This window comes from Ruthenibacterium lactatiformans (assembly GCF_000949455.1).
GTDB classification, from domain to species: domain Bacteria; phylum Bacillota; class Clostridia; order Oscillospirales; family Ruminococcaceae; genus Ruthenibacterium; species Ruthenibacterium lactatiformans.
This window is the reverse complement of record NZ_JXXK01000013.1, coordinates 56883-101736: the sequence shown is the minus strand read 5'-3', so window position 1 is coordinate 101736 and position 44854 is coordinate 56883. Positions and strand designations below refer to the sequence as shown.

Annotated in this window: 40 protein-coding genes; 25 read left to right on the top strand and 15 right to left on the bottom strand. The window is 60.1% G+C overall.

Going from position 1 to position 44854, the window contains the following annotated elements; genetic code table 11:
• Positions 1 to 277 precede the first annotated feature (277 nt).
• From TQ39_RS10500 to TQ39_RS10425, 16 genes are all read left to right on the top strand, one after another.
• Positions 278 to 1366 carry a tyrosine-type recombinase/integrase gene (locus TQ39_RS10500; RefSeq protein WP_050005490.1) on the top strand — a complete coding sequence of 363 codons (1089 nt, stop codon included), beginning with the start codon at positions 278 to 280 and terminating at the stop codon, positions 1364 to 1366.
• On the top strand, positions 1363 to 2223 hold the full coding sequence (locus tag TQ39_RS10495) for a peptidoglycan DD-metalloendopeptidase family protein (RefSeq protein ID WP_050005489.1): 861 nt from the start codon (positions 1363 to 1365) through the stop codon (positions 2221 to 2223). The genes TQ39_RS10500 and TQ39_RS10495 overlap by 4 nt, the downstream gene beginning before the upstream one ends.
• A gap of 36 nt (positions 2224 to 2259) precedes the next feature.
• On the top strand, positions 2260 to 2646 hold the full coding sequence (locus TQ39_RS10490) for a hypothetical protein (protein ID WP_050005488.1): 387 nt from the start codon (positions 2260 to 2262) through the stop codon (positions 2644 to 2646).
• Positions 2647 to 2710: 64 nt separating this feature from the next.
• Positions 2711 to 3469, top strand: a complete 759-nt coding sequence (locus tag TQ39_RS10485; RefSeq protein WP_050005487.1) for a DNA adenine methylase — start codon at positions 2711 to 2713, stop codon at positions 3467 to 3469.
• An 86-nt stretch (positions 3470 to 3555) separates the two neighbouring features.
• Positions 3556 to 3828, top strand: coding sequence for a helix-turn-helix domain-containing protein (locus tag TQ39_RS10480; RefSeq protein ID WP_040910038.1), 273 nt, complete (start codon positions 3556 to 3558; stop codon positions 3826 to 3828).
• Positions 3829 to 3975: 147 nt separating this feature from the next.
• Positions 3976 to 4287, top strand: coding sequence for a GNAT family N-acetyltransferase (locus tag TQ39_RS10475; protein WP_156146272.1), 312 nt, complete (start codon positions 3976 to 3978; stop codon positions 4285 to 4287).
• Positions 4288 to 4405: 118 nt separating this feature from the next.
• Complete coding sequence (locus TQ39_RS10470) at positions 4406 to 4798, top strand: Fur family transcriptional regulator (protein WP_050005485.1); 393 nt, start codon at positions 4406 to 4408, stop codon at positions 4796 to 4798.
• Between the two features lie 76 nt (positions 4799 to 4874).
• Positions 4875 to 5414, top strand: a complete 540-nt coding sequence (gene rbr / locus TQ39_RS10465; RefSeq protein WP_009324580.1) for a rubrerythrin — start codon at positions 4875 to 4877, stop codon at positions 5412 to 5414.
• Between the two features lie 264 nt (positions 5415 to 5678).
• Positions 5679 to 8978: a PD-(D/E)XK nuclease family protein gene (locus TQ39_RS10460; protein ID WP_050005484.1), complete on the top strand. Its 3300-nt coding sequence runs from the start codon at positions 5679 to 5681 to the stop codon at positions 8976 to 8978.
• Positions 8975 to 12487: a UvrD-helicase domain-containing protein gene (locus tag TQ39_RS10455; RefSeq protein WP_050005483.1), complete on the top strand. Its 3513-nt coding sequence runs from the start codon at positions 8975 to 8977 to the stop codon at positions 12485 to 12487. The genes TQ39_RS10460 and TQ39_RS10455 overlap by 4 nt, the downstream gene beginning before the upstream one ends.
• Positions 12488 to 12564: 77 nt before the next feature.
• Positions 12565 to 13428 carry a TraX family protein gene (locus tag TQ39_RS10450; RefSeq protein WP_156146268.1) on the top strand — a complete coding sequence of 288 codons (864 nt, stop codon included), beginning with the start codon at positions 12565 to 12567 and terminating at the stop codon, positions 13426 to 13428.
• Positions 13429 to 13451: 23 nt separating this feature from the next.
• On the top strand, positions 13452 to 14123 hold the full coding sequence (locus tag TQ39_RS10445; protein WP_050005482.1) for a response regulator transcription factor: 672 nt from the start codon (positions 13452 to 13454) through the stop codon (positions 14121 to 14123).
• Positions 14102 to 15535, top strand: a complete 1434-nt coding sequence (locus tag TQ39_RS10440; protein WP_009324575.1) for a sensor histidine kinase — start codon at positions 14102 to 14104, stop codon at positions 15533 to 15535. The genes TQ39_RS10445 and TQ39_RS10440 overlap by 22 nt, the downstream gene beginning before the upstream one ends.
• Before the next feature lie 196 nt (positions 15536 to 15731).
• Positions 15732 to 16838: an aldo/keto reductase gene (locus tag TQ39_RS10435; RefSeq protein ID WP_050005480.1), complete on the top strand. Its 1107-nt coding sequence runs from the start codon at positions 15732 to 15734 to the stop codon at positions 16836 to 16838.
• Between the two features lie 29 nt (positions 16839 to 16867).
• Positions 16868 to 18013 carry an aldo/keto reductase gene (locus TQ39_RS10430; RefSeq protein WP_050005479.1) on the top strand — a complete coding sequence of 382 codons (1146 nt, stop codon included), beginning with the start codon at positions 16868 to 16870 and terminating at the stop codon, positions 18011 to 18013.
• 73 nt (positions 18014 to 18086) lie between these two features.
• Entirely contained in the window at positions 18087 to 18464 is a 378-nt protein-coding gene (locus tag TQ39_RS10425) for a MerR family transcriptional regulator (protein WP_050005478.1), read from the top strand.
• 58 nt (positions 18465 to 18522) lie between these two features.
• Here the strand turns inward: TQ39_RS10425 and TQ39_RS10420 are convergent, their stop codons facing one another.
• The 9 genes from TQ39_RS10420 to polA all read right to left on the bottom strand — a co-directional run bounded on the left by TQ39_RS10420 (position 18523) and on the right by polA (position 27604).
• Positions 18523 to 19503, bottom strand: coding sequence for a helix-turn-helix domain-containing protein (locus TQ39_RS10420; RefSeq protein ID WP_009324571.1), 981 nt, complete (start codon positions 19501 to 19503; stop codon positions 18523 to 18525).
• Between the two features lie 153 nt (positions 19504 to 19656).
• Positions 19657 to 20976 (bottom strand): MATE family efflux transporter, encoded by a 1320-nt coding sequence (locus TQ39_RS10415; protein WP_050005477.1) that lies wholly within the window; start codon positions 20974 to 20976, stop codon positions 19657 to 19659.
• Positions 20977 to 21268: 292 nt separating this feature from the next.
• Positions 21269 to 22276 (bottom strand): tRNA (adenosine(37)-N6)-threonylcarbamoyltransferase complex transferase subunit TsaD, encoded by a 1008-nt coding sequence (gene tsaD / locus TQ39_RS10410; RefSeq protein ID WP_050005476.1) that lies wholly within the window; start codon positions 22274 to 22276, stop codon positions 21269 to 21271.
• Between the two features lie 19 nt (positions 22277 to 22295).
• Positions 22296 to 22826: a hypothetical protein gene (locus TQ39_RS10405; RefSeq protein WP_050005475.1), complete on the bottom strand. Its 531-nt coding sequence runs from the start codon at positions 22824 to 22826 to the stop codon at positions 22296 to 22298.
• Between the two features lie 35 nt (positions 22827 to 22861).
• Positions 22862 to 23131: a DUF1905 domain-containing protein gene (locus TQ39_RS10400; RefSeq protein ID WP_009324567.1), complete on the bottom strand. Its 270-nt coding sequence runs from the start codon at positions 23129 to 23131 to the stop codon at positions 22862 to 22864.
• A 14-nt stretch (positions 23132 to 23145) separates the two neighbouring features.
• Entirely contained in the window at positions 23146 to 23928 is a 783-nt protein-coding gene (locus TQ39_RS10395; RefSeq protein ID WP_050005474.1) for a methyltransferase domain-containing protein, read from the bottom strand.
• A gap of 34 nt (positions 23929 to 23962) precedes the next feature.
• A complete protein-coding gene (locus tag TQ39_RS10390; RefSeq protein WP_478002431.1) occupies positions 23963 to 24469 on the bottom strand; it encodes an AAA family ATPase in 507 nt (168 codons plus the stop codon).
• A 56-nt stretch (positions 24470 to 24525) separates the two neighbouring features.
• The gene (gene rimI, locus TQ39_RS10385) at positions 24526 to 25026 is read right to left on the bottom strand and encodes a ribosomal protein S18-alanine N-acetyltransferase (RefSeq protein WP_050005472.1); all 501 of its coding nucleotides are present in this window, start codon (positions 25024 to 25026) and stop codon (positions 24526 to 24528) included.
• A 43-nt stretch (positions 25027 to 25069) separates the two neighbouring features.
• Positions 25070 to 27604, bottom strand: a complete 2535-nt coding sequence (gene polA / locus TQ39_RS10380; RefSeq protein ID WP_050005496.1) for a DNA polymerase I — start codon at positions 27602 to 27604, stop codon at positions 25070 to 25072.
• Positions 27605 to 27763: 159 nt separating this feature from the next.
• On the opposite strand from polA, the gene dusB reads away from it, so the two are divergent.
• Complete coding sequence (gene dusB / locus TQ39_RS10375; RefSeq protein ID WP_009324562.1) at positions 27764 to 28756, top strand: tRNA dihydrouridine synthase DusB; 993 nt, start codon at positions 27764 to 27766, stop codon at positions 28754 to 28756.
• A gap of 9 nt (positions 28757 to 28765) precedes the next feature.
• Here dusB and yfbR read toward each other — a convergent pair whose 3' ends face one another.
• The gene (gene yfbR / locus TQ39_RS10370) at positions 28766 to 29371 is read right to left on the bottom strand and encodes a 5'-deoxynucleotidase (protein ID WP_050005471.1); all 606 of its coding nucleotides are present in this window, start codon (positions 29369 to 29371) and stop codon (positions 28766 to 28768) included.
• 99 nt (positions 29372 to 29470) lie between these two features.
• On the opposite strand from yfbR, the gene TQ39_RS10365 reads away from it, so the two are divergent.
• From TQ39_RS10365 to TQ39_RS10345, 6 genes are all read left to right on the top strand, one after another.
• Positions 29471 to 31921: a YfhO family protein gene (locus TQ39_RS10365; RefSeq protein WP_050005470.1), complete on the top strand. Its 2451-nt coding sequence runs from the start codon at positions 29471 to 29473 to the stop codon at positions 31919 to 31921.
• 1 nt (position 31922) lies between these two features.
• Complete coding sequence (locus tag TQ39_RS10360; RefSeq protein ID WP_050005469.1) at positions 31923 to 34085, top strand: Tex family protein; 2163 nt, start codon at positions 31923 to 31925, stop codon at positions 34083 to 34085.
• Positions 34086 to 34105: 20 nt separating this feature from the next.
• Positions 34106 to 34279, top strand: coding sequence for a hypothetical protein (locus TQ39_RS21245; protein WP_165860668.1), 174 nt, complete (start codon positions 34106 to 34108; stop codon positions 34277 to 34279).
• A gap of 50 nt (positions 34280 to 34329) precedes the next feature.
• A complete protein-coding gene (locus TQ39_RS10355; RefSeq protein ID WP_009324557.1) occupies positions 34330 to 35751 on the top strand; it encodes an MATE family efflux transporter in 1422 nt (473 codons plus the stop codon).
• A gap of 143 nt (positions 35752 to 35894) precedes the next feature.
• Complete coding sequence (locus TQ39_RS10350) at positions 35895 to 36431, top strand: sigma-70 family RNA polymerase sigma factor (RefSeq protein WP_009324556.1); 537 nt, start codon at positions 35895 to 35897, stop codon at positions 36429 to 36431.
• A 134-nt stretch (positions 36432 to 36565) separates the two neighbouring features.
• Positions 36566 to 36844: a zinc-ribbon domain containing protein gene (locus tag TQ39_RS10345; protein WP_009324555.1), complete on the top strand. Its 279-nt coding sequence runs from the start codon at positions 36566 to 36568 to the stop codon at positions 36842 to 36844.
• A gap of 126 nt (positions 36845 to 36970) precedes the next feature.
• Here the strand turns inward: TQ39_RS10345 and TQ39_RS10340 are convergent, their stop codons facing one another.
• Positions 36971 to 37393, bottom strand: a complete 423-nt coding sequence (locus TQ39_RS10340; protein WP_009324553.1) for a DUF3788 domain-containing protein — start codon at positions 37391 to 37393, stop codon at positions 36971 to 36973.
• A gap of 434 nt (positions 37394 to 37827) precedes the next feature.
• Between TQ39_RS10340 and TQ39_RS10335 the strand changes: the two genes are divergently transcribed.
• Both TQ39_RS10335 and TQ39_RS10330 read left to right on the top strand, forming a co-directional pair.
• Complete coding sequence (locus TQ39_RS10335) at positions 37828 to 38139, top strand: PadR family transcriptional regulator (RefSeq protein WP_009324552.1); 312 nt, start codon at positions 37828 to 37830, stop codon at positions 38137 to 38139.
• Positions 38136 to 39128, top strand: coding sequence for an HAAS signaling domain-containing protein (locus TQ39_RS10330; RefSeq protein ID WP_050005468.1), 993 nt, complete (start codon positions 38136 to 38138; stop codon positions 39126 to 39128). The genes TQ39_RS10335 and TQ39_RS10330 overlap by 4 nt, the downstream gene beginning before the upstream one ends.
• Before the next feature lie 163 nt (positions 39129 to 39291).
• On the opposite strand, the gene TQ39_RS10325 is transcribed toward TQ39_RS10330, so the two are convergent.
• From TQ39_RS10325 to TQ39_RS10310, 4 genes are all read right to left on the bottom strand, one after another.
• Positions 39292 to 41139 (bottom strand): ABC transporter ATP-binding protein, encoded by a 1848-nt coding sequence (locus tag TQ39_RS10325; protein ID WP_050005467.1) that lies wholly within the window; start codon positions 41137 to 41139, stop codon positions 39292 to 39294.
• Positions 41139 to 43379, bottom strand: coding sequence for an ABC transporter ATP-binding protein (locus TQ39_RS10320; protein WP_050005466.1), 2241 nt, complete (start codon positions 43377 to 43379; stop codon positions 41139 to 41141). The genes TQ39_RS10325 and TQ39_RS10320 overlap by 1 nt, the downstream gene beginning before the upstream one ends.
• Positions 43376 to 43882 (bottom strand): MarR family winged helix-turn-helix transcriptional regulator, encoded by a 507-nt coding sequence (locus TQ39_RS10315; RefSeq protein ID WP_009324548.1) that lies wholly within the window; start codon positions 43880 to 43882, stop codon positions 43376 to 43378. The genes TQ39_RS10320 and TQ39_RS10315 overlap by 4 nt, the downstream gene beginning before the upstream one ends.
• Before the next feature lie 312 nt (positions 43883 to 44194).
• Positions 44195 to 44809, bottom strand: coding sequence for a V-type ATP synthase subunit D (locus TQ39_RS10310; RefSeq protein WP_009324547.1), 615 nt, complete (start codon positions 44807 to 44809; stop codon positions 44195 to 44197).
• Positions 44810 to 44854: the final 45 nt, after the last annotated feature.

The following is a 44854-nucleotide window of genomic DNA, read 5'->3' as shown; positions in this document are numbered from 1 at the left end:
GCCTAGAGTACGTGTGGCCCATTCAAAGGTGATGTGATATCCACTTACACCACCTTGCAAAACTTCACTGCCAGAATCACTGAGAATAATAAAACGATCTCCGTTTTGGGTGCCAAACTGATGTTCTGGAAGTTCTGCAAGCGTTAGGGTGTGATTTGTTTCTCCGCCAGTAGCTCGCAGCGCAAAATTAGCACCGTAAACAAGCTAAATTCCAAAATCCAGACGTGCAAAAAAACGTTCTCTATAATTATGAAAAAATGTTATGGAGGACGAAGCTATGAGTGCCAAAAAGCTAAAAAAGATTGCTGTAACCATCGGGTTTAAAGCCGATAATACCCCTATTAAAAAGGCATTTTATGGCCGTTCAACGGCCCAGGCAAAAAGCCGCGCAGAGCGATGGCTGGAAAGCCATGGCACACCGGAGAAGCAGGCCGACATACTCACCCTGGGTGGTTGGGCCGCCCGCTGGCTGAACGTGTACAAGAAGCCGGACGTCACGCCCACCGCTTATACGACCACGTATGAAATAACAGTGCGGCGGCATATTCTCCCGGCGCTGGGCAGCTGCGTCATGATGGACCTGACCCCCATGGACATCAAGGCGTTTTATAACAGTGTATCCCACCTGTCAAAGTCCGTCTGCAGCAAGATTAAAATGTGCCTCAACGGGATATTAGAGACAGCGGTCGAGAATGGCCTGTGCGAGCATAATCCGGCCCACAAGGTAAAAATCGAGAGCACAGCTACACCGCGCGTCAAGGAGGTGTTTTCAAATGCAGAAATCGAGATCGCCTCCGCTTGGTTCCTTCAGACCATGCCGGAGGTGGTCCTGGCTTTGGAAACCGGCGTGCGCCGGGGCGAACTACTGGGTTTTTTCAAGTCGGATTTCGACACCAGACGGCATGTTTACAGCGTCGCCCGCACCGTGCGAAAACCACGCGGACAAGCCCCGGAGACAGCCGCGCCGAAGTCTTTGAGTTATCGCACAAATCCTCTGACGGACCGCGCTCTGCAAGCTGTGGAACTGCTGCGGCAGCGATATCCAGACAGTCCATATCTGATTCCGGGCCCGGATGGCGGGCTGATGCGCCCGGACACCTGGAGCCGCAGGCTCAAGACGGAAATGGACCGGATGGCGCAAAGGCATAAAGACATGCCGCGCCTTACAGCCCACGAGCTGCGGCACACACATGGAACCTATCTGCGCCGCCATGGCGTGGATATTTACAGTATCGCAAAAATTCTCGGGCATAAGGACGTGGAAGTCACAGCCCGCATCTATGTACACAATGAATTAAACGAATTACGCAAGGCGCTGCGCTGGATGCAGCGCCGAAGCCCTATTATATCTGGAGGTGCAGCATGACAATTTTTGAAGGAAGAAACCAAATTGCTTATAGTTACGGGCGCTTCGGATACACCCGGAACAGCGGCAAAACATGGCACGGCGGTATTGATGTTGTGGGAGTTGACAGCAGCATGATCCGGGCGGTAGTCGCAGGGATCGTGGTCTTCTCCGGCATTGTTACAAACAAGACGGACAGGACGTGGGAGTGGGGCTACTACGTCTGTATTCAGGGCAATGACGGCCGCTTCTATTACTACTGTCACATGGCACAGGCCCCGGTGGTGAGGACCGGACAAAGCGTTAATGCCGGCGCTGCGATTGGGATCATGGGCAATACGGGCAATGCTGCCGGAGGCTACAAACACTGTCACTTTGAGGTACGGACGGCGCGGAGAGCCTCGGCCGCCATCAATCCAGCACCCTACTGCGGCTGTGAAAACCGCGTCGGAACATACGGTCCTGTAAGCATCAAACCTCTTTCCAGCGAAGCGTGCATCATCAATATTGGGCCTGCAAGCACGGGAGATGTGAAGATGCTGCAGAACCTGGCTGCGTCCCTGCAGCTTGGCTGCACTGTGGCAGACAATGTGCTCTCTATTGGGCCCATGACGCCCGGCGACCAGGTAGCCGTCCTCACCATGGCGGACAAGCTCATGCTTCCTGCGGCTCAGGCCATCCGGCGCAAAATCATTGCGGTCACTGCGGACAGCCTCCGCGTGCGCAGCGGTCCGGGCACCGATGATTTCAAACAGGTTGACAGCGTTAAGGCTGGGCAAAAGTTCGAGGTCATTGACGAGTGTGACGGCTGGTATTTTGTCGAGACCGACGGCTTGGACGGATGGATCTCCGCAGAGTATGTTCGCGTAGTTGCATAACGGTTCTTTGTATATTTTTCATGTGGAGGTATACATATGCAGACTATTGTTTTGATTCTGGTGCTTGCCATCACGGTCGAAGCACTTATTCAGTACAGCAAAACCATCATTGAAATGCTGGAGAAAAAGCAGTACAAAACTTTCGCCACGCAGTTGGCGGCGATTCTGACTTCGGTCTTTATCTGCTTTGCTGCGGGGGTCGATCTGTACCTCCTTGGGGGTGTCTCCTTTGTGGTTCCGTGGTTGGGCACGCTGCTCACCGGCATCGTCGTCTCCCGAGGTTCCAATTATACCAGCGACTTCATCGCGCGCCTGCAGAACCCCGACATCGGGGAAATTGTTTTGGAGGACGTGATCGGCGTCGCGGACGCGGGCGGCAAAGCTGAGATACAAACCAGCGGCGTGCCCCCGAACGCGCGATAGAGGATACAAGTAATAATGTAGTGATTCATCTGATCGCCTACAATTATATAAGGTGGATTGCTATATGAATAGTCCAATCGGTTGGATCGGCGGCAAACGCGCCCTGCGGAAAGAAATCATTGAACTCTTTCCACAGGAGGGCGTTGGCCGCTATATCGAAGTATTTTTCGGCGCTGGATGGGTATTTTTCGGTAGAGAGAAACAGCCCGGACAGCTCGAAGTCATCAATGACAGAGACGGGCAGATCGTCAATTTATTCCGTTGCATCAAGTATCACAGAGCTGCCCTCCAGGAAGAGCTGGAGTGGCTTGTTTCGGCGCGTGAGATATTCTTCGCTGCCATAGCTCAACTGCATACCGATGGCCTCACAGATATTCAGCGTGCGGCACGCTTTTACTACGTGCTCAAAAATTCTTTCGGAAGCAATCGAAAAACCTTTGCTACATCTGGCAATGGAATCGGATGTTCTATTGACTATCTGGAGCAGGTTCAGCTCCGGCTGAAAGGTGTCAAAATTGAAAACCGTGATTTTGAACCCATTTTGAAGACCTATGATCGGCCGGACGCCTTATTTTATCTGGACCCTCCATATCTTGGAACGGAGAAACTCTATGAAGGTATATTCGGGTGGGAAGACCACTTACGGCTGGCCGCAAATCTTAAAGAGCTCAAGGGCCGGTTTGTGCTTTCATACAACGATGATCCGCGTATTCGGGAGTTATATGACTGGTGTGATATAAAAGCCACTGCACGAAGGGAAACACTGTCCGGCGCTGGGAAAAATCAAAGTTCATTCAAGGAAATAATCATACGTAACTATTAACATCGCCTTGTACGATATTCGTACTTTTAGACCGTATATCGGATAATAAGAACGAAATCGCGTATTATAATACGCGGGGCGATCAGATGATCAAAAACCATCTGTCAAAATTGCTCGGTGAGCGTCGGTGGACACAAGCGGATCTTGCTAGAAAGACGGGCATACGAAGAGCCACAATCAATGAACTTTATAATGAACTAACGGACCGGGTGAACTTGGAGCATCTTGACCGTATTTGTGAGGTGCTCGAGTGTAGCGTTTCGGATGTTTTAGAGTATGTCCCAAATCCACAGCGCAAAACGGGTGCAGACCTGATTGTCGAAGAGCACGGCAACAGGCACAAAAAGCCTAATTTTTAGGCATTAAAAAGGGCGTTTACAAGGCATTAAAACCTTTGTAAACGCCCTTTTTGTTTTTGAACTTTTGTTGCAAAATTGCAACACGCTTTTCTCATTCTTTCTGAAAAGTTTTCTCATTCTTTTTGAAAAGCAACAGTGGCGGCATCGGTGGAAAACCCGGAGCGCGCGGCTTATCTGGCCATGCTGGACGGCGCGCCCGTGGGCATGTTTCACATCAACCTGGGGGAGCATCCCGGCCGGGCGTTTTTGTATGGTGTAGGCATTTCGCCCGGACGGCGCGGCCAGGGGCTGGGGCAGGAGCTGATGCTCCTTGCGCTGGCGGAGGCCCGGGCCATGCGGGACGGCGTAGTGCTGGACGTGGATTCCGGCAACGCACCCGCTTATCATATCTACCAAAAGCTGGGCTTCTGCGTGACGTTCCAGGTGGATTACTTCCGTGCGCCTGTGCGTGCCGGATGAGAAGCGGGCGCGGAAAATAAATTTGCAGTTTTGCTTGACATTTTATGCTAAATAGTATAAAATATCAATAAAGAACCATATCCTTCCCTTGAACGAGGGAGTAAGTAAGGAGCCCATTATGGAAAAACGCAACACCATCCAGAAGCAGCTTGTGCTGGACGCCGTGTTTCGTCTTGCCAACCATCCCACAGCGGAGGAGGTCTATGCCGAAGTGGCGCGCAGCCATCCCACGGTAAGCAAGGCGACGGTATACCGCAACCTCGGCAGCCTGTCTGAGGATGGCCTGCTGCGGCATATCAAGATGCCCGGCGGCGCAGACCGGTTCGACCATATGCTTTTGGAACACCATCACATCATATGCACCCGGTGCGGCTGTTTCGCAGACGCACCCGCGTCCGGGAGCGCTGCGCTGGACGAGGCCGTGGCACGCCAGACCGGGTACTCCGGTGTTTCTCACGACATTGTGTTCCGCGGCTTGTGCCCGGAGTGTGCCAAAGCGGGCAAGGCGTAAGTCCGCGCTGATTTTGCCGGAAGCCGCGCTGCGGCTGTACATAAAAATCACATGATAGAAGAAGGAGCGTAATAAGATGGAACTGAAAGGAACAAAAACCGAAAAAAATCTGTGGACCGCGTTTGCCGGTGAGAGCCAGGCCCGCAACAAGTACACGTTCTATGCATCCAAAGCGCGCAAAGACGGTTATGTTCAGATTGCAAAGATCTTTGAAGAGACCGCTGCCAATGAGAAGGAGCACGCCGAGCTGTGGTTCAAGGCGCTGCACGGCGACGCCATTCCCGGCACGGCCGACAACCTGCTGGACGCCGCCGAGGGCGAGAATTACGAGTGGACCGATATGTATGCCCAGATGGCGAAGGACGCCAAGGAAGAGGGCTTTGACCACCTGGCTTTCCTGTTTGAAGAAGTGGGAAAGATCGAGCGTGAGCACGAAAACCGCTACCGCAAGCTGCTGGCGAATGTTGAGGGCGGCCTTGTGTTCTCCCGCGACGGCGACATGGTCTGGCAGTGCTCCAACTGCGGCCATATCGTCATCGGCAAGAATGCTCCCGAGGTGTGCCCCGTCTGCGCGCATCCGAAGGCATATTTCCAGCTCAAGGCTGAGAACTACTAAGCCTTACAGCGGCTTCAAAAGCCCACATATCCCGCAGGCGGCGGCAGGATTTTTCCTGCCGCCGCTTTTCTGTACCATTCCGCCAAATGCCTGCATGCCCTTTTTTTGGCCGGCCAAATGCGGTATACTATAAAAGACTGCCGAAGGCTGTTTTGTGTGGATGGCTCCGGGGGCGGGAGACGGCCCCAAAAATGGCCTGTAACTATTTTTTATTGTGGATTAGCAAACAATGGCAGCGCTTGCTGCAGAAGGGGGTGGAGCTTTGTGCTGCGGCTGATATTGGGTATTTCAGGCACGGGCAAAACAGGCCGTGTGCTGGCCGAGATGAAGGTGCGCGCCGCCGCGCGGCGGCGCAGCATCCTGCTGGTGCCGGAACAGTTTTCTTCCTCTGCCGAGACGATGGTGTACCGCTCTTTGGGCGATGCGTTCAGCGCCTGTGCGGAGGTATACAGCTTTACCAGCTTTGCTGAGCTGGTGCTCAAGACCTTTGGCGGCGCAGCGGTGAAAACGCTGACGGACGCGGCCCGGGCCGTTGCAGTGCGCCGTGCTATGGATACGCTGGGCGACGAGCTGCAGGCCTACCGCCGTCACCGGCGCAGCACGGGCTTTTGCAGCATGTGCGCGGACGCCATCAAAGAGCTGAAAACGGCGGGCGCAAGCCCCGAGACGCTGCTGGACGTGGCCCGCACCGCGGGCGAGGACGGCGGCAAGCTGCACGAGCTGGGATTGATTTTCGCCGCCTATGAGGCGTTGATCGCCGGCTCCGCCATGGACCCGGCGGACCGTATTTCCGCCGCCGCGCTCCGGCTGGACCCGGCGTTTTTGGCGGACAAAGCCGTTTTTATCGACAATTTCGACGGCTTTACTGCACCGGAATACCGCATGCTGGAAAAGCTGGTGGAGGCTGAGGAATGCACTGTCACGCTGTGCTGCGACGGCCTTTCGGACAACGAAGCGGGCCTTGGCTTGTTCAGTCCGGTGAAAAAAACGGCGCAGAATCTACGGCGCATTGCAGGCAAGCAGAGCGTGGAGATCGCCGCGCCGCATGTGATGCAGGAGGATTTTCGCCACAAGAACGCCCCGGGCCTTGCGGCGGTCAACCAATGCCTGGCTTTCGGCGCGCCGGAAGCGCCGGAGCACGCGGGCTTTTTTGTCACGCCTGCCGCAGGTGTTTACGCCGAGTGCAAGGCCGTAGCCTGCCGCATCGCCGCGCTTGTGCGCGAACGGGGGCTGCGCTACGGCGGCGTTGCGGTCATCTGCCGCGAGATGGACGCATACGCCGCGCCCCTGCAATATGAATTTGCTCTGGCAGGCATCCCCTATTTCACAGACGAGACCACCAGCCCCGAGCACACTGCGCCGGCCGCTTTTTTTACGGCGGCGCTGTCGCTGCTGTCGAAAGGGCTTTCCACCGAGGCGCTCCTGCGCCTGCTCAAAACCGACTTGTGCGGGTTTGCGCCTGAGGAAATCGCGGTTTTGGAAAATTACGCTTACACCTGGCAGCTGAAAGCGGCCGACTGGCGCGCCCCTTTTGAAAAGAATCCGGCGGGCTTCGGCGCGCAGATGACGGATGAGGACAGGGCGGCTCTGGCCCGGGCGGAGGCTCTGCGCGCGGAAGTTGTGCCCCGTGTGGAACGCTTTCTGGACGCGGCGCGGGGACAGACGGCAGCGGGCATCTCCAAGCAGCTGTATCTGCTGCTGGATGCTTTCAGCGGCGCGGAGCACACCGCACAGGCGGCCGCCGCGTTTGAGCAGGCGGGCGACCCGCTGCGCGCCCGCGCACTGTACGCCACTTGGGAAAACATGATGGATCTGCTGGGCCAGATGGAGCAGCTTTTGGGCGGGGACGAGGTGACGGCAGCGGAATACGCCGAGCTGTTCGCGCTGCTGCTGCACGAAGCGGACCTGGGCCATGTTCCCGAAACGCAGGACGCGGTCATCGTGACCACTGCGGACCGCATGCGTCTGGACAGCCCGGACGTATGCTTTGTGCTGGGGGTGAGCGAGGGCAAGTTTCCAAAGCTGCTGGGCGCGAGCGGCCTGCTCTCCCACGCGGACAGGGATCTGCTGGTGCAGGGCGGCGTGGAGATGCCCGGCAGCTATGAAAACCGCACGCTGCTGGAACAGATGTTCTTTTACCGCGCTTTGACGGCGCCGGCGCAGGCGCTGTATGTCAGCTTTGTCCCTCCCGAGGCGGGCGGCGCGCCGTTGAGCGCGGCGATGGAGCCGCTGGTGGAGGCACTGGCTCCTCCGGCAGACGTGCTGGACGAAGCCCAGCGCGCACCCACACCGGCCGCCGCGCTGGACTTGTTGGGAGCTGCCTACCGGGAGGATACGCCTCAGACCGCGGCGCTGGAGGCCGCTCTGCGCCGCCAGGACACGATGGCGGAGAGCTTGGTCGCCATGGAGCGCGCCGCACGGCCCGCGCACTTTTTCGCGCGGGAGACGCGCCCTCTGGGGGCACTTTTGGGCGACAGGCTCACGCTTTCACCCACGCGTGTGGAACAATATTACCGCTGCCGGTTTTCTTACTTTCTGCAGTATGTCCTGCGCATTCGTCCGCGCAGACGCGCGGAGCTTTCTCCGCTGGAGAGCGGCAGCCTGGTGCATTATATCCTGGAGCACGTGATGCGCCGCGCGGGCGCGGAGTTCCCGCGTCTTGCGCCGGAGGAGCTGGCCCGGCTGGCCGGCGAGGTGGCCGACCAATACGTGGCCGAAAACATGCCCGCCGCAGGGCGGCGCTTTGCCTACCTGGTGGAACGGCTGAAGCGCGGCGTAACGCGTTTGTTGGCGTATCTTCAGGCGGAGCAGGCCCAAAGCCTGTTCCATCCGGCCGCCTTTGAGCAGGAGATCGGAACAGGGGAGGGCGCGGTTCCCCCGCTGACGCTGCGCACGCCGGACGGCCGTACCGTGCAGGTGCAGGGCAAGATAGACCGTGTGGACGTAATGGAGCGGGAGGGCAGGACCTATCTGCGCGTGGTGGATTACAAAACGGGAAACAAAGCATTTAATCTGGACGAGGTGTATTGCGGCCTGAACACGCAGATGCTGCTGTATCTGTTCACGCTGCGCAGCAACGCGGCGCAGGTATACAAAAACCCCGTGGCCGCGGGCGTGCTGTATCTGGCCGGAGACCCTGTGCTGAAAACCGGCTCCCGTGCCGAGGCAGCGGCGGCCCCGGTGTACAAGGTGGACGGGCTGGTGCTCAACGACGAACTGGTGGTGCGCGGCATGGACCGGGACGCCACGGGCATGTTCGTACCGTTCGCCTTTGGAAAGGACGGCGCGCCCCGCGCCAGCGCCAAGCTGGCAAGCCTGGAAAAGCTGGGCAATATTGAAAAGCATCTGGACGCGCTGGTGGTGGAGATGGCCCGGGGCCTGTACGCGGGTGAAATAGACGCGGTGCCCCTTCGCACGGCGGCCCACTGTCCCTGCGACGTATGCGATTACCGTCCCGTCTGCCTGCACGAGGACGGGCGGGGCGAAACAAGCGTGCAGGCGCCGAAGGATGTGTTTGAAACGCGTGCGGACGCGTGCAAAGCACAGGGGGAGGGAAATATATGAGCGCGCCGAAATGGACGCCGGCCCAGCGCGCCGCCATCGAGGACCGGGGCGGTACGCTTCTGGTCTCGGCGGCGGCAGGCAGCGGCAAAACAGCGGTGCTGGTGGAGCGCGCGGTGCGGCTGATCACCGATGCGGCACATCCGGTCGCGGCCGACAGGCTGCTGATCGTCACCTTCACCCGCGCTGCGGCCGAAGAGCTGCGCGGGCGCATCGCGGTACGGCTTGCGGCCGAGGCGGCCGCGCACCCCGAGAGTGCGTACCTGCGCCGTCAGCGGCTGCTGCTGGGGCGCGCCAACATTTGTACCATCGACGCATTCTGTATGCAGCTGCTCAAGCGCTATTTCGCGGAGCTGGGCCTGCCGCCGGATTTTGAGCTGGCGGATGACGCAAAGGCCTATACGCTGCGCCAGAACGCGCTTTCCGCCGTGCTGGAGGAGCTTTATGAGGACGCGGATTTCTGCGCGTTTGCCTCACTGTACGGCCGCGCCCGCAGCGACGCCAGCGCCGCTGCCGCGGTGTTGGGGCTGTATGATTTTTCCCGCACGCTGCCCCATCCCGCAGCGGCGCTGCAAAGCATCTGCGCAGCCTACGAAAGCGGACAGCCGCTGGGCCAAACGGCATGGGGCCGTACATTGCTGGAAAACGCCGGGCGGGCCGCGCGCAGCGCACTGCGCCTGCTGGATGCGGCGAAGGGCATCGTCGCGCAGGAGCCGGAGCTTGCCAATTATGCACCGGCGCTGGACAGCGACGCGGCGTTTTTCGCGGCGCTGCTGGAATACATCGGCGCGGGCCGGTGGGACAGTGCGGCTGTTTATACAGCCGAATACAAGCCGCCTGCGTTCAAGGCTGTGCGCGGATATCAAAGCCCGGGAATGAATGCGGTGAAGGCGCTGCGCGCCGCCGCCAAGGACGCTGCGGAGCGTTTGAAAAAAGATGTGTTCCTGTGCACGGAGGCCGAATTTGAAGAAGACCGTGCCCGCATTGCGCCTATGGCTGCGGCTCTGGCCCGTGGAGCAAAGGCCTTCGGGGCGCGGCTGTACGAAGATAAGCTGGCGGAAAAGGCATTGGAGTACAGCGATTTTGAGCATTTGGCACTGGAGCTGCTGTGCGGTGAAAACGGCGAAAAAACGGCTGTGGCCCGCACGGTGTCCCGCGGGTTTGACGCGGTGCTTGTGGACGAATATCAGGATACCAATGCCCTGCAGGCGCTTTTGTATCAGTGCCTCGCCAACGACGACGGCTCCAACCTGTTTTTTGTGGGCGACGTGAAGCAGAGCATTTACCGCTTCCGTCTGGCCAGCCCGGAGATATTCATCGGCAAGCGCGGCGGTTTTGCGCCTTATACGCCCGGCGGCCCTCACCCGGCCACTGTCACCCTGGGCCACAACTTCCGCAGCGCGGGCAATATCATCGACCAGATCAATGATGTGTTTGCCTGTGTGATGAGCCGCACAGTGGGCGACGTGGACTACAACGGGGACGAAATGCTGGTGCGCGGCGCGGACGACGGATACGACGGCGGCCCCATGGAGCTGGATATTGTGGACATGAGCGGCGGCGACACCGCCATGGGAGACGCGGGCGCGGTGGCGGATGCGGTGGAGCGCCTGGTGAAGGAAGGCTTTGCCGTGCGCGAAAAGGGTGGCGGCACGCGGCGGTGCGGCTACGGTGATATCTGCGTGCTGCTGCGCAGCCGTGCGCGGTTCGGCCTTTATGCGGCGGAGTTCGCGCGGAGGGGCATTCCGTCCTTTGCAGACACGGGCGAGAGCCCTCTTACGTCCACGGAGGTCTCTCCCGTGCTTTCTCTGCTGCGGGTCATCGACAACCCCGGACAGGACGTACATCTGGCCGCGGCGCTGGTATCGGTGATGTTTTCATTCACGCCGGACGATTTGACGCGTCTGCGCCTGCTGGCCCCGCGCGGCAGCCTGTACGCGGCGCTGCTGAAAAGCGAAGAGCCAAAGGCACAGGCTTTTCTGGAAACGCTGCGGGCGCTGCGGCGGCTGGCCGCCACCGCGTCCGTGGAGGAGCTGTGCGGCGAGATATTCGCCCGCACGCATTACTTCGCGGCTGTGGGCGCGATGGAAAACGGCCCCGCCCGGCGGGAGACGCTGCGGGCGTTTACGGCCTGGGCCGCCGGTGTGGACCGGGGCGGCGCGGGAGGGTTGGCCGCGTTCCTGCGGGTGGTGGACAGCGCGGTGGAAAGCGGCGCTGTGCAAAGCGGCGGCACGCCGGTGCTGCCGGAGGGGGCGGTTTCCATTATGACCATCCACCGCTCCAAGGGGCTGGAATTTCCGGTGGTCATCCTGGCGGACACAGCCCGGCGGTTCAATCTGCGCGATACCTCCAACCCGGTGCTGTTCCACCCGTCGCTGGGGCTGGGCATGAACCTGCGTGCGGACGGCGACGGCGGGCTGTATTCCACTGTGCCCCACCGCGCGGTGCGTATGGCGCAGCGCAGCGAGGCCGTCAGCGAAGAAATGCGCATCCTGTATGTAGCGCTCACCCGCGCCCGGGACAAGCTCATTGTTACGGCGCCGCTGCAAAACCCGGAAAAAACACTTTCAGCGCTGGCAACCACGCTGGCGGGCACGGGCGGAGCGGAGCCGTACACGCTGTCACAGGCGCTTTCGTTCAGCGAATGGCTGTGTACGGCCGCGCTGCTGCACCCGGACTGCGAAGAGCTGCGCAAATACGCGGGCGGCGCATTGCTGCCTGTCTATGCGGCGCGGGGGCATATGCGCGCGCGCGTAGTGCCCGCGCAGCCCGCCGGGCAGGCGGCGGATGAGCTGTCTGCCTTTGTGCGCACAGCCCGGCCGGACGCAGCGCTGCTGGAACAGCTTTTGCAGAATTTCGGCGCACGGTATGAAAATGCGCCGTTGTGCACGCTGCCCGCAAAGCTGAGTGTTTCAGGCCTTGTCCATGAGGGCGCGGCCCCGGTTCTGGCGCGCCCGGCGTTCCTTTACAAAGAGGGGCTGACAGCGGCGGAACGCGGCACGGCGCTGCATGCGGCGCTGCAGTTCGCGGACCTTGCCGCTGCGGCAAACGACCTGCCCGGCGAGGTGGCGCGCCTTGTGGAGGGCGGCTGGCTGGACGCAGCGCTGGCAGGGCAGCTGGAGCTGCCGCGCATGGCCGCATTCCTGCAAAGCCCGTTGGCGGCACGCATGCGCGAGGCTAAGAAGCTGCTGCGCGAGTACGATTTTATTACGGCGGTGCCCGCGAAGTTCGTGGACGATACGCTGCCCGAACCGTTCGCGCACCAGCCTGTGCTGGTGCAGGGCATTGCGGACGCGGTGCTGGTGAATGGGGATACGGCGGAGATCGCGGATTATAAAACGGACCGTGGCAAAACGCCGGAGCAGCTTTTGCAGGCGTATGCAAAGCAGCTTCTGCTGTACCGGGCAGCTGTGGAAAAACGTTTGGGCGTGCGCGTGGAGCGGTGCACCATCTATTCCTTCAGCCTGGGGAGGGAAATACCGGTCCCGCTGGAGGCGGCTCGCGGCGAATGATTTTTGCGCGCCCTTATAAATTCCTTAGAAACGGCGGATATACTCGTTCCAGCAACAAAAAAGAGGAGTGTATCTGTTTGGAAAACACAATGCAAAAAACGGGGCTGCGCCGTGGCCTTACCACTGCGCAGCTGAAATGGATCGCGCTGGTGCTCATGGTGCTGGACCATATCCATTATTTTTTCGAGTTCACAGGCGCGGTACCGCTTTTGTTTTCGCAGCTGGGGCGGCTTTCTGCCGGGCTGTTTCTGTTCTGCCTGATCGAGGGCTTCATCCACACCCATGACAGACGGCGCTACTTTCTGCGCATTTACCTTGTTTCCGTGGGCATGGGAGCAGTGCAGTTCTGCTGCATTCTGTTCGATTCCTGCAGGCGTCCCGACGGCTTTTATCCGATGAACCAGATGCTGGCGACCTTTGCCGTTCTGCTGCCCATGCTGCAGGGTGTGGACTGGCTGCGGCAAAAGCGGTGGCTGCGCGGGCTGGCCGCATTGGTGCTGCCTTTCGCCTGGCCGTTTTTCATGCTGGTGGTGATATATCCGATGTTCCCGCAGGCGGAAGGCTGGCTGACGCTGCTGGGCTTTACGGTGCTGCCCATGCACACCATGATCATGGACGGCGGCACGCTGTTTATCCTGTGCGGCCTTCTGATGTATTTGTGCCGGCTGAAAAGCACGAAGCTGGAGGCGCTGGCTTTCGCCGCATTTTACCTTCTGGTGTACGGAAGCACGGCGGTGCTTTACCCCGGTGCGACGTGGGATTTTATCTTTAATCAGGCGTTTGAGTGGATGGGCGCGTTTTCAGCTGTGTTCATGCTGCTGTACAATGGGCAGCGCGGCGCCTCCGGGCGCGGCGGCAAGTATTTCTTTTATGTGTTCTATCCCGCGCACGTCTATGTTTTGTACGGGCTTTCGTGGCTTTTGTATTTATGGATGCAATGACTGATTGAAATGGTGGCGAGACTGTGGCACATATTCTGGTGGTAGACGACGATGCGGATATGCGCGCGCTTGTGCGCGGCGCATTGGAGCGGGACGGCCATGCCGTAACGGCGCTGGCATGCGGAGCGCAGGTGACGCCGGAGCACTGCGCCTGGGCGCACTGCATCCTGCTGGATGTGATGATGCCCGGTGAGGACGGCTTTGCCACCTGCGCGCGTATCCGCGCCCTGGCAGGGTGCCCCATCCTGTTTCTTACCGCAAGAGCGGAGGAAACGGACGTTCTGCGCGGACTGGGCCTTGGCGGCGACGATTACCTGACGAAGCCATTTCGCGTGGCGGAGCTGCGCGCCCGTGTGGCGGCGCATCTGCGGCGGGAGGCGCGCGTACCCACCCGCCGCGTGCGGCGCGGTGCGTTTGATTTCGACCTGGCTTCCAAAACGCTGTACCACGGTGATGCGGCGCTGCCGCTGACGAAAAGCGAATACGCCATCTGCGAGCATCTGGCCACTCACGCGGGACAGGTGTTCAGCAAGGAACAGATCTACGAGGCGGTATTCGGCTATGACGGCTGTGCGGACGATTCCGCCGTCACCGAGCATGTGAAAAACATCCGCGCGAAATTGAAAGCGGCGGGCGGCGCGCCGATCGAAACGGTGTGGGGGATCGGGTACAAATGGAAAAACGAAGAAATGTGAGCCTGGGTGCGTTGCTGTGGCGCTATTTGATATTGACAGGCGTTTCGGCAGCAGCACTGGCGGCGGCATGGTGGATAACGCTCATGCTGCTGATGAACGCGGGTTTTGTGCTGCCCGCCCGCACGCAGAGTGACCATGCCTCGGACGCGGCGGCCGCAATGCGCCTGCAGGGCAGCTTTGACGCATCGCTGGCGGACGAACTGTGCAATTATGTTTATTTCGCCCCGGACGGCACAGTGCTGGAGACGAACCTTTCCGGCCGTCGGCTGGCGGACGCGAAGGAGGCCCGGCGGACGTTGGAGGGAGGGGCGTGGTTTTACCAGCGTGTGGATTTCAGCGATGGGTCGCTGTGCCTGTTTCAGTTCGATTACAGCGTGCTTTACGGCAACGAGGCCCTGCGCGGCGTTCTTCCGGATTTTGAGCTTGCCAGCCTGGTGCTGCTCGCCGTGGTGCTGGTGACAACGGTAACGCTTATCACACGGCATTACACGCGCAGGCTGCGCCGTGCGGCGGATAAGCTGGCCGCCGCCAGCGCACGCATTGCGGAGGGGCAACTGGAGGGCGGAGATTTTTCCTCGGCGGGCGTGCGGGAGTTGGACGGTGCAATGGACGCCATGCGCACGCTGAAGGAGAACCTTTCCGGTTCTTTGCAGGCCCAGTGGCGTATGGAGCAGCAGCGGGCAGAGCAGATGGCCGCGCTGGCGCATGACCTGAAAACGCCGCTCACGATCATCGGCGGCAACGCCGAACTGCTGGCCGAGGACGCGCTGAGCGACGCCCAGCGCGCGAATGTGGATGCCATTTTGCGCAATACGCGCTACGCGGGGGAATACATTGCCTCGCTGAGGGCGCTGGCTGCGGGTGCGGACAGTGCGGATACGGTAAAAAACCCGGAGCCCGCTGCGTCGGACGGCGCGCAGGAGCATGCCGCTCCGCAGGAGACGGAGCGGGTCTCCCTGCCGGAGTTCCTGGCCGAGATACAAGCCCAGGGCCAGGCTCTCTGCCGGGCGCGGGGCTGTGTATTTCGCCTGCTGACGGATGGAACGTCCATGCTGCCCATGCGCCGGGCGGAGCTGCTGCGTGCGCTGGTGAATCTTGTGGAGAATGCCGCGCGCTACACGCCGCAGGGCGGGGCGGTAACGCTGGAAAGCCGCGTGAGGCGCGCCCCGGACGGCGCGGGCCGTGCGGTGTTCACCGTACGGGATACAGGGCCGGGCTTTACACCCGAGGCGCTTGCCAAAGGCATGCAGCCGCTGTACACGGGCGAAAAAAGCCGCCCGCAGGACGGCCATATGGGACTGGGCCTGACGTTTGCCGCCGATGTCGCCAGGCGTCACGGCGGCGCGTTGGCGCTGCGCAATGCGGCCGGCGGCGGAGCGGTGGCCGAGCTTTCATTTCCCGTGTGGGGATGACGCAGACCCTGTGTACAGCAAAAGAAGCCTCTCGCCCTGCGTATGGCAGGGCGGGAGGCTTCTTTGTGCAGGCGGTGCATTTTGCTTTTCTTTGCAAAAAAGCTTGACTTGGAGTGAACTCCAGATGTTATGCTTACTACAAAGCTTGTAATGCCGCCCGCCGGTGTGCGGCATGGGTAAGAGAGGAAAATGCAATATGAAAAAACTGGGATTCGGCTGTATGCGTCTGCCCATGATGGGCGGTGCGGACGGCGAAGTGGACAAGCGGGAATTCTGCCGCATGGTGGATACGTTTCTGGCCGAGGGCTTTTGCTATTTCGACACGGCCCACGGATATTTGAACGGCAAAAGCGAAACGGCGCTGCGGGAATGCCTGACGGCGCGCTATCCGCGCGAATCGTACATTTTGACAGACAAGTTGACGTCGTTCTTTTTTGAAAAGGAGGACGATATCCTGCCTTTATTTGACCAGCAGCTGGAAAAAACCGGTGTCTCCTATTTCGATTATTATCTGCTGCACGCGCTGAACGGCGCTTACTACGAAAAATTTACACGCTGCAATGCGTTTGAAATCGTGAAACAGCTCAAGGAGCAGGGCAGGGTGAAGCATATCGGCATTTCGTTTCACGACAAGCCTGCTCTGCTGGACCGCGTTCTGGACGAGCATCCGGAGATAGAAGTGGTGCAGATCCAGTTCAATTATGCGGATTACGAAAACCCCAGCATCGAGAGCCGTGCCGTGTACGAGGTGTGCCGCAGACACCAAAAGCCCGTCATCGTGATGGAACCTGTCAAGGGCGGGGGACTTATCCAGCTGCCGGAGGAAGCGAAGGCGGTGCTGGACGGCGTGGGAACGGGAAGCTACGCCAGCTATGCCGTGCGCTACGCGGCTTCCTTTGAGGGGGTATTCATGGTGCTCAGCGGCATGAGCAACTATGAACAGCTTGCCGACAACGTAAGCTACATGAAAGATTTTCAGCCCTTTACCAGCGCGGAATACAAGGCTGTGGAACGCGTGCGGGAGATTTTGAAACAGCAGGACAGCATTCCCTGTACGGCCTGCCGTTACTGTGTGCCGGGCTGCCCGAAGCATATTCCCATCCCCGGCCTGTTCGGCTGTTACAACGCCAAAAAACAGTTTGGAGACTGGAACAGCGACGTCTATTACGGAAACCTGACGCAGAACGGGGGAAAAGCATCGGAGTGCATCGGCTGCGGCCAGTGCGAGCGGGCGTGCCCGCAGCATCTGCCGGTGATCCGCCATTTAAAGGAAACCGCGGCGCTGTTTGAAACGCAGGCGTAAGCGCCCGCAAAAAGAAAAGGGAGAATACAATGGAATACAGGGAATTGGGCCGCACCGGGCTGCGCGTGAGCGAGATCGGCCTTGGGTGCGAGGGCTTTGTGGGCAAGACGGAAGAAGAGACACAGGCATTGATGACGCAGGCGGTGGAAGCGGGCGTGAACTGTATGGATCTGTACACGCCGGACCCGGACCTGCGCAGCCGCGTGGGACGCGCGCTGCGGGGCAGGCGGGAACAGTTCGTGCTGCAGGCGCATCTGTGTACCGTCTGGCAGAACGGCCAGTACAAAGCCACGCGGGACATCGGCGAGGTACGGGCTTCCTTTGAGGACGTGCTGCGCCGTCTGGAAACAGACTATATCGACGTGGGAATGATCCATTATGTGGATACCATGGACACATGGAACACTGTGGCAAACGGCGAGGTGATGCGCTATGCGCTGGAGCAAAAGCGCGCGGGGCGCATCCGGTGCATCGGCCTGAGCAGCCACAACCCGGAGGTGGCGCTGGCGGCTGTGGAAAGCGGCCTTGTGGAGGTGCTGATGTTCAGCGTCAACCCCTGCTATGATCTGCAGCCCGCGGGAGAGAATTGCGAGGCTCTGTGGGCGGAGGAAAGCTATGCGGGCATGCTGGTGAATATGGACCCTGCGCGGGAGCGCCTGTACGAGACCTGCCAGCGCCTGGGTGTGGGCATCACGGTGATGAAGGCCTTCGGCGGGGGAGACCTGCTGACGGCGGATTCCCCGGCGGGCGTTGCGCTGACGGTGGAGCAGTGCATCCACTATGCGCTCACGCGGCCCGCCGTGGCCAGCGTGATGTCCGGCGTGCACACGTCCGCCGAGCTTGCGGCCAGCCTGGCTTATGAGACGGCACCGGACAGCGCGCGGGATTACGCCGCTGCGCTGGCGACTTTCCCGAAAATAAGCTGGAGGGGACACTGCATGTACTGCGGCCACTGCGCCCCGTGTCCAAAGGGGATCGACGTTGCAAGCGTCACCAAATTTCTGAACCTGGCCCGTGCCCAGGGCATGGTGCCGGAGACGGTGCGCGAGCATTATGCGGCGCTGGCCCATAAGGCGGGCGAATGTATCGCCTGCGGCGCATGCAGCAAGCGCTGCCCTTTCGGCGTGGACGCGGTGGAAAACATGCGCCGGGCAGAGGAGACCTTCGGCGCATAGTGTGCGGCAAAGGCCGGCTTTTGAAGAACAGAACGGCGGCGGAGCGCGCCGGGATAAAAGGAGTATTTGTGATATGACGATTGCACAGGTAAGCCAGAAATACGGCGTCTCAGCGGATACACTGCGGTATTATGAGCGCATCGGCCTGCTGCCCCCGGTGGGGCGCACAAAGAGCGGTATCCGCGATTATGCCGAAGAGGACTGCAACTGGGTGAATTTCATCAAATGTATGCGCGGCGCAGGACTTCCCGTGGAGACGCTGATTGAATATGTGGGCCTGTTCGGACAGGGAGACGAGACCATTCCCGCGCGCAAAGAGCTGCTGATGGAACAGCGCCGCCAACTGGCTGCGCGCATCGGCGAGATGCAGGCCGTATTGGACAGGCTGGACAAAAAGATAGAAGGTTACGAGAGCCATCTGCTGAAAGCGGAGCGCAGCCTGAAACGGTGAAGCAATGAAAGAAAGGGAAAGCGGAATCTGCCGCTTTCCCTTTTCTGATGCGTCCTTTTTATTTTTTTCGCCCGGCCAATGCGCTGCATACGGCCATCACCGCCGCAAACAGCACGCCCGCCACAGGCCATATGACCCAGCTTTCCCGCCAGGAATGGCCGGGGAGGCTGCATGCCAGGTACACGGCTGCTGCCACGCACCAGTACACGGTGCTCACCACGCCGGTGATAGAGCTGGTTTTCTTTTTTGTCCGCGTATAATCGCCCTCCTGAAGCAGCTTTTCCATGCTGGCCCAGTTGACGCCGCCCACGATGAAAAAAATCACCCCGAGGCCGATTAGGAGCAGCATGACGGAGAGCATGCCCACAAGAAAAAGCCCGTTTTCCGAGAGGAACGCGCCGCCGAACAAAGGAATGGCAGAAAGGATACACAGGCAGGCGCCCAAAACATTGTACCGCGTGTAGGTGCTGCGGTACTGACGTTGGCGTTCCCGCACCATGCCGGATACACCGTATTCCGTTTCAAACACTTCGGCCTCCAGATAGGCATAAGGGCTCGTCATGCCGCCGCAGGAGATGAACATCGCCACAGCAACTGCGACGAGCAGGAGCATCACGATCATCCCCGCGCCGCCGGCCAGATTTTCACGGATGGGCAGCATGCCCGTCTCGCTGGCGGCAGCCAACAGGAACAGGCAGATGGGGGAGAGGATGCATAAAAAAGTGGCAAAGGCGATGCGTCCGGCCGTAGCCTGCTTCACCTGAAGAAAAGCGTTGGCCTCCTCCATGGAGACGCGGCGCACCGAGGAGGAATCATCGGATTTCGTGTATTCGGCTTCCGCCAGCTCGTCTTTCAGCAGATAGTCTGTGCTGACGCCGAAGATCTGCGCCAGCTGCAAAATCTTTTCAAGGTCGGGAATGGATTGTGCGCCCTCCCATTTGGAGACGGACTGCCGTGTTACATTCAGTTTTTCCGCAAGCTCCTCCTGCGACCAGCCGCTTTTTTTTCGAAGCTGGACGACCTTATCCGCAAAAATCATATCACTGCACCTCACTGTTTTGTTGCCGGGGCCTGGTGCGCTCCGGGGTGCTTCCAGCATACCCCGCCGGGCGGTTGCGCGCCACCAACCGGCGCCGGGCAATGTGTCAACCGGTGGTTGCACAGGCCGGAGGCCCGTGGGAAAACGGCGTTTTCAGGTGCGCTGCACGCTGCGGCGGCCATCCTGGCGGAACATGCCCAGCAGGCAGAGGAACAGCAGCGCCTGTGCTGCGGGAGCCGCGGCCCAGATGCCGTTCACGCCCAGCATCGGCGGCAGAAGGAACAGAAACAGGGGGCTTGCGCCAAGCGGATCGCCAAAAATAAAGAACAGGCTGCGGCGCGTCTGCCCGGTGGCGTAAAAGCAGGAGGCGTACAGGCGCACCACGCCCCAAAGAGGCAGCGAGGCGACGGCAAACAACAGGGCGGGAACGCTTTCCCGGGCGGTCTCGGACGAAGCGCCAAACAGCAGCGGCAGCTGTTCCCGAGCAAGGAATGTGCCTGCGCACAGCACCGCGGCCACCGCCAGCAGTAAACGCAGCGCGCGGCGCTGTAAATGATGCTGGGCCGCAAGGTCGCCCGCACCGTGGCAGAAGCTCACCAGCGGCTGGATGCCCTCGCCGATACCGGACAAAAGCGGCTGCAGCGCCCCCAGTACATAACTGAGGATGGCGTAGGTAGCAACAGCGCCCGCGCCGCCGTAACGGATGCACTGCCAGTTGTTGAGCATGATGAGCACACTGGCGGACATGGAAAGCCCAAACGGAGAAACGCCCACCGTAAGCAGTTTTTTGCACAGGTGCGGATCGGGGCAAAACTGGCGCGCGTGGACGGGAGCGTTTTTGTTCATAAGCAGGCACAGCAGTGCGGCCAGCGCCGAAAGGCCCTGCGCCGTTACGGTGGCCAGCGCCGCGCCGCGCATGCCCCAGGCGAATACGGCGATGAACAGCCAGTCCAGCAGGATGTTGCACAGCAGGCTGAAAATCATGATGGCCATTGCGGCGACGGTACGCCCGCTTCCGCGCAGCAGAGGGTTCAATCCGCTGTTGAATATCTGCAGGCCGCCCGCCAGCACGACGACAACGGTGTAATCCGCCGCGGGCTGGTACAGCTCGCCTGTTGCGCCAAGCAGGCGGAGCAGCCACGGGTATGAAAAACCCAGCGCCGCCGTCAGCAGCACGGTGGCCGCACCCAGGCACAAAAGCGTGTTGCCCCGCGCGGCCAGGGCCTTTTCCGTGTCGCCCGCGCCCATGGCGTGGGTCATCACCACGCTGCCGCCGGAGCCGATGCCCAGCCCCGTGGCAAGGATGACAGCCGCGATGGGCCACAGGATGTTGATGGAGGCAAGGCCTACGTCCCCGATGCTTTGGCCGATGAAAAAACCGTCGACGATGATAAAAAATCCCGTCAGAAGCTGGGATGCCATGGCGGGGATGACGTAGCGGTAAAACTGCTCGTGAGGCGCTTTGGTATGCAAAAAAACAACTCCTTTCCCGTATCGGCGGAGCAGTGTTTGGCCGACACGGTATATTGTATCGAAAAGCGGAGTGGATTGCACGGGGGTTTTTATTGAGAAGCAATAAAATACCGAGGCGGAGCTGCCGCTTTATGCGCGTACGGGCACTTCATGCCCGGCGCTTGCAGGATCAAGGCTGCGGGACGGGCTGTAACGTCTGAACCCAGGTCGGAAAGAAAAACCACCGTTTTCCGTGGGCCGAACGGCTTGCGTGAAAGCGGCGGCTTTCATTTGATGCGATGGGGGCGGCAGTTCAGAGGTAATCGATGCCCAGCGTGGCAAGGCCGTTAAGATTTAGGCCGGCGGTATTGCCCGCCCGGTATTCGTAAAAGCCCTGTGCGGCCACCATGGCGGCGTTGTCGCCGCAGAGCTGGAGTTCCGGCAGATACAGCCGCGCGCCCAGCTTCTTCGCGCCCGCGGCAAGCGTCTCCCGCAGCAGGCCGTTGGCGGCCACGCCGCCTGCGATGCAGATCTGCTTTGCGCCGGTATCCTGCGCGGCCAGCAGCAGCTTTTCGGCCAGAATGTCCGTGATGCGGAACTGGAAGCTGGCGGCCATATCGGCCACGTTCACACGTTCTCCTTTCATCTGCGCTTTGTTCACAAGATTGAGCACAGCTGTTTTCAGACCGGAGAAGCTGACGTTGTACGGGCCCTCTACATGGGGCGTGGGCAGGGGATAAGCTTTGGAATCGCCCGTTTGGGCGGCCCGGCTCACCGCCGGGCCGCCGGGATAGCCCAGCCCCAGCGTGCGCGCCACCTTGTCGAAGGCTTCGCCGGCTGCGTCGTCCACCGTCCGGCCAAGGACCTCGAAATGGGTGTAGTCCTGCACCCGCACGATATGGCTGTGCCCGCCGCTGGCAACGAGGCATAAAAACGGCGGCTCCAGCTCGGGGTGCGTCAGGTACAGCGCTGCGATATGTCCGCGCAGATGGTGCACGGGGATGAGTGGTTTTTGCGCAGAAAGCGCGAGGCCTTTTGCAAAATTCAGGCCCACCAGCACCGCGCCGATGAGCCCGGGCGCAAAGGTGACCGCCACGCCGCCGATTTCATCCAGCGCCGTGCCCGCTTCGTCCAGCGCGGCCCGCGCCACCTGAGAGATATGCTCGATGTGGCGGCGGCTTGCAATCTCCGGCACCACGCCGCCGTAAAGATTTTGCTCTGCGGCGCTGGAGGCCACGCAATTTGAAAGAAGCTCCCGTCCGTCCTTCACGACGGCGGCGCAGGTATCGTCACAGCTGGATTCGATTCCCAAAATATACATATAAAACTTCCTTGTCGGTTTATTCGGCCTGCGGCTCCAACAGCGTAAGCCCGCCGCCATAGTCGTAAGCGACACAGCGCCATTTCAGCGCGCCGTCCGCCGCGTTTTCAAAGCGGAACAAAAGGTTTACCGCGGTGTGGCCGTCCTCGGCATAGGCGTATACCAGCGGCATATAGCTTGCGGTGGAAAGCACACGGACGGCGCTCTCATCCGGGGAAAAGCGCATGGTTCCGCCCAGCGTTCCCTCGATGGGAATCAGCTCAGGGTGGGCGTATAGATCGGCCGCGAGCCGCTTTTCCCGCTCGGTTCGCGTATCCTCCAACACGGCCGCACGCTGCGCGTCTGCGAGCGCGGCTTTCAATTCAGCCACCTGTTCGGTGAGCGCCTGCAATTCAGCATCCTGCGCTTTCAACTGCGCAAGCGCCTGTTCATGTACGGAGGCAGGAACAGCGTTGCCCTGGGCGGAGCAGGCGCACAAAAGGGCCGCGCAAAGGCAAAATGCCGCAGGTGCACAGAGGAAAAGGCGGGAGCGAAAGAGGTTCTTTTTCATTGCGGCGTCCTCCTTTGAAAACAATGAAAAACGGGTCATTGCCGTTCCTGTACAGTGACGGAAACCACGTCGCCGGGCTGCTTTCCGATCTTCGCGCGGATGTCTCTGCGCACGCCGAGGATGTGCCCGGGGGTGCCCATGCGCACGAGGCTGCCGTCATAGGGCTGGCCGTCGAAAGTAGCGTGGACCTTCACGCGGCCCTTGCCGAATTCGGCGCGCACATCGTAGGGGAATTCCACATACGCGCCGTTCAGGTCCGGCACTTTTTGCAGCACCGCTTCAAAGCGGTAGATCGTTTCATTCATATTCCGGCCCCTTTTTACGCGCCGGGCCGCACGGCTGTGAAGAACAGGCGCGGGAAGCGGAAGATGATCTCGCCGCTGCGCTGCGCGGGGTAGGCCTGCACAAGCTGAGCGGATACGTCGCGCTCGAACTCTTCCTGCTGCGCCTTGTTCAGCTTGTCCAGATAGGGCCGCATACCTGTGGCCCGGTACCACTCCAGCATGGCCGCATGGCTGGGCATGCGGTGATAATAGGTGATCTCCCACATCGTGAATTCCTGCGTCAGCTCCCCAAGCACATCGAAGTATTCATTCTGCTGAAGATTGTGGAACGCGCGGGGCGGCGCGGGAAAGGCCGTCCGCCATTTTTCCCGGCGGGCGGTTTCAGCAATAATCCTGTGCATAGGCTGGCTTTGCTGCACGGGGATCTGCACAGCCAGCACGCCGCCGGGACGGAGCTGACGCATCAGCGCGGGCAGCAGCGTCCGGTGCTCCGGGATCCACTGCAGGCACGCGTTGGAAAATACAATATCAAAGCCGCCGCCCAGTGCGTCCAGGCCCTGCGGTGCCTCGCACACACGAAATTCAAATTCCGGATGTGCGGCACAGGCCGCAGCCACCATGTTTTCGGAGCTGTCCACGCCCAGTACACGCGCGCCGGGGTAACGCGCGGCCACTGCGGCCGTGCTGTTGCCGGGCCCACAGCCAATGTCCAGAATGCTGCGCGCATCCCGCAAAGGGATGCGCGCGGCAAGGTCGTGCGCGGGCTGTGTGCGCTCCGCTTTGAATTTGAGGTAAAGCTCGGAATTCCAGTCTGCCATAGAAAAATACCTTCCTTTCCGGATGAGAGGCATGTCACCCGTTTGCACCGGCGCAGCGGCGAAGTATCGCGTCCGCGGCCTGTGCGGGCGACAGGCTCGTGTTGTCCAGCCAGAAGCCGACGCGGGGTGTTTCCGCCAGAAAAGCGTCGTAAAGAGCTTCCGGCGAAAAGCCCGTATAGCCCGTCTTGGCCCGTTTTTCCTCGCGCTCTTTCACCGCGGCAAGGCTGGGGCACAGGACGACGGCCTCTACGGGATAACCTTGCAGCAGCCGCAGCATACGGGGCAGCGCTTCGCCGTAATAGTTGTCTTGAACCACAACGGAAAAGCCGCCGTCGAAATAGGTTTTCGCGGCCTCCGCCGTCAGGCGGTACCGCAGATGAAGCTGGCGCACGGCCTCTTCGGAGGGCGCTGCGGACATTTCTTCCCGCCCGGAGGAAATCATCCGGCGGAACACGTCGCCGCGCAGATGGACGCATTTGTCCAGCTTCAGCGCAAGGGCCTCGGCGGTCGTGGACTTCCCCGCCGCCATCACGCTCGTGATCAGATAAATTTGCCGTTCCGTAAAAGCACCTCCCGGGAAAAGCGGCCGCCGCGCCGTTACAGCGTTTTCTGCATCAGCACGGCGTCATCCGCGGGCGTTGCATAAAAGTTCCGGCGCAGGCCCGTCTGCACAAAGCCGAGCGAGAGGTACAGCGCCTGCGCGGCGCTGTTCTGGGCGCGCACTTCCAGGAACACGTCCTGCGCGCCCTGCAGGCACAGCGCCGCGAACGCCCAGGACAGCAATGCCCGTGCCACGCCCTGGCGGCGAAAGGCGGGCGCAGTGCTTACGGCGTAGAGGCTTGCCTCGCCGCACACGAGCTGGAACACCGCAAGCCCGGCGACTTTTCCTTCGGCTTCGGCAACAAACAGGCGCGCGTTTTCCTGCGCCAGCTCTTCGCGCAGTGCGGCTTCGCTCCAGCCGTCGTCCGCGCAGGCTTCAATGGCCGCGCACGCGGGCACGTCGGTTTCCCGCATAAAGCGGCAGAGGATGGGGCCGGCCTCCCTGGGGGCCGTTGTTTCCTGCTGCATATCGTTCGTCCTTTTTTCATTGTCTTTCATTGCCGGGGCCGCCGGGGCCGGGCGTGCGGACGCGGGGGGGCCGTCAACCTTTGGCCGCATACCATGTCGTACCGCTGTTTACATCCGCGGAGAGCGGCACCCGCAGCTCGGCCGCGCCGCGCATCTCCTCGCCCAGCACTTTGGCCGCGCGCTCTTTTTCTTCAGCCGGACATTCGACGATCAGCTCGTCGTGCACCTGCAGAATCAGGCGGGCGCGCAGGCCCTCGGCCTTCAGGCGGCGGTATACGCGCACCATGGCCAGCTTGATGATATCCGCGGCGGTGCCCTGGATGGGGGTGTTCATGGCCATGCGCTCGCCCAGGCTGCGCACGTTGAAATTGCTGCTGGCAAGCTCCGGCAGCGTGCGGCGGCGGCCGTACAGCGTTGTTACATAGCCGTTTTCACGGCCCTGCTCCACGGTCTCGTCCAGATATTTTTTGACGCCCGGGAAATTGGCGAAATAGTTTTTGATGAACGCGTCGGCTTCCTTGACGCTGACGCCGATATCCTTGGACAGGCTGAACGCGCCGATGCCGTACACGATGCCGAAGTTGACCGCCTTGGCGGACGAACGCAGCGCGGGCGTGACCTGTTCCGGCGGCAGACCGTAGATTCTGGCCGCAGTGCTGCGGTGGATGTCTGCGCCGGAACGGAACGCCTCGCACATGGCTTCATCGCCGGAGATGTGCGCAAGAAGGCGCAGTTCGATCTGGCTGTAATCCGCGTCCAGCAGCGTTTCGCCCTGGGGCGCGATGAAATATTTGCGGAAGCGGCTGCCCAGCTCGGTTCGCACGGGGATATTCTGCAGATTGGGCTCGCCGGAGGAAATACGGCCGGTACGGGTCTCCGTCTGGTTGAAGGTGGAATGGATGCGCCCGTCCGCCCCCACGACCTTGAGCAGGCCCTCGACATAGGTGGAATTCAGCTTCTGGTAGGTTCGGTACTGCAGGATGTGGCCGATGACGGGGGAATAGTCCCGCAGGCTCTCCAGCGTTTCGGCGTTGGTGGAATAACCGCTTTTCGTTTTTTTGCGTGTGGGCAGGCCAAGATCCTCAAACAGCGCCTTGCCCAGCTGCTTGGGGCTGTTGACGTTGAACTCATAGCCTACTTCATCATAGATGGCGCGAAGCTCTGCACCGAGGGCCGTCTGCAGCTCCTGCCCAAAGGCTTCAATACCGTTCCTGTCCACCAGAATGCCGATGTGCTCCATACTGGCCAGCACTTCGCACAGCGGGAATTCGATGTCGTCCAGCAGTTTGCCCATGCCTTCTGCATCGCATTTTTCACGCAGCACTGCGCACAGCTCTTCCAGCACGCCGGCTTCGGGCCAGGGCGCGCTGAACGCCGGGCGCACGCCGTATTCAGCAGCAAGGCGGGCCACGGTGTAATCGCTGGCCGCTGGGTTCAGCAGGTAGGCGGCCAGCTTTGCGTCGAAAGTGATGTTTTGGGCGGCAAGCCCGTGGGCAAAGCAGGCGCGGTACAGCGGCTTTGCGTCGAAACAGCGTTTTTCGGCGGCTTCATTTGCAAGCAGCGCCAAAAACGCTTCATCCTCAAGCCCCGCGGAATATACGGCTCCGTCCTGTACGGCCAGCATCACGTCTCCGGCGGCGCAAAGATAGACAGGGCCCGTGAGCGCGGGCAGGGGGGCCGCCTCCACCAGAGGGACAGCGGGCGCATCGTCAAAGCCGGGCTGCTGAGGCCCGGCTTCGGCGGGCAGGCGCAGCTTGTCCAGCGTGGCGTACATTTCAAGGTCCGTCAGCAGGCGTGCGGCGGCAGGGGCGTCCGGCGCGTCTTTTTTGTATGCGCCGGGTGCGGCGTTTACGGGCGCGCTGCACACGATCTCGGCCAGCGTGCGGCTCATCCCGGCCTGTTCTTTGTCCCGCAGCAGCTTTTCCCGCACGCCTTTTTTGATGCGCGCGTCGTCGATGTTTTCATACACGCCTGCCAGCGAGCCGAAATCCTGAATGAGGGCAAGGGCTGTTTTTTCACCCACTCCCGCGACGCCGGGAATGTTGTCCGACGCGTCGCCCATCAGGCTTTTCACCTCGATGAGCTGGCGGGGCCTGACGCCGTATTTTTCAAATACGGCGGCCTCGTCCATCACGGTGGTAACGCTGCGGCCCATCTGGGTGCCGGCCAGAAGCACGCGGGTGTGGGGCCCCACAAGCTGCAGGCTGTCCCTGTCTCCGGTTGCGATGGCGCATTCGTCGCCGCGGGCAGCGCAGGCGGCGGCCAGCGTGCCCAGAATATCGTCGGCCTCGTAGCCCTCGCACGTCACCATTTTGTAGCCGAGGTCCGCCAGCAGCTCTTTCAGCACGGGAAGCTGGGCGGCCAGCTCTTCGGGCATTCCTTTGCGCTGAGCCTTGTAGCCGCTGTACATTTTGTGGCGGAAGGTGGGCGCTTTCAGGTCAAAGGCGACCGCTACCTCGTCCGGTTTTTCCTCGGCTTCCAGCTTAAGCAGGATATTCATGAACCCCACGATGGCGTTGGTGAAGCGGCCGTCCTTTGTGGTGAGCAGCTTGATGCCGTAAAACGCGCGGTTGACGATGCTGTTGCCGTCTAATACAAGCAGTTTCAAAAGAGTATCCTCCGTGATTTTCAAATGTGAAACGTTCCTGTATAGTATACCATAATATGAAATTTTATGGTACAATAACAAAGATATCGCTCGGAAGTGCCGGACGGCCGGCGTCTTCCCGCAGAGCGCTTTTCCAAATACAAAAAAGTTGGTTGATCTATGCAGTTGGGACGATTTACTCTGGCAAAGGGCGCGTCTTTGGCGCCGATGGCGGGCGCGACGGACACGACGATGCGCCGCCTGTGCGCCGCCCACGGAGCGGTATGCACCGTCAGCGAGATGGTGAGCGCAAAGGCTTTGACAATGGGCGACAAAAAAAGCCCGCGGCTGATGGCCGGCGGGGGCGGGGACGCGCCCTTCGGCGTGCAGCTGTTCGGCGCGCAGCCGGACGTGATGGCCGAGGCGGCGCGCCTTATTTGCGATATGCGCGGCAAAATGCCCTTTGATTTTATCGACATCAACATGGGCTGTCCCGCGCCAAAGATCGCGGGGCCGGGAGCGGGCAGCGCGCTTCTGAAGGACCCGCCGCTGGCCGGGGCCATTGCCCGAGCCGTGCGGGACGCGGCGCCGGCCGATGTGCCCGTTACGGTGAAGCTGCGCATCGGCTGGGACGCCGACACGATGACGGGCCTGGAAGTGGCCAGGCGCTGCGCGGACGCGGGCGCCGCGCTGCTGACGGTGCACGGACGCACCCGTGCCGAGATGTACAATCCCGGCATTCACCCGGAGGAGATCGCGAAGATCAAGGCGGCTGTGGATATCCCTGTGCTGGCCAACGGCGACGTGACGGACGCGGAAAGCGCGCTGGCGCTGCTGGCGGCCACGGGGTGCGACGGCGTGGCCGTGGGGCGCGGAGCCATGGGAAACCCATGGCTGTTCGGGCAGATCGCCGCGGCAATGGAGTGCCGGGAGGTTCCCCCACCGCCCAGCCTGCACGAGCGGTTCCGTGTGCTGCGCCGGCATATCTACGATATGTGCGAGGACAAGGGCGAATATATCGCCATGCAGCAGGCGCGCACGCACGCCGCCTGGTATATGCATGGGCTGCGCGGCGCGGCAACGCTGCGGCGGGAATGCTGCGGCATGCTGCATTTTACGGACCTGGACCGTGTGATCGAGCACGCGTGGGAGCTTCAGCGGGAAACGCGCTGAAGACGGCGCTCAGCCGGGCTGCGGCCCCCCGGCGGAAAGCTCGTCCAGCGTCCAGTCATAGCAGGGCAGCATATGCTGCATGAAGTAATCCGCCTCCGGGCATTCCATGGCGGCCAGCGCCGCCGTCTGCTGAGCGCGCGCACCTGTAAATTCCCGGTTGCCCGCGTTTTCCTCCTCGACGCATTTGATGAGTGCGGAGAGCCTGTCCGCAGCTTTCAGAAGCTGGCGCTCTTTCTGCGTAAGGATACCGCCTGAGAGATAGCCGTCCATGCCGGCGCGCACCGCGTCGGGCAGCAGAGCGCCCAGCGTGTGGGCCGCGTCGGCCTCCACAGCCTTGTAGGCTGCGCGCAGCGGCTCACTTTTGTATTTGACGGGCGTGGGCATGTCCCCGGTCAGAATTTCGCTGGCGTCGTGGTACAAAGCGGCGACGGCTACGGTTTCAGGGCGCACATCCGTGCCAAAGATAGTTTGAGAGACAAGGCACAGCGTGTGCGCCAGAATGGCGGCGTCCGCAGTGTGCTCGCTGAGGGATTCCGTGCGCGCGGCGCGCATCAGGCCCCACCGGGCGATGTATTTCATGCGCGCGAGCAGCGCATTAAAGGGATACAGCTCCATTGCAATTTTTTCCTCGCTTTTCTCGTATTATCAGGGTAGGATCGATTCGGCGCGGCCGGCGCCGGGAAACTATTTACATTATAGCAGGAGTAACAAGTTATGAGTAGCCTTGCAAAGCAAAAACAGGAAAAGCAGATGAACGGGTATCTGCTGTCGTTCGGCGTGTGCGCCGCGGCGGCGTTTTTCATCTTTCTGCCGTTCCTCGTCGTGGACAAGGGCCTGTTCCAGTACTGCGGCGATTTCAACAGCCAGCAGATCCCGTTCTACACTTACATGAACGGGTTCGTGAAAAACAGCGCGGGCCAGTGGAGCTGGGAGACGGACCTCGGTACCTCGGCGGTGAACTCGTATTCGTTCTATCTGTACGGTTCGCCGTTTTTCTGGCTGACGACGCTGCTGCCTCAGGCATGGGTGCCGTTTTCCATGGTGCCTATGTTCATGCTCAAGTTCGGCGTGGCGGGGCTGGGCGCGTATACCTATCTGAAGCGGTATTCCGCCGGACGCAACTATGCTGTCATCGGCGCATGCCTGTATGCGCTGTCCGGTTTTACGGTCTACAATACGTTTTTCAATCATTTTGTAGACTGCATCGCGCTGTTCCCGTTTTTGCTGTGGGCGCTGGACAGCTATGTTTACGACGGCGTGCGGGGCGTATTCCCGCTGGCGGTGGCCGTCAATCTGCTCAACAATTACTTCTTTTTTGCCGGTCAGATCGTTTTCCTGTTTTTATACTTTTTCATCAAGCTGCTCACGGGCGAATACAGGATCACGCCGGGCCGCTTTGGACGGCTGGCGTTTGAATCCCTGCTGGGCGTGGCGCTGGGCTGCATGTTCCTGTGGCCGGCTGTGCTGTGCCTGAAGGACAACCCGCGCACGGTGGACCTTTCCAGCGGCTTCGGCTTTTTGCTGTACGGCCGCGTGCAGCAGTATTTCGCCATTCTGGCCTCGCTGTTCCTCCCGCCGGACCCAACGTATCTGCCCAATATCTTTACCGACGCGGTGGTAAAGCACACCAGCATGACGGCGTTTCTGCCGGTGGTGAGCTGCGCGGGCGTGTGGGCGTATATGAAAGCACGCAGGAAAAGCGCGTTTACAAAAATCATGTGGGCGTGCCTTATCATGGCGCTGGTGCCGGTGCTGAACTCGGCCTTTTACGCACTCAATTCCAGCTATTACGCACGCTGGTATTATATGCCCATCCTCATCATGTGCGCGGCCACCATGCAGGCGCTGCAGGACGAGGAGATCGACCTGATGGAGGGCCTGCGGCCCGTGGCCGTGGTAACGCTGCTGTTCGCGGTATTCGCGCTTGTGCCCAAGCAGGAGGACGGGGTATGGAGCCTGGGCGTCGTAAAGGAGCAGTCCCAGTTCTGGCTGACCTACCTGACGGCTGTTTTGGGCCTGCTGATTTTCTACGGTGTTATCCGTTGGTGCCGCGGGCACGAGAAATTCACCCGTGTGCTTTTGGCAGGAATTCTGGGCTTTTCGGTATTCTATTCGGTGGCGCATATTGCACTGGGCAAATTTCCGCAGTGGGAGGGCGACGCGAACTACCGCAGCGAGTGTTATGTGGCCGCCCGTAATAACGACCTGCCCGACGATCATTTTTACCGAATCGATTCCTACGACTGTTACGATAACATCGGCCTGTGGATGGAAAAACCGTGCATTCAGTTCTTCAACAGCGTGGTCACGCCGTCCATCATGGATTTTTACCCCCGTGTGGGTGTGAAGCGGGACGTATCCTCCAAGCCGGACCAGAAGCTTTATGCACTGCGCGGTCTGCTGAGCGTGGAGTATGTGGTGGTGCCTCAGGACAAGATGAGCGAATTCACCGAAAAGTGGGGCGCGTACGGCTACGTGTATGACCACGAGGACGCGTCGCTGGTGTATTTCCGCAATGAAAACTATGTGCCCATGGGCTTTACGTACGACAAATATATCCTGCTGGAAGCCCCGCTCCCCGAGACGGAGGAGGGGGTGGACGCCGCCGATGCGCTCACGGAGGCGGGCGCGGCGCAGGACGCGCTGCGGGCGGGCGAGCCCGCGCCTGTCACATTGATGGGGCTGGCGGAGGATTCCCGATCCAATATGCTGATGCGCGCCGTTGCGCTGACGGGAGAGCAGATCACCAAATACGGTTATCTGATGGAAGAAGCCACCACAGCCGACACCGCGAACCTGACTTACGAAGCCTACGTCCAGGACGCAGCGGCCCGCCGCGCCACGGCCAGCACCAGCTTTTCCGCGGACGGCACAGGCTTTACGGCCGAAATCACGCTGGAAAAGGACAATCTGGTGTTCTTCTCTGTGCCGTATGACGAGGGCTTTACCGCCACGGTGAACGGCGTGGAGGCTGAGATCGAGCGCGTGGATGGCGGCCTGAGCGCCGTGCTGTGCCCCGCGGGCGAAAACACCATCGTATTTTCCTACGAAACGCCGGGCCTGAAGCTCTCCACGGGCGTCACCCTCGGGGCCATCCTCGTGTGGCTGGGCTACTGCGGCTTTATCGTTTTTGTGGAAAAGAAAAAGAAACAGGAGAAACATTGACATGCAGAACCACGCAAGCACTCTTGCAGCCGAATTCAAGCTGGATGCCGCGCGCGTAGCGGCCACCGTCGCCCTCATCGATGAGGGCAACACCATCCCGTTCATCGCCCGGTACCGCAAGGAGGCCACGGGCAGTATGGACGACCAGACGCTGCGCGCGCTGGACGAACGGCTTTCCTATCTGCGCAAGCTGGACGACCAGAAGGAGACCGTGCACAATTCCATTACCGAGCAGGGCGCGATGACGCCGGAGATCGCCGCCGCGCTGGAAAAGGCCAAAACGCTGGCGGAGGTTGAAGACATTTACCGCCCTTATAAGCCCAAGCGCAAGACCCGGGCGTCTATCGCCCGGGCACGGGGGCTGGAGCCGCTTGCGGCGCGGCTGCTGGAGCAGCGTCCGGAGGACGAACCCGCGCTGCTGGCACGGCAGTACATAACCGAAGAAGTGCCTGACACAGAGGCGGCGCTGGCGGGCGCGCGGGATATTTTGGCCGAGGGCTTTTCAGATTCGGCCAATCTGCGCGCTACGCTGCGCAGCCTGTACAACGCAACGGCACTGGTGGAGAGCAAGGCCGCGAAAAAAGATACAGACAGCGTATATTCGGGCTATTACGATTACAGCGAGCCCGCCGCAAAAATGGCGGGCCACCGCATTCTGGCCGTGGACAGAGGCGAGAGGGAGGGCTTCCTGAAGGTGAGCGTCACCGTGGATGCCGCACGGGCCGTGCGGCTGCTTACCGAGCGCACGGTGAAGAACGATTCCCCCAGCGCAGAGCAGGTGCGCGCCGCCGCAGAGGACGCTTATGTGCGCCTTATACACCCCAGCCTGGAGCGGGAGGTGCGCGCGGGCCTGACGGAGCGCGCCTGCGAGGGAGCCATCAGCGTATTCAGCAAAAACCTGCGGCAGCTTTTGCTGCAGCCGCCCATCAAGGGGAAGGTGGCCCTCGGGCTTGACCCCGGCTATCGCATGGGCTGCAAAACGGCTGTGGTGGACGCCACGGGCAAGGTGCTGGACACCGCCGTCATTTACCCGATTCCGGAATTTAAGCGCGTGGAAGAAGCGAAGCGTACGCTGAAGGCGCTGATCAAAAAGCACGGTGTGGAGATCATTGCCATCGGCAACGGTACCGCGGGCAAGGAGACCGAGATATTTGCGGCGAATGTGATCGCAGAGCTGGACCTGCCCGTCAGCTATATGGTGGTGAGCGAGGCCGGAGCCAGCGTGTATTCGGCCTCCAAGCTGGCGGCTGAGGAGTTTCCGGAATACGATGTGAACCTGCGCAGCGCGGTATCCATTGCCCGGCGCCTGCAGGACCCGCTGGCCGAGCTTGTAAAGATCGACCCCAAGGCCGTGGGTGTTGGGCAGTATCAGCACGACATGCCCCCGGCGCAGCTTTCGGCCGCGCTGGACGGCGTGGTGGAATCCTGCGTGAACACTGTGGGTGTGGACCTGAACACTGCCAGCGCGCCGCTGCTTGCCCGTGTGGCAGGCGTGACGGCGGCCACGGCGAAGAACATCGTCAAATACCGCGAGGATGCGGGCGCGTTCAAAACCCGGCGGGAGCTGCTGAAGGTGCCGAAGCTCGGCCCCAAGGCGTTTGAGCAGTGCGCGGGTTTTCTGCGTGTGCCGGGCGCGAAAAACCCGCTGGACGCAACGGCCGTGCACCCGGAAAGCTATGGCGCGGCGGAAAAGCTGCTGGCGCTGTGCGGGCTTTCGCCCGCAGACATCGGAACGCCGGCGGCGCGGGAACTGGAACAGCAGGCAAAGCGCCTGGGCCACGGGAAGCTGGCCGCAGAGCTGGGCGTGGGCGTGCCTACGCTGGAGGATATGATAGAAGAGCTGCTGCGCCCGGGCCGGGACATGCGGGACAGCCTGCCGAAGCCCCTTTTGCGTACCGACGTGCTGGACATGAAGGACCTGACGCCGGGCATGCAGCTTACGGGAACCGTGCGCAATGTCATTGATTTCGGCGCGTTTGTGGACATCGGCGTGCATCAGGACGGCCTTGTGCATATCAGCCAGATCAGCAGCAGATTCATCCGCCACCCAAGCGAGGTGCTGAAGGTGGGGGATGTGGTGACGGTTTGGGTGCTGAGCGTGGATTTGCAGAAAAAACGCATCGCCCTGACGATGAAGCAGCCCAAGACGGAGCAGGCGCACTGACGCGGCGGGAAAGGGAGAACATGAACGGAGAAAACAAAACGACCATCGTGAACAAAACGATCAAAACGGGCATCACCTTCGGCAGCGCCCTGGCCATGGTCATCAGCTACACCACCTGGCATTCGGTGGGCTGGGCTATTTTTCATGGGCTTTTGAGCTGGGTGTATGTGGTCTGTTTTGTTCTGCGCTACTGACGCGGCGCGGCAGGCAGGACGGGAAACAGGGAAAAGAAAAGGAGAATCGTGTGAAACAGAGACTGGACAAACATTTTTTGCTCAACCGGGCCTTCGTGGGCACGCTGCTGGCCATTGCGGTGCCCATTGCGCTGCAGAATATGATCAGTTTCGGCGTGGCCGTTATGGACAGCGTGATGCTGGGAAGCTTCGGCGATGTGGCCATTGCCGCGGCAAACCTGGGCGGACAGCCGTTTTCCATTTTGATGTCGTTCGGCTTCGGCCTTTCATCCGGCGGCAGCGTGCTCATTGCGCAGTACTGGGGCAAGGGCGACATCGGGCGCATCCGCAAGGTCATGCGCATCAGCATGCAGCTGGTGTTCCTGGCGTCGCTGGGCATCACCGTCGTCTGCCTGCTCATGCCGGAGGGCATCCTGCGCATCTTTACCAAAGATGAGGCGATTGTCCAGGCGGGCGCCGGCTATCTGGCGCTGGTGGCGTTTTCGTATATTCCGTACAGCCTTTCCAACAACTATATGATGAGCCTGCGCGCCGTGGAAAAGGTGAAGATCTCCACGGCCATCTACGGCGTCAGCTTTTTTGTCAATGTGTTTTTCAACTATGCGTTTATCTTCGGAAAATTCGGCGCGCCGAGGCTGGAGGTGCGCGGCGCGGCCGTGGGCACGATCTTTGCCCGGTGCAGCGAGCTGGTGATGGTGCTTATTTACATGTATTTCCGTGAAAATACCGTGGGCTTCCGCATGCACGACTGTTTGAAGTTCGACCGTGAGATGCTTCCCAGCTACACCCGCCACAGCCTGCCCGTGCTGGGCAACGAGCTGCTGTGGGGCGTGGGCTTTGTGGCCACAAGCGTCATCATCGGGCGCATCGGCAGTGTGTTCGTGGCGGCGAACAGTATTGCGGGCGTGCTCAACCAGCTGGTGTTCATCAGCGTGTCGGGCGTGGCCAATGCGGCGGCCGTCCTTACGGGCAAGACCATTGGCGAGGGCAGCCGCGGCCGCGTGCAGAAAGTGGCCAATACACTGCTGCTGTTCAGCGTGCTGGTGGGCGTGTTCAACTGTTTGCTGGTACTGGTCATCCGGCCGCTGTTTTTGTTGCTTTACAATGTCACGCCTGAAACCTATGAAGCCGCTTACACCATTATCGGCGTACTGGCGTGCCTGCAGCTTGTGCTGGGCATCGACGTGACGTGCATCGTGGGCATTCTGCGCGGCGGCGGGGACACCCGCACGGCCTTTGTGTACGACTGCGGCGCGCTGTGGCTGGTGAGCATCCCCATGGGGATTTTGGCGGGTCTTGTGTTGCATCTGCCGGTGCCGCTGGTATATGTCTGTCTCAAGCTGGACAGTCCCATCAAGGCGTTCCTCTCGCTGCTGCGTATTCGCAGCGGCAAATGGATCCGAAATGTAACGGTGCAGACGTCGCCCATGCCGCCGGAAGAAGAAGCGCAGCGCGCGGCGGGGATGGAGTAAGATATCGTGGAATAAAGTACAATTCCGCGCCCGTATTATAGGCAAAAACGTACAAAAATGACGCGGGCGCGGCGATTGAACTTGACTTTTTTCTTGAACAAAAGTAAAATGAGGTAGTCTAGAAACAGACAGATGGAGTATCCATGAAAGACGATGTCCTCAGCATGCAAATCGAACAGGCCAGGAACGGAGACGAACAGGCCATCGCGGGGCTGATTGCACGGCAGATGCCGCAGATCCGCAGCCTTGCAGCAAAAGCCGTGCGTCCCGGGCTGGATTTTGACGACGCCGTGCAGGAGGGGATCATCGGGCTGTTTTCCGCTCTGGAGACCTTTGACGCGCAAAAGGGCGCGGCTTTTGCCACCTATGCCAATGTGTGCGTGCAGAACGCCATTGTTTCGGCGGTGCGCGCGGCGGGACGCAGCAAGCATGCGCCGCTTAATACCTCGGTGCCTTATACCGAGACGGAGAGCACCCCCGGCCCCGAAGAGCTTGTGATGCAGAGCGAGCGCTATACACAGACGATGCAGAGCATCGACACACGGCTTTCGGCACTTGAAAAGCAGGTGCTGGCTCTGTTTCTGGACGGCAATTCTTACAGCGCCATTGCAAAGCGGCTGAATGTGAGCGAAAAAGCTGTAGATAACGCCCTGCAGCGTGTGCGTGCAAAATTGAAATAAAAGTACCCAAGGCGCGGGAGCGCGCCATTATATATGCCCCTTGTAGCTTAAGTCAGAGCGTTGGTCCCAGATCAAAGGTGTCGGTTTGAATCCTTCCGCGGGCAAAATACTAATCCGAAATGGAGATACCAAAAATGTACGAAGACAAGACCCTGGTATGCAAAGATTGCGGCAACGAGTTCGTGTTCACTGCCGGTGAGCAGGAGTTCTATGCAAGCCGTGGCTTCGAGAACGAGCCGCAGCGCTGCAAGGCCTGCCGTGACGCCCGCAAGAACGCCGGCCGTGGCACCCGCGAGATGTTCACCGCTGTGTGTGCCTCCTGCGGCAAGGAAGCCCGCGTGCCTTTCAAGCCCCGCGAAGACCGTCCTGTGTACTGCAGCGACTGCTTTGCGAAGATGAAGGAAGAAGGCTGATTTTTGCAAGCAAAAGCCCCCGCCGTACGGCGGGGGCTTTTTTACTGCGCTTCGAGAATAAAAACTTCTCACGGCCCGGAAAAGCAGCCAGGGGGCCATAAAGAACAGGGGCGGGCCGCTTTGGCTTTAAGCCGCCGCCCGTATGCCGATCAGCTCTTTCACGTCCGTAAGCACAGCTTCATCGGTTACCGGTATCATCAGCCAGCGGCTGCCGTTGAGCGGGCTGGCCGTGTGGTACAGCTGCCGCACCGGAGGAGAGCAGAGGGGCAGCAGCGCCTCTGCCGCCATGGCTTCCCGCTGGCCGATGCACACAAGGCAGGTGAACGAGCCGGCCGCCGGGTACAAGGTACACAGTGCGCGGCCTCCCTTTTTGTATTTTACATTCCAGCCCGGCGCCATCCCGCAGCGGCTGTATTCGATGCGCGGCACCGTGCGGTAGCCCGATTCCAGCCAGCTGCACAGTGTTTTCCACAGGGGATTGTCCACAAACTCTGCGATATCATCGGGTGAGGGCTTGCGGTCCTGAGGCCAAAGCGTGCTCCATGTCATGCGAATATCCTCCTTTTGCAATCGGTGTATCCAGTGTAGCATGGCAGGCAGAGCATGTCTACTTTTGGAGAGCACCTCCGGCATCTGTTGGAATAAACAGCGCAAGAACTGCAATGCATTTGAACGAGATATATCCGCACAATGTGATTTTGAGATAGGACAATAACTTCAAAGCCGCCGCTTGCGCGGCTGCGCGTGTATATGGCACACGCCCCTGTGCTGGCGCACAAGGCTTTGGGAACCTTGAACCATGCAAAACCGCATTCAATGCGGTTTTGCTGAAGCCGCTTCGCGGGAGCGTCCGGCACAGCCGGACGCCCTTTTTACGTTTTGTGCGTGCGATAAAAATTTTTCCGGAGTATTGACAAGACACCTGGTACATACTATATTATACATAGTATGTATTGCATAGTATCAGGAAAGGAGCGCACGGAATGGATATCCAACGGAAAAAGGGCCTGCTGGACGTATGCGTGCTGGCGGTGCTGCGCCGGGGACCATCTTATGGCTACAAGATCATCGGGGAGGTATCCTCCTGCATCGAGGTGTCGGAATCCACGCTGTATCCCATCCTGAAGCGTCTGGAGGCAAACGGATACGTCACCACGGACACACAGGAGCACGGCGGCCGTATCCGCAGGTATTTTTACATCACGGACGCGGGCCAGGAACGCATTGATGCATTTCTGGACGAATGGGACGAAGTGAAGCGCATTTATGCATTTATCAAGGGGGAAGAGGTATGAACAGAGAAACGTTTCTCAACGAGCTGATGGCGGGACTGACGCAGCTTGGCCCGGTGGAGCAGCGTCAGGTGGCGGATTATTACAACGAGCTGATTTTCGACGGCGTAGAGAATGGTAAGCCCGAGGAGGAAATCATCGCAGGCTTCGGCGCGCCGGAGGAGATCGCGGCGCAGATTCGTGCCGAATACAAGAGCCAGCAGGCTGGTGAGGGGGCGCCCGGGCAGGGCGCGGTACCGCCTCGTCCGGCATGTCTGGAGTATCCCGCTCAGGAGCCGGTGCATACCGTAGTGGTGGACGCGCGCAACGTGCGTGTGAACGTGCGCGCGGTGCCGGGCGGCGGCGTGCGGGTATTGTTTCAGCCGAGGGAAAACGACCGTGTCACTGTGGCCGAAAAGGACGGCGCATTCCTGTTTACCCATACCATGTCGATTTTTAATGTATGGAACTGGCTGGACCTGCTGCGCGGGCCGCATGACATCACACTGGAGCTGCCGCTGGACTTTGCCGGCGAGGTATGCGTCAAAACATGCAACGCCGGTATCACGGTCTCGGGCCTTTCAGCCGGAGGGAAGGGCCGGTTTGTAACCAGCAATGCCCGAATCACTGTGGAAAACTGCGTGTTCGGCTCGCTTGCTGCCAAGACCTCGAACGGGCCCATCACGCTGTCCGGCGTGACAGGCGGAGACTGCGAGGCAGCCTCCAACAATGCGCGTATCACAGCCGAGCACTGCCGCTTTGCCGAAAAGCTGTGGATGCAGACGAGCAACGGGCCTGTCCGCGCCGAGGATGTGGAGGCGCCGGACCTCACGTTCAAAACAGCCAACGCCGCCATTACGGGAACGGTCGTGGGGGATATGCGGGATTACGCCATCAGCAGCCGCACCAGCAATGCGCAGAACAACCTGCCCATGGATTGTGCCTATGAGGACCAGGCCAAGCGTCTGTGGGCCACCACCAGCAACGGCCGCATCGACGTGCGCTTCGTGTAGCACGGCAGTGCCGCGGACAGGGCCGGACCATTCAACAAAACAGCGCGTGCTTGCCTGACACCGGCAAGCACGCGCTGTTTTGTTATTGTTTTGAGCAGAAAAGAGTTCTGCAGCGGCAGTGGTCCCCCGACGGGACGCGCGAAGGGGAAACGGTCGGACGATGTTACACCGCCTCGTCGTTCACATCCGCGAACTGGCTTTGGTACAGCTCCGCATAGAAGCCTCCCTTGGCAAGCAGCTCTTCGTGTTTGCCTGTCTCTACAATATCTCCGTCCTTCATCACAAGGATGAGGTCCGCGTCGCGGATGGTGGACAGGCGGTGGGCAATGATAAAGCTGGTGCGGCCCTCCATCAGATGGTCCATGGCTTTCTGGATGGCGATCTCCGTGCGGGTATCCACGCTGGAGGTGGCCTCGTCGAAGATGAGGATCTTCGGCTCGGAGACGATGGTGCGGGCGATGGTGAGCAGCTGCTTCTGGCCCTGGCTGATATTGCTGGCTTCCTCGTTGAGCACAGTGTCGTAACCCTGAGGCAGCGTGCGCACAAAGTGGTCCACCTGCGCGGCCTTGGCGGCCGCCAGCACATCCTCGTCCGAAGCCGCAAGGCGGCCGTAGCGGATATTTTCCAGAATGGTGCCGTTGTACAGCCAGGTATCCTGCAGCACCATGCCGAACATATCGCGCAGGTCGTTGCGGGCAAACTGGCGCACATCGTAGCCGTCCAGAAGGATAGCGCCCTCGCTCACGTCGTAAAAACGCATCAGCAGCTTGACCATGGTGGTTTTGCCCGCGCCGGTGGGGCCTACGATGGCTACTTTCTGGCCGGGCTGGATGATGGCGGAAAAGTCGTTGATGATGGTTTTTTCCGGTGTGTACCCGAAATGGACGTGGGCAAATGCGACCTCACCCTGAATCAGGTCCGGCGAGAGAGGCTGCTCGGGGTCGGGCGTTTCCTCCGTCTCGTCCAGAAACTCAAACACGCGCTCGGCGGCCGCGGCTGTCTGCTGCAGCACATTGGAGATATTGGCGATTTGCTGGATGGGCTGCGTGAAGCTGCGCACATACTGGATAAACGCCTGAATGTCGCCCACGGTGATGGTGCCGTTCAGCGAAAGGAACCCGCCCAGAATACAGATGCCCACATAGCCCAGGTTGCCGACAAAGTTCATCAGCGGCATCATCATGCCGGAGAGAAACTGGCTTTTCCAGGCCGAGTTATACAGGTTATCGTTGATTTCGTTGAACGTCTTGATGCTTTTTTCTTCACCGTTGAAGGCCGTTACCACCAGATGACCGCCATACATCTCCTCCACGTGTCCGTTGGCGTGGCCCAGATAAGCCTGCTGCTTTTGGAAAAAGGGCTGGCTGCGCTTGACCACGTTGCTGACGATGGTGAGGCTCAGCGGCAGGATGCACAGGGCAACCAGCGTCATCAGCGGGCTGATGGTGAGCATCATCACCAGAACGCCGATAAACTGCGTCACGCTGGTGACGATCTGCGTCATGCTCTGGTTGAGTGTCTGCGTCACGGTGTCCACGTCGTTGGTGATGCGGCTGAGCACTTCACCGTTGGGTACACGGTCAAAATAAGCCAGAGGCATGCGGTTGATCTTCTGGCTGATATCCCTGCGCATTCCGTAGCTGATCTGGGTAGAGACTTTTGTCATGATAAAGCCCTGGATATAAGACAGCACGGCTGAGACCAGATATATAATGCCAAGGAAGAGCAGGATGCGGGCCACGGCCTCAAAGTCGATGCCGCCGGTGCCCGTGAGCTGGGCGATGATGCCGTTAAACAGCTCGGTGGTGGCGTTGCCAAGAATTTTCGGGCCGATGATGGAAAACACGGTGGAAGCGATGGCAAACAGCATCACCGCGATGATGGCGGGCAGATATTTGCCCAGGTATGAAATGAGTTTTCCCATGGTGCCTTTGAAGTCCTTGGCTTTTTCACCGGGCATCATGCCGCGGGGGCCGCCGCCCATGGGGCCTCTGTGTTTTTGCTCTGCCATTATGCCAATTCCTCCTTTGAAAGCTGGCTTTCCGCGATCTCACGGTAGGTCTTGCAGCTTGCCAGCAGCTCCCTGTGCGTGCCGATGCCCATAACGCGGCCCTCGTCCAGCACCACGATCTGTTCGGCATGCATGATGGTGGAAACGCGCTGTGCCACGATGAGCACGGTGGCGCCTTCGGTGTAGCCCTTCAATGCCTTGCGCAGCTTTGCGTCTGTTTTGAAATCCAGCGCGGAGAAGGTGTCGTCAAAGATGTAAACAGGCGCTTTCTTTACCAGCGCGCGGGCGATGGAAAGACGCTGGCGCTGTCCGCCCGAAACATTGGTGCCGCCCTGACTGATGGCGGTTTCAAAGCCGTCCGGCAGCTCGTCGATGAATTCCGTGGCCTGGGCCACCTCGGCGGCCCGGCGCAGCACATCCGCGTCGGCGTCCTCGCCGCCGTAACGCAGATTGGAGCTGATGTCCCCGCTGAACAGCACGCCTTTCTGCGGCACATAACCAATGGCGTCGCGCAGCTCATGCTGTGGGATGTCGCGAACGTCCACGCCGTCCACTGTGACGCTGCCGGCCGATACGTCGTAAAAACGGGGAATGAGATTGATAAGCGTGGATTTGCCGCTGCCGGTGGAGCCGATGAAGGCCGTTGTCTCGCCGGGCCGGGCCGTAAATGTTACATGCTCCAGCACATTTTCGTCCGCGCCCTCATAGTGGAAGGAGACGTCGTTGAACTGCACAAGCCCTTTCACTTTTTCCGGCAGGTGCCTGGGCTGGGGCGCGTCCTGCACGCTGCTTTCGCTGGCAAGGACATCCGCGATGCGGCCCGCCGAGACGGAGGCGCGGGGGACCATCACGAACATCATGCTGATCATGAGGAAGCTCATAATGATCTGCATGGTGTACTGGATGAAGGCCATCATGTCGCCCACCTGCATGGCGGAATCCGCGATCTGGTGGCCGCCGACCCATACGATCAGCAGAGAAACGCCGTTCATTACCAGCATCATCACAGGCATCATCGTGGCCATGGCGCGGAACACGAACAGGTTGTTGTCGGCAAGGTCCTTATTGGCTTTGTCGAAGCGTTTTTCTTCAAAATCCTGCGTGGCGAACGCGCGGATGACCATCATGCCTGAAAGATTCTCGCGGCTGACAAGGTTCAGCTTATCCACCAGCTGCTGCATGATCTTGAAGCGGGGCATGGCGATGGCGGAGATCGTGCAGATGAGGCCCAGAATGAGCACTACGGCCAGCGCGATGACCCACGCCATGCTCACGCTTTTGCTCAGGGCCATAATGGTGCCGCCGATTCCGATGATGGGCGCGTAGCACATGATACGCAGGCCCATCGTTACAAGCCCCTGCACCTGCGTCACGTCGTTGGTGCTGCGGGTGATGAGGCTGGCGGTGCCGAATTTGTCGTATTCATTGTTGGTAAAGCTGGTCACTTTTGCGAAAATATCCCGCCGCAGATCCCGCGCGATGCCCGCGCCCATGCGGCTGCCGCAGAAGCCGACGCTGATGGCGCACACGGCCAGCAGAAGGGCCATCAGCAGCATTTTGCCGCCGGTGCGGAAGATATAGCTTGTCTGCATGGCGTCTGTATCCGCGCCAAGCTGCATGTAAAAGCCTTTGGTGAACACGGCGGCCGTCTGGCTGAGCATGCTTTCCGGCGTAGCGGCGGCAGCGGCAATGGCATCGTCTACCATGCCCTGAGGCAGCATGGCAAGCATGGGGACAAGCTCGCCCAGTTCGGACATGTCCATGGCCTTGCTGTCGGTGTCGCCGGCAGCGATGTCCTGCCCGCTTTGCTCGGCAAGCTCCTTAACAACGGTCATCAGCGCATAGGACGCACGGCTGAACGCGCTGTCCAGTTGAGCTTGCGTGCTGTCGTCCAGATTCGGAATCTGTCGGTATACATCGGTGTCAGATACCTTGGGCCAATCTGTCACAAACCGATCCCATTCATCCGCCGTCATGTTTGCCTGTTCGGCCAGGACATACTGGCTTTGGGCAAGAGCCCGGTCCTCCTCGGACATAAAGGCGCTCATCAGCTGCAAGCCCTCGGCGGAAACCGCTTTTGGCGCGGCCTCGGTGATACCGCCCTGCTGGATGCCCACATTCACGATATCGCTCATGAGGTTGGGCAAATTAAGATCCACGGCGGCCTGGCAGAACATCAGCACGATGGCCGCCAGCGCGAAGCCGATATAGGGCTTTAGGTAGCGCTTCAATTTCATCATTTGGAATCACTCTCCCGTTCTTCTTCCTGTGCGGCGACCGCCTGCTCCAGCGCAATGGCCAGTTCGCCCAGCAGATGCAAAAGCGTTTCAAAATTTTGGGGGCCAAGATAGTCGATCGACTGGGAAAGAATGCTGCCGAAACGGCGGTAGGCCACTTCCATCACAGTGCGCCCCTCCGGGGTGACGCAGACGCCGATGACACGCCGGTCATCCGGGTCGGGCACGCGCTCCACATAGCCCTGTGCCTCCAGCGCGCTGACGCGCTGGCTCAATGCGGGCAGGCTTTGATGCATGGCGCCCGCAAGCGCGGTCAGCGTAAGAGCGCCATGTTCCTGAGACGGCGTGCAGCTCTGCCCGGGCATTCTGCCGTGGTGGGCAATGGCCATAAGTGTGCCAAACTGAGATTTGCTCAGATGTTCGCACGGGGTGACGCTCTGCCAGGCTTTGCGCACCCGGTCCATCAGCCGGAACAGCTCGGCGGCGTTGTTTTCCAGCCCCTTCATGGTTTACCTCCTGTTGGATTTGCTTGTTAAAAGTTAATATGCCTAATTGTTAACAATTTTAATAATTAGGCTGCTTAACTAATATACGGCAAAATATACCTGTCGTCAAGCGGGAATCGGGAAAGTTCACAAATCATTCAAATTTTTCTGGGCAGAATGCTCAAACGTCTGTTCCACAGGTTATGAAAGCCATCGCCCCCGGTAGGCGCGGGATGCGCCGCCGGGGGCGATGGCTTTTGCAGGAAACGGTCGTTTTTTCTGTCTGTGACGGCCGCGGCCGGGAAAAGGCTGCGGACACGAAAAAGCATAAGGCTATTTTTTTACCTTCATCCGTTTGATGACCTTCAAACGCGTGAATTCTTCGCGTTCATGCTCTTCCAGCGTGCCGGAAATAAATTTGATGTTGCCCTCCAGGCGGGGAATGACCACATTTTCCAGCATGTTGGCGCGGCGCTGTGTCTTTTTGATGGCCATGGCCAACCGGTAAACGCTGTTTTCAATGCCTGCGAGCTGCGCGCAGAGCTGTTTGACTTTATCGAAGCAGACATAGGCGTAGTCGAGCTGGGCATTGCTGCCGGAGAAGCCGTAGTAGGGGTACAGAGGCCGGCTGGCCAGATGCCCGGTGGGCAGGTCCACGCCCATGATGCTGTGTCCCGTGACGGAAAAGCCTTTTTCCTCGGGAACGGCGCCCTCCAGGGCATGCTCGATGCCCAGCGTGATATTGGCGCTCTCCAGCGCTTTGTATGCCTTGATGAACGTGTCGCCGATGGCGCGCTGCATACCGGCCGCTTCGTCGATGAGCTTCATCATCTCGCGCATCAGCACATTGCGTTTGCGGTCCAAAAGGTCGAAGCCCAGTTTTGCCAGCGTCAGGTTTTTTTTGCAGGCGATCAAATTGCCCTTTGTGGGGAAGATCTGTTCGGCCATGGGCTCACCTCCATTTCAATGAATCTGTCCGGCCCGCATGGGCGG

Excerpts from the sequence above, each read along its gene's own strand:
- TQ39_RS10310 (WP_009324547.1), bottom strand. The coding sequence starts at position 44,809 with ATGGCCGAACAGATCTTCCCCACAAAGGGCAATTTGATCGCCTGCAAA.
- TQ39_RS10400 (WP_009324567.1), bottom strand. The coding sequence starts at position 23,131 with ATGAATGAAACGATCTACCGCTTTGAAGCGGTGCTGCAAAAAGTGCCG.
- TQ39_RS10330 (WP_050005468.1), top strand. The coding sequence starts at position 38,136 with ATGAACAGAGAAACGTTTCTCAACGAGCTGATGGCGGGACTGACGCAG.
- TQ39_RS10495 (WP_050005489.1), top strand. The coding sequence starts at position 1,363 with ATGACAATTTTTGAAGGAAGAAACCAAATTGCTTATAGTTACGGGCGC.
- TQ39_RS10360 (WP_050005469.1), top strand. The coding sequence starts at position 31,923 with ATGCAGAACCACGCAAGCACTCTTGCAGCCGAATTCAAGCTGGATGCC.
- TQ39_RS10485 (WP_050005487.1), top strand. The coding sequence starts at position 2,711 with ATGAATAGTCCAATCGGTTGGATCGGCGGCAAACGCGCCCTGCGGAAA.
- dusB (WP_009324562.1), top strand. The coding sequence starts at position 27,764 with ATGCAGTTGGGACGATTTACTCTGGCAAAGGGCGCGTCTTTGGCGCCG.
- TQ39_RS10395 (WP_050005474.1), bottom strand. The coding sequence starts at position 23,928 with ATGGCAGACTGGAATTCCGAGCTTTACCTCAAATTCAAAGCGGAGCGC.
- TQ39_RS10455 (WP_050005483.1), top strand. The coding sequence starts at position 8,975 with ATGAGCGCGCCGAAATGGACGCCGGCCCAGCGCGCCGCCATCGAGGAC.
- yfbR (WP_050005471.1), bottom strand. The coding sequence starts at position 29,371 with ATGGAGCTGTATCCCTTTAATGCGCTGCTCGCGCGCATGAAATACATC.
- rbr (WP_009324580.1), top strand. The coding sequence starts at position 4,875 with ATGGAACTGAAAGGAACAAAAACCGAAAAAAATCTGTGGACCGCGTTT.
- TQ39_RS10490 (WP_050005488.1), top strand. The coding sequence starts at position 2,260 with ATGCAGACTATTGTTTTGATTCTGGTGCTTGCCATCACGGTCGAAGCA.
- tsaD (WP_050005476.1), bottom strand. The coding sequence starts at position 22,276 with ATGTATATTTTGGGAATCGAATCCAGCTGTGACGATACCTGCGCCGCC.
- TQ39_RS10320 (WP_050005466.1), bottom strand. The coding sequence starts at position 43,379 with ATGATGAAATTGAAGCGCTACCTAAAGCCCTATATCGGCTTCGCGCTG.
- TQ39_RS10440 (WP_009324575.1), top strand. The coding sequence starts at position 14,102 with ATGGAAAAACGAAGAAATGTGAGCCTGGGTGCGTTGCTGTGGCGCTAT.
- TQ39_RS21245 (WP_165860668.1), top strand. The coding sequence starts at position 34,106 with ATGAACGGAGAAAACAAAACGACCATCGTGAACAAAACGATCAAAACG.
- TQ39_RS10315 (WP_009324548.1), bottom strand. The coding sequence starts at position 43,882 with ATGAAGGGGCTGGAAAACAACGCCGCCGAGCTGTTCCGGCTGATGGAC.
- TQ39_RS10430 (WP_050005479.1), top strand. The coding sequence starts at position 16,868 with ATGGAATACAGGGAATTGGGCCGCACCGGGCTGCGCGTGAGCGAGATC.
- TQ39_RS10350 (WP_009324556.1), top strand. The coding sequence starts at position 35,895 with ATGAAAGACGATGTCCTCAGCATGCAAATCGAACAGGCCAGGAACGGA.
- TQ39_RS10325 (WP_050005467.1), bottom strand. The coding sequence starts at position 41,139 with ATGGCAGAGCAAAAACACAGAGGCCCCATGGGCGGCGGCCCCCGCGGC.
- TQ39_RS10345 (WP_009324555.1), top strand. The coding sequence starts at position 36,566 with ATGTACGAAGACAAGACCCTGGTATGCAAAGATTGCGGCAACGAGTTC.
- TQ39_RS10365 (WP_050005470.1), top strand. The coding sequence starts at position 29,471 with ATGAGTAGCCTTGCAAAGCAAAAACAGGAAAAGCAGATGAACGGGTAT.
- TQ39_RS10500 (WP_050005490.1), top strand. The coding sequence starts at position 278 with ATGAGTGCCAAAAAGCTAAAAAAGATTGCTGTAACCATCGGGTTTAAA.
- rimI (WP_050005472.1), bottom strand. The coding sequence starts at position 25,026 with ATGAAAGACAATGAAAAAAGGACGAACGATATGCAGCAGGAAACAACG.
- TQ39_RS10335 (WP_009324552.1), top strand. The coding sequence starts at position 37,828 with ATGGATATCCAACGGAAAAAGGGCCTGCTGGACGTATGCGTGCTGGCG.
- TQ39_RS10405 (WP_050005475.1), bottom strand. The coding sequence starts at position 22,826 with ATGAAAAAGAACCTCTTTCGCTCCCGCCTTTTCCTCTGTGCACCTGCG.
- TQ39_RS10420 (WP_009324571.1), bottom strand. The coding sequence starts at position 19,503 with ATGATTTTTGCGGATAAGGTCGTCCAGCTTCGAAAAAAAAGCGGCTGG.
- TQ39_RS10470 (WP_050005485.1), top strand. The coding sequence starts at position 4,406 with ATGGAAAAACGCAACACCATCCAGAAGCAGCTTGTGCTGGACGCCGTG.
- TQ39_RS10425 (WP_050005478.1), top strand. The coding sequence starts at position 18,087 with ATGACGATTGCACAGGTAAGCCAGAAATACGGCGTCTCAGCGGATACA.
- TQ39_RS10340 (WP_009324553.1), bottom strand. The coding sequence starts at position 37,393 with ATGACATGGAGCACGCTTTGGCCTCAGGACCGCAAGCCCTCACCCGAT.
- TQ39_RS10480 (WP_040910038.1), top strand. The coding sequence starts at position 3,556 with ATGATCAAAAACCATCTGTCAAAATTGCTCGGTGAGCGTCGGTGGACA.
- TQ39_RS10435 (WP_050005480.1), top strand. The coding sequence starts at position 15,732 with ATGAAAAAACTGGGATTCGGCTGTATGCGTCTGCCCATGATGGGCGGT.